The sequence below is a fragment of the Bartonella sp. AP7XZML genome (assembly GCF_042195745.1).
Taxonomy (GTDB): Bacteria; Pseudomonadota; Alphaproteobacteria; order Rhizobiales; family Rhizobiaceae; genus Bartonella.
The window spans coordinates 1-57,671 of sequence record NZ_JBHIOT010000022.1 but is presented as its reverse complement, the minus strand read 5'-3'; the positions used below and the strand labels follow the sequence as shown (position 1 = coordinate 57,671).

The following is a 57,671-nucleotide window of genomic DNA, read 5'->3' as shown; positions in this document are numbered from 1 at the left end:
TGGGGAATCATCGCCATCACGATCATTGTGATTATCTTTCTTCTATGGTTATGGAAAAATACTGAATATAATAAGTCTTTAATGCGCTTTGGCCTTATTCTTATTATTGGGGGAGCCATCGGCAATCTCATTGATCGTATTCGCTTTCATCATGTCACTGATTATATACTTTTTCATATTGATGATATTTTTTATTTTGCTATTTTCAACCTTGCAGATAGTTTTATCACTCTCGGTGTTATTGCCATCCTTATTGAAGAATTGCGTACTTGGATGAAAGGAAGGCGTCATTCCAATAGTACATCTTCTCACTGATATGTTCATTGCCTTAGAAAACAGAGATCTTTGATCATCACAAGTCTGATTACGCATTGATTTCTCTTAATGAATTCTTGTTGCTCGTCATTTCACGTGTTTCTCTTCATGGGACGATAAGATCTTACTTTCTTTTCAACTTCACATTTCTACACTTAGTTAGTGCAAAAGAAATGAACTCAAATAGAAATCAATATTTTTTATCCATGTGTCCTACATCACAATTTTTGAGGAGACATTTCACAGCATTTGAAGTTCTGTTTATTTGATTAGAACAATTGCTTTTCGTATGTTTTTTAGTTTTTACAGATATCGCTTTTACAGAGCCTTTCTTAAGTGCTTCGTTTAAAAACTTTCCTTTTTTATTTTATATATTGTTTAATAAAAAACATTTTTTCAACTATTTTCAATGGTGTATTGTTAAAGCAACATATTGATTATAAATATAAATTACCATTTTTCATATTGAATAAAAGCCCTTACTATCCTAAATCTCTTTTATTTGGAATCTTTTCATATTGAATCCATTAAAACCATGTCTCTTGCAAGACACAAGCAAGTCAATAATCTTGATTGATTTAATATGAACAGATTTTCAACCAGAGAATCTTGCGATATTCGGAGTATCATTTAGCATTCAAAAAGACAATTTATCATTATACATCAATATATTATATAAAAATCCAATTCAATAGCTCTTATAACCGTGCAAAACAGATGCAATATTGGAGGTTGAAAATAGTGTGATGATACTTGCCGCTCTTCTCATAAACGCAAAAATAGTGAATATTTTATAAGGGATTGTATTACATAGTTTCTGTGAAAATAGAAAAGTTTTTAAGTATAGTCTTTTTATCTTGCAAAAATATGGCAAAAAATGGAAATATTTTTTATTAAAATGAACTATTTCCTTACCAATTTGTAAGGTTCCTTCTTCATATAAATCTCTTGTAATTTTTAAATAAATCTCCATAATAAGAGCATATATGCTGGAATTCTGTCAGTGATTCTTAAGGGTTTTTGTATTTGCCCAATTAAGGCTTATACCAAGCTTATCTGTGTAATGACAGAGACACCTTTAAAGCCCTATACCTGACAGAACATATGCTAAAGGATTTTATATTATGGCTAATTTTAAAGATTTACGTTCGGCACCTGCTTCTCATGCCGATGCATCAATTGATCAGGGATTACGCGACTATATGTTGGGTGTCTACAATGCAATGGCCATTGGTTTGCTTATTACAGCTGCTGCCGCTTATGCAATTGTATCATTAGCAACGACAACAGATATGAGCCAAGCAGCAGCTCAAATCAATAGCAGTGTTTATCTAACACCATTTGGAGTAACATTTTATACATCGCCATTCTCTTATATTGTTATGTTTGCACCACTCATAGCAGTCTTATTTCTCAGTTTTAAAATTAATACATTGAGCACAAATGCTGCTCGTAGTCTCTTTTTTGGTTATGCTGCTCTGGTTGGTCTTTCACTGTCTTCAATCGTTTTGCGCTATACGACAGAAAGTGTTGTGCAAACCTTTGTCATTTCCGCCGCAACTTTTGGAGCTCTTTCACTTTATGGATACACAACAAAGCGTGATCTCACAGCAATCAGTTCATTCTTATTCATTGGATTGATCGGCTTGTTGCTTTCCATGATTGTGAACATTTTTCTTGGATCAAGCGCTTTGCAGTTTGCTATCTCTGTGATTGGTGTTTTTATCTTTGCCGGTTTAACAGCCTACGATACCCAGAGCATTAAGTTGATGTATTATGAAGGAGATGAAAGCGATACCAGAGGACGTAAAGTTATTATGGGCGCGTTGAATCTTTATCTTGATTTCATTAATATGTTTGTCTTCTTGCTACAGTTTCTTGGCTCAAACCGTGATTGATTGCAAAAATCATAACTTAATTAAAGAACCTTGTTTCTAAAAGAGACAAGGTTCTTTTGTTTTTAGTGTAAATCTTTACCCTCTGCTTCTTAGAAACTATTCTTTTCGCAAAATGACAAAAATCCCTTATAAGCAAAAATTCCCTTGGTTTACCGGTTTTATCCAACAAAAACTCCATAGCTCCTTTTTAAATACAATTCACAGCCGCTCTCATCATCAATCAAACATCATCAATCAAAATAGTAATTATGATCTGACCGTTGCTTCCTATAATGTGCATAAATGTGTAGGTGTTGATAAAATTTTTAATCCTACAAGAATTGTCCGTGTTATTACTGAATTACAAGTTGATATTCTTGCTCTTCAAGAAGCAGATAAACGTTTTGGGGAACGCATTGGTTTGATTAATCTTCAGCTATTAAAAGCTGAAACCGGTTTGATTCCTGTACCTCTTAATACTATGTCACCTCATGGCCATGGTTGGCATGGGAATGCTCTTTTTTTGCGAAAGGGATATGTACGTGATACTTTACAAGTCACTCTTCCTAGTATTGAACCACGTGGGGCTGTAGTTGTAGAGTTGGAAATGGAAGCAGGCCCTATTCGTATTATTGCGGCTCATTTTGGCTTATTACGTTACTCTCGTAAACAACAAACAAAAATGCTCCTTGAAATTTTCCAAAAACGCTCCCTTATGCCTACACTCCTTATAGGAGATTTTAATGAATGGCGGATGGGAAAAGGCTCATCTTTAAATCATTTTTCTCCCTATTTTGATAGCACTTTTGAAGTTGTACCAAGCTTTCCCTCTCGCTTTCCTTTTTTAGCCCTTGATAGAGTTTTTTCTTTTCCCCACCAATTGGTAACAAGTATTGAAAATCATCATTCACCGCTTGCACGCATTGCTTCAGATCATTTGCCTATCAAAGCCTATCTTAATCTTTCTAACGCAATCAACATTCTTAAAAATAAATAAAAAAATTAATGTGCCTCATCCCAATTTTGAGCCGTCATGACTTTTACTTCAAGCGGTACAGATAAAGATAGAACCGGTATTGTAGCATTTTCCATAACATTTTTAACAACAGTCATGGTTTTTTTACTTTCTTCTTCTGGTACTTCAAAAATCAGTTCATCATGCACTTGCAGCAACATTTTTGCTGATAGTTTTTCTTCTTTTAAAGCATCTTCCATATGTATCATAGCGCGGCGAATAATATCGGCCGCAGAACCTTGAATTGGAGCATTGATAGCTGCCCGCTCATTAAGAGAACGAATTTTTACATTCTTTGCTTTTATTTCTGGATAATGGATACGACGTCCAAAAATTGTTTCTACATAACCATTTTCACGTGCAAAGATTTTGGTCTTCTCCATATAATCTTTAATTCCTGGAAATCTTTCAAAATACAGTTGAATATAACGACCCGCTTCTTGGCGTGAAATTCCCAATTGATTGGCTAATCCAAAAGCTGAAATACCATAAATAATACCAAAATTAATCGCTTTTGCACGCCGTCGTATATCTGAATGCATTCCTTCTATCGCAACACCAAACATTTGTGATGCCGTTATAGCGTGAATATCATGCCCTTTAGCAAAAGCTTCTTTCAATGCTTTTATATCCGCAATATGTGCAAGAATGCGCAACTCAATCTGACTATAATCAGCAGAAAGTAACACACGTCCTTTGGGAGCAATAAAAGCTGTTCGGATTTTACGCCCTTCAGCAGTTCGCACTGGAATATTTTGCAAATTTGGCTCTGATGATGATAACCGACCTGTTGATGTTATTGCCAAAGAATAATTCGTGTGAACTCGCCCTGTTTTTGAAAAAATATAAGAAGGCAAGGCATCTGTATAGGTAGATTTTAGCTTTGCAAGTTGACGCCACTCAATAATTTTACGCGGTAAAATATGACCTTCAGCAGCCAACTCTTCTAAAGTCTGTGCAGAAGTTGACCATTGTCCACCCTTTGTTTTAGCGCCTCCAGGCAATCCCATTTTGCCAAAAAGGATATCCCCTAATTGCTTTGGCGAAGCAATATTAAACTTTTCATCAGCTTGTTTATAAATTTCCTCTTCTAGAATCAAAGCAGCTTGTGCCAACTCTCCGGAAAGACGCAATAAAATCTGCCTATCAATAAGAATCCCCCGTTCTTCCATTCTTGCAAGAACTTTTACAAGGGGTCGATCAAGACGCTCATAAATTTTTGTCATCCCACGAGCAACAAGTTGTGGTTTCAATACTTGCCAAAGGCGTAGCTTTATATCAGCATCTTCCGCCGCATAAAGGGTTGCTTGTTTTAAATCTACTTGTGCAAAAGAAGTAATTTTTTTTCCGTTATGCGTTAAATCTTTATAGGCAATTGGTTTATGCTCAAGCCAACGTTCAGACAAATCATCCATATTATGGGTTAAAGTTCCAGCATCAAAAGCATATGATAAAAGCATGGTGTCGTCAAAAGAGCTTATCATAATGTCGTATTGCTTCATCACCAACCAATCATATTTTATATTATGACCAATTTTTAACACCGCTGAATCTTCTAATATCGGTTTTAAAAGTGCTAAAGCTTTTCGGGCCTCAATCTGTGAGGCAATGCGCCCGCCCCTCAAAAGATCCTCTTCTCCTTCATCAAAATGTTCAAGAGGTATATAAGCTGCTTTTTCCGGCTGTAATGCGAGTGAAAAACCAACAAGCTTTGCTTGCATCGGATCAAGAGATGTTGTTTTAGTATCAAAAGCGAAAAAACCCTGCTCCTGTGCTTGTGATAACCACTCTTTTAAAATTTTCTCATCAAGAATTGTTGTATAAGCAGCTCTTGTAATTTTTTGAGTCAGCGCTTGATCTTTACGTTTTTGTGCAAAAACTTGTGGAGAATTTTCAGAAAAACTATGAAGAGATGCGTGCTCAGTATTCTTGATCTCAAAATCATGCCTGATTTCAGAATCATGCCTGGGGCTTAGTTTTTCCCATTCAACATCTATATCAAGTGCATCAATAACAGCTGCATCGCATGACGTTGCCTCTGCCACGCGACGCGTTAATGTTGAAAACTCCATCGCTTTCAAAAAAGCAATTAAACGTGGACCATCTTGTGGTTCCAAAACAAAATCATCTAAATCATTATCTATAGGAACATCTGTTTTAAGCCTGACAAGTTCACGAGACATTTTAACTTGTTCTCTATAAGCTTGAATGTTTTCACGCCGTTTTGTTTGTTTAATTTCTGTTACGCGTTGCAATAAAAGATCAAGAGAACCAAATTCATTTAACAACTGAGCTGCAGTTTTTGGACCAATGCCTGGAATACCCGGTACATTATCTGTTGAATCTCCAATTAATGCTTGTAAATCAATCATTTTTTCAGGCGCAACACCCCATTTTTCTATAACTTCTGAGATACCTATATGCTTATCTTTCATTCCATCATACAAAGATACATGCGTATTTACGAGTTGCATAAGATCCTTATCAGAAGAAATAATGGTTGTTTTTGCCCCAACCTTTGTTGCAAATTTTGCATAGGTAGCAATTAAATCATCCGCTTCAAAGCCTTCCTTTTCAATACAAGGCAAATTAAAAGCCTTCGTTGCTTGGCGTATTAGCGCGAATTGAGGAATTAGATCTTCAGGAGGTTCAGCGCGATTCGCTTTATATTCAGGATAAATTTGTTTCCGAAAAGTATCAGATGAATAATCAAAAATAACAGCAAAATGTGTTGGAACAACACCCGTAGCTGTATTACGAGCATCACAAAGTAATTTCCATAACATATTGCAAAAACCAGCTACTGCTCCTACAGGAAGTCCATCCTTTTTACGTTTTAAAGGCGGCAAAGCATAATAAGCACGAAAAATATAGCCTGATCCGTCAACCAAAAAAAGATGATCTGTTGCTTTCATGACAATTTTTTCTCCATTTCAGCTAAAAAAACAAATTACCCTTATATATTTTTTCACTTTGCCTCTAAAAAGCCATTTTTTCTCTTCATAAGACGTGAAGTCGTTGCACTTTATATTAAGTACCTAGAGCTTTTCTTTGCTGTTACAGGATTAATAGCTTTCATTTTGCTCCTCCTATGATAGCTGAGGTACGATGTAGCGACAGGGTCGTTGTGGTGTTCCCCTCCCCACAACGACCGTTTTTTTTTGACATAGATATTCTTTAATTTCAAACGTGACTCTTTTAGATAAAAGATGATGTTATTCATGAATTTTGAAGTTATTCCACAGAGCTTTTTCACCCATTTTGTTGATAAAATCGGCGTGCAACCTTTTTTCTTGCATACTCAATCTTGAAGGTAAAGCCTGTGAGCGAATTTTAACTGCATAAGATGTATCTTTATCATTCTGGATATGTTCATCAACACCCCTTCTATTACCAAAACCCAATACACCTTGCTTTCCACCGATTAGTTCAATATAAACATCGGCTAGAATCTCTGCATCAAGCAAAGCACCATGAAGAACACGATGGCTGTTATCAATTCCAAAACGTTTGCATAAAATATCAAGAGAATTAGGCCCCATAGGGAATTTACGCCGTGCCATAGCCAGTGTATCAAGAATATTATCAACACTGATGAGCGGTTTGTTGACGCGTTTTAATTCTGCATTAATAAAACCAATATCAAAACTCGCATTATGCGCAATCATTGTCGCGCCTTTAATAAATTCCAAAAATTCATCAACAATATCACTAAAACTTTTCTCGTTTTTTAGGCGTTCATTGGTTAATCCGTGAATTGCTACAACTTCATCAGGAATAATAACGCCTTCAGGGTTTAAATAAACATGAAATTGGCGCCCCGTAAGATAACGATCAACCATTTCTACACAACCAATTTCGATTATGCGATCTTTTTCTTTATCTAAACCTGTTGTTTCTGTATCAAAAATAATTTCACGCATAATTTTAATTCTTTAGCAATTTTTTTATCACATCAAAAACCTGTTGACGTGTATTCTCTAAATCTTTCCCTGTATCAATAATAAAATCAGCGCGTTCTCGTTTTTTTTCATCTGGCATTTGTTGAGCGTTGATAAAGGCAAATTTTCTCTCATTCATACCTTGGCGAATCATTACACGTTCTTTTTGTATTTCTGGTGGAGCAGAAACAACAATAACGCTATCCACACGACTTTCACCATTTTTTTCAAACAGAAGTGGAATATCAAGAATAACTAATTTTTTCCCTTGTTCACGCGCTATATCAATAAATTCCCTTTCTTTTTCTTGCACCAAAGGATGAATTATTTTTTCTAATGTTTGTAATTTTTCCTTATCATCAATCAAAATTTCAGAAAGTTTCAAACGGTTAACTTCTCCGTTTTCAACCACACCAGGAAAAATACGCTCTATGAATGACAAAGCTGGCTCACTTTTATAAAGCTGTTGTACTGCTTCATCAGCACTAAAAACAGAAATACCCGCTTGCTTGAAAAAATCAGCAACTGTTGATTTTCCCATAGCAATTGATCCCGTTAATCCTATGATCTTCATTCTCTTTTTTCACTCATATCCTCTAAAATAGCTGTCCGTAACGCTTTTGTTACCTGTGGTCTTATTCCGAACCACTGTTCAAACCCTATAACAGCCTGATGTAGAAGCATCCCAAGTCCATCAACCGTCTTGAGATCACAAGCCTTTGCCTGTTGTAAAAAAGGAGTTATCAATGGTGTATAAATAATATCTGTTACTAATGCCGTTTTTTTTGCTTTATGAAAATCGCAAAAAAAAGAATCACTTTTTTCTTCTGGACTTTTTATGCCAATAGAGGTTGTATTAACAATCAAATCAGCTTGATGAAGTATTTCATGGATTTTATGCCAATCGTAAACTTTAATGATTTTTCCAAAATGCTGAGCTAAATTATCAGCACGTTGTTTTGTACGGTTAATTAAATAAATCTGTTCAAAACCGCGTCTTTTTAAGGCATATATGATAGCGCGTGCGGCACCACCTGCTCCAAAAACAAGAGCTGTTTCCCCTCCCCAATCAGATACAAAATCATCAAGATTAGCGCTAAAACCATAGGCATCACTATTCGTGGCACAAAGCTTATCTTCTTCATACCAAAGTGTATTAACAGCACCAATCATTGTTGCTCTCTCATCTTTATAATCTGCTAAACGAAAAGCTTCCTGTTTATAAGGCAAAGTAACATTTCCTCCACAAAAGCCTATTTTTTGTAAAGACGCAATAAAATGACTGAACTCTTCAGATGTTACTTCTTGTGCAAGATATTCTCCTTGTAAACCATATTGTTTAAGCCAAAAATTGTGAATTTTTGGCGATTTTGAATGATGAATTGGAGAACCAACAACAAAAGCACGCGGATAATTTGTTTTTTTTATTGTTAAGTCAACCATCAATAATTCCTAAGTGGCGCAGTTTTATGAGTAGAGGCAGCAAAGGTAAACCAACAATGGTAAAAAAATCTCCTTCAATTTTTTCAAAGAGATGAATTCCTTCTCCTTCAATTTGATATACTCCCACGCTGTTTAAAACATCTTTTCCTACGCGTGCTAAATAACGTTCAATAAATTCTGATGAGAGTAAACGGACGGACATATGTGCACTAAAAGCTTCAACCCAAATTTTTTGACCATTTTTAAATAAAGCTACCGCACTATGAAGAGAATGGGTTTTTCCTGATAATTCACATAAACGTTGATGCGCTTCTTTAATATTTGTTGCTTTGTGAAAAACTTGACCTTCAAAATCAAGAACTTGATCACAACCAATAACGAAAGCATCAGGAAAACGATCTGAAACATTTTTTGCTTTTGCGCTCGCAAGAAAACAGCTGAGTTCTTTAGGTGTTTTTTCTTTTGCTTTTTTTTCTACTTCTCTTTCATCAAAAGAAGCTCCTTCAATGGAAAAATTTAAGCCTGCTTTTTTTAATAATTTTGCACGATAAAAACTAAGAGATGCTAATATTAAAGTATCTGCGTTCATGAGAATTTTCTCTCATTTCCTTCACGAAATCGTGATAACAGTTCAAATATTGCAGCAGCAGTTTCTTCAATAGAACGTCTTGTGACATCAATAATAGGCCAACCAAAACGTTCGCAAATGCGTTTTGCATGGATTAATTCTTCAGCTATGTTGATACGATTAGTATAATTATCAAGAGCAAAACCTTCTCCTAAATCTCTATTTTGACGAATATGTGAGATTCTTTCAGCTGAAGCAATTAAACCAATAATTAAAGAATTTTTTACCTCTAAAAGAGATTCTGGCAAATCAATTCCTGGAATAAGAGGAACATTAGCCGTTTTGATTCCGCGATTTGCTAAATAGATGCTTGTTGGTGTTTTAGAGGTTCTTGAAATTCCCACAAGGATCACATCTGCTTCGGATAAGCTACTGAAAGACTGTCCATCATCATGCTCTATTGTAAAATCCAGTGCCTCAATACGGCGAAAATAATCTGCATTAAGATCATGTTGTGCGCTCGCACGTAAATGTGTTGGCATTCCAAGGTAAGACTGAAAAGCATTTAAAACAGGATGCAATATATCAATACAGGGAACTTCTATTTTTTTGCATTTTTTTTGAAGGAGTAGTTTAAGTTCTTCATCAATCATTGTGTAAAGAACAATACCTGGCTCTTGTTGTATTTCATCAAGAGCTTTCTGTAACTGTATTCTATTACGAATCATAGGATAGATATGCTCTGTTGCCTGAATCATTGCATATTGCGATGCTACAGCTCTTCCAACAGAAATTAATGTTTCTCCTGTTGCATCAGAAAGCATGTGTAAATGAAAGATTTTTTTTTCTTTTGTCACAAAAATTTTAACTCCTTGTTAAGACATGTGTATATATCCTCACCGTTTTTTATAAAACTAAAATTTATGAAAAATTCTCCTTTTTTATGCACAAATTAAATGCTTGTGATAATTTAATCCCTCTTATAAAAAAAGAGGGGATAATATCTTTAAGATAGTGATATTTTTATTCTTTTTTCAGTTCCTTTTGTGGATAAAATTGAGGATAAATAATAATCCACACTAAACACAGTTATAAATAAGAATAATCCTTTCTTTAATATAAATTTATTAATATAAATTTCTGTAAAAAATACTTTTGAATAGCATTTCATTAATGCTATAATCCTAACTCACATTTTTGTTATTAAAATAATTAAATACTATTTGGATTTTATATTTTTTCAAGTTTTTCATATAATTACTTAATATTACAGGAACAAATTTCATATAAATGGTACTTGCAGATTAAAAAAATTGAGTGTAGGATATTTTTTCTTAATAATATTTCACTCATAAATTTCCATAAATTATTTAGAACAATCTTCTCCTTAATTACAAAGAGCATATTTCATGCAAAAAATGAAACTACAAGAACTTAAAAGCAAAAATCCCGTTGAGCTTGTTTCTTTTGCTGAAACATTAGAAGTTGAAAATGCCTCCCTTATGCGCAAACAAGAATTAATGTTTGCTATCTTGAAAAAACTTGCTCTACAAGACGTTGAAATTATAGGAGAAGGTGTTGTTGAAGTTTTACAAGACGGATTTGGATTTTTGAGATCTGCTGATGCTAATTATCTTCCTGGTCCTGATGATATTTATCTTTCACCTGCACAAATACAGTCGTTTTCTTTAAAAACAGGCGATACAATTGAAGGCCCCATACGCAGTCCAAAAGAGGGAGAACGTTATTTTGCTCTCCTTAAAATTAATACAATTAATTTCGAAAAACCTGAAAAGATTCGTTATAAAATCCACTTTGATAATCTTACTCCTCTTTATTCAAATGAACGTTTCCAAATGGAAATACAAGATCCTACAGAGAAAGATATGTCATCACGTGTGATTGATTTGATATCTCCATTGGGAAAAGGACAAAGAGGGTTAATTGTAGCTCCTCCTCGGACGGGAAAAACAGTTTTACTTCAAAATATTGCTCATTCTATTACCACTAATCATCCTGAATGTTATCTCATTGTTCTTTTAATTGATGAACGACCAGAAGAAGTTACTGATATGCAGCGTTCAGTAAAAGGAGAAGTGGTTTCTTCTACTTTTGATGAACCTGCAATACGTCACGTACAAGTGGCAGAAATGGTTATTGAAAAAGCCAAACGTCTTGTTGAATATGGGCGTGATGTTGTTATTCTTCTCGATTCTATTACACGTCTTGGGCGTGCATATAATACAGTTGTTCCTTCTTCGGGTAAAGTTTTAACAGGTGGTGTGGATGCAAATGCCCTCCAGCGTCCAAAGCGTTTTTTTGGTGCAGCACGTAATATTGAAGAAGGCGGATCTTTAACCATTATTGCAACGGCTTTGATTGATACAGGAAGTCGTATGGATGAGGTTATTTTTGAAGAATTTAAAGGAACAGGTAATTCGGAAATTGTTCTTGATCGAAAAGTTGCTGATAAACGTATTTTCCCTGCTATGGATATTTTAAAGTCAGGAACGCGTAAGGAAGAACTTCTGGTAGAACGACAAGATTTACACAAAATTTTTGTTCTTCGTCGTATTTTAGCATCTATGAATGTAACAGATGCAATTGAATTTTTGATTGATAAATTAAAGCAAACAAAAAACAATAGTGAATTTTTTGATTCAATGAATACGTAGAGTCATTAAAGTTTTTATTAGGATAAAACCTGTGGATACAATCTTTGCTGTTTCGAGTGGATTGTTACCTTCAGGGGTTGCAGTCATTCGGCTTTCTGGTCCTCATGTTGTGGATATAGTTAAAACGCTTTGTGGTCGTTTACCTAAAGCACGTTTTATGCATTATGGAAATCTTACTGCTCGTGATGGTAGTTTTTTAGATTCTGGTTTAACTGTTTTTTTTCCTGCTCCTCATAGTTTTACGGGGGAAAATTGTGCAGAATTCCATTTACATGGAGGAAAAGCAGTCGTTAATCGTTTTCTCGATGAATTGTCGACATTTTCTGGATGCCGTATTGCAGAAGCAGGTGAATTTTCACGTCGTGCTTTTATGGAAGGAAAATTAGATCTTGTTCAAGCAGAAGGTCTTGCTGATTTAATAGAAGCAGAAACGGAAAGCCAACGGCGTTTAGCTGTTATGGGTACAAGTGGACATTTAACGACGCTTTATCGTGATTGGCGTCATAAGCTTATGAAGGCGCGTGCTTTTATTGAGGCAGAACTTGATTTTGTTGATGAAGCAGATATTCCCAACGCAATATCTGATAAAGTTTGGAAAGATGTTCAGGATCTTTATACTTCTATTCGGGAATATATTACTGAAGGAGAACGTGCGAGTATTTTACGTGATGGATTAAAAATTGTTATTGCTGGTGCTCCAAATTCTGGAAAATCAAGCATTATGAATCGTCTTTCAGGAAGATCTGTTGCTATTGTAACGGAAGAAGCAGGAACAACCCGTGATGCTTTAGAAATGAGAATTATTCTTGGTGGTTTACCTGTTTTTTTAACCGATACTGCTGGTTTTAGAAAAACAGAAAATAAAATAGAACAGATGGGAATAGAAATTGCTAAACAGCATGTTAGGGAAGCTGATTTGGTTATTTTGGTTTATGATATAGGAAATCCTAAGCAAGTTGATTTACCAGAAACATCGGCTGAAATATGGTGTGTTGGCAATAAGCTTGATCTTTATGAAAAAAATGATCAGCATTGGTCTATACAATTTTCCGCATTAACTGGTTTAAATTTTGATTATTTTATAAAAGAACTTGAATCATTTTGTCATTATCGTGCTTCTAAAATTGGAAATATTGTTCCAGCACGTAAAAGGCAACTTCAATTATTAAAGCAGGCTGTTAAAGAGATTGAATTTTCTCTTAATTATCATTCTCTTGATCTCAGTTTACGTGCAGAACATCTCCGTTGTGCAAGTGATTTTCTTGGGAAAATTACAGGAGATATTGATGTTGAAGATTTGCTTGATATTATTTTTTCAGAATTTTGTGTTGGTAAATAATGATTCACGTGAAACATTGATTATTTCATAGACAGATTATAAAGATTATGTAATTTATATCCTGTTTCACGTGAAACCTTAGAATATTTTCTACGGAATTAATTAAATGCAATCATATGATGTTGTTATTGTTGGTGGTGGTCATGCTGGCTGTGAAGCGGCTTCAGCTTCAGCACGTGTAGGAGCCAAAACAGCGCTTGTTACACATAAAATATCAGCATTGGGAACAATGTCGTGTAATCCTGCTATTGGTGGACTTGGAAAAGGGCATCTAGTTCGTGAAATAGATGCGTTAGATGGTCTTATGGGAAGAGCAGCGGATGCTGCTGGAATTCAGTTTAGACTACTTAATAGACGTAAAGGACCGGCAGTAAGAGGACCACGGACACAGGCAGATAGACAACTTTATAAAAAAGCAATTCAAAAATTATTAAAAGAACAAGAAAATCTTACTCTTATTGAGGATGAAGTTATTGATCTGGTTGTTAAAGATAATTGTGTATCAGGTGTTATTTTAAAAAAACAAGGAACAATTTTTTCTGGTGCTGTTGTTTTAACAACAGGTACGTTTTTAAATGGCTTTATTCATATTGGTAATAAAACATGGGCTGCTGGTCGTATGGGAGATCAGTCAAGTGTAAAACTTGCTGAACATTTGAAAAAATATCATATAAAACTTGGACGATTAAAAACAGGAACCCCTGCTCGTTTGAGTAAAAAAACAATTGCTTGGGAAGCTCTCCAAAAACAACAAGCAGATGAAAATCCCATACCCTTTTCTCTTTTAACAGAGAAAATTGAACAACCACAAATTGAATGTGCAATAACACGTACAAATGAGAAAACACATCAAATTATTCGCGAGAATATTTATCTCTCTGCTTTATATTCTGGAAGTATTGAAGGGTTAGGACCACGTTATTGTCCTTCTGTTGAAGATAAAATTGTTAAATTTGGAGAACGTGATGGACATCAGATCTTTCTGGAACCAGAAGGATTAAATGATGATACTGTTTATCCAAATGGTCTTTCTACTTCTCTTCCTGAAGATGTACAAATTTCTCTATTGAAAACCATTGAAGGATTGGAAAATGCTATAGTTTTACAACCTGGTTATGCTATTGAATATGATTTTGTTAATCCACAACAATTAACAAAAAACTTAGAATTACGTTTTTTACCGGGTTTGTTCTTAGCAGGCCAAATTAATGGTACAACAGGATATGAGGAAGCAGCAGCACAAGGACTTTTAGCTGGATTAAATGCTGCACGTAAAGTAGGTAAATTAGATGAAATACTTATAAGTCGTTCTACTGCTTATATTGGTGTTATGATTGATGATTTGGTTTCACGTGGTGTTTGTGAACCTTATAGGATGTTTACATCACGTGCTGAATTTCGTTTATCTTTACGATCTGATAATGCTGATACACGTTTAACACCTTTGGCACAAAAATGGGGTATTGTGAGTAAAATACGTTGGGAATGTTATCAGAAAAAACAACAACGGCTTGATCAAGCACGATCAATATGTCAAAATCTTTTTTTAACACCCAATGAAGCTTCTGCTCATGGATTACATGTTAATCATGATGGAATTCGGCGTTCGGCTTATGATTTTCTTGCTTATCCTCATATGACCTTAGAGCGTCTTTCAGATTTTTGGCCACAATTACAAACAATTGATTCTAAAACAGCAGAATCTTTAGAAATTGAAGCACAATATGCGGTTTATTTAGATAAACAAGCACAAGATATTGCCTCTCTTCAGAGAGATGAACGTTTAGAAATTCCTTCTTCTCTTGATGTTCAGGCAATTTCAGGTCTTTCAAATGAACTTAAATCAAAAATTCAAGAAGTGTCGCCGCGTTCAATTGCTGATGCACAAAAAATTGATGGTATGACACCCGCCGCGTTATCGCTTATTATTACACATATTCAACGTCAACGACGTGAAAAGGCTAAAACAGCTTAATGAATTTTTCTACAGAAAAAAAATATCAACAATTATTAAATATTGTTCCTTCTGTTTCACGTGAAACGATGGAAAATTTAATTCAGTTTGAGTCTTTAGTACTTCAGTGGAATGCACATATTAATTTGATATCTGCTACAACTATACCAGATCTATGGACACGACATATTCTAGATTCAGCACAAATTTTTCCTTTGTATGCTCATTCTTTACATTGGTGTGATTTAGGATCAGGAGGAGGTTTTCCTGCAATTGTGATTGCTATCTTTTTGAAAGAAAAAAAAGCAGGACATATTAATCTTGTTGAAAGTAATGGGAAAAAAGTTGCTTTTTTGCGAACAGTTATTGCTCAACTTAATCTTCCAGCAACGGTTTATCACGCTAGAATTGAAGATATATATCAAAAAATTCCCATATCTGATATTATAACGGCACGGGGATTAGCGCCGCTTGATACTCTTTTACAACTCATTTTTCCTTTATTAACAGAAAAAACAATAGCTCTTTTGCAAAAAGGTCGGGATTACGCTACAGAAATAAAAAATGCCTCTGCCAATTGGCACTTTGATCTGTTAAAACATAAAAGTAAAGTTGATGAAAATTCTGTTATTTTGGAAATTTCTCATATTCGATCATATAGAGGGTAGAGCAAAATGAGCGAAACACGAATTATCGCTATTGCAAACCAAAAGGGTGGAGTCGGAAAAACAACCACAGCAATTAATCTTGCTACAGCTTTAGCGGCTATTGGTGAAAATGTCCTTATTATGGATGTTGATCCACAAGGTAATGCTAGTACAGGTTTAGGGATTGATCGTAATAGCCGTCCTTTATCTTCTTATGATGTTTTGGTTTCGGGCGTTTCAATTACACAGGCGGCTTTAAAAACAGCCGTACCCAATCTTTATATAGTTCCCTCTACACTTGATCTCTTAGGTGTGGAAATGGAAATTTCTTCATCAAAAGATCGCATACAACGCTTACGTAAAGCTCTCTATGATGATCCGGAAATGGAAAAAAAATTCAATTATATTTTAATTGATTGTCCTCCCTCCCTTAATCTTTTAACACTTAATGCTATGGGGGCTGCGGATTCTGTTTTAGTGCCTATGCAGTGTGAATTTTTAGCACTTGAAGGTTTAAGTCAATTACTTGAAACAGTAAAACAAGTGCGATCCGTACTTAATCCATCTTTAGAGATCCAAGGTATTGTTCTAACAATGTATGATGGACGTAATAACCTTTCAAATCAAGTTGTTGAAGATGTACGTTCTTTTATGGGAGATAAAGTTTATCGTACTGTTATTCCACGAAATGTAAGAGTATCAGAAGCGCCTTCTTTTGGCAAACCTGTATTGCTTTATGATCTTAAATGTGCTGGGAGCCAAGCTTATTTGCGTCTAGCATCAGAAATGATTCAACGTGAAAAACAAGCACGTGCTGCTGCTTAAAAATGTAAAATTTTTTGTAAGAAAACTCAAAGAGCAAAATTATGAACGATGATCTATCAAAAAAAAGACTAGGACGTGGATTAGCGGCATTGATTGGAGATATCAATTTAAACAACAATATTGCACGTTCATCAAGCTTTGATAAATTAAATGAATCCGGTAGTCTTTCTGAGCGATTTATTTCTATTGAATCTATTTCATGTAATCCTCACAATCCTCGGCGTCATTTTACTGAAACAGAGCTTGATAATTTGACACAATCAATTCGTCAACACGGTGTGGTTCAACCGGTTATTGTGAGGCCTTTAAGAGATCATCCTCATCGGTTTGAATTGATTGCGGGTGAACGGCGCTGGCGTGCAGCACAACGTGCAAATTTAAGTCAATTACCCGTTATTATTCGTGATGTGGACGATAAAACGGCTTTGGAATTGGCAATTATTGAAAATGTTCAACGTGCAGATCTTAATCCTATCGAAGAAGCAAAGGGATATGAGATGCTTCTAAATGAACATGATTATACGCAAGTAGATTTAGCGCAAGTTATAGGAAAAAGTCGTAGTCATGTTGCAAATACGCTTCGTTTGTTAAAACTTCCAGAAAAAGTACAACAATTCTTAACTGATGGACAACTTTCTGCAGGTCATGCACGTTGTCTTATAACCGTTGATGATCCACAAAATTTAGCTGAGAAAATTATTCGTGAAGGGCTTTCAGTACGTCAAACAGAAATACTTGCATATGAGCAAGCTAATCCTAAAACTAAAAAGCGTACCAATACGGAGAAAGATGCTGAAACAAAATCTTTAGAAAAATTACTTGCAGATGTGATAGGAATGAAAGTTATTATTCGACATGGTAAAAAAGGTGGAGATTTAAAAATACATTACTCTTCATTAGAACAATTAGATGAAATTTGTCGGCGTTTACAAAGTTAATCAATTGTTCTAAAAAGATTTTTTTAACAGTTATCTTTTAAAATTTTTATTATTCTATACATATGCTCTTTAGAAAATTCTATATTTCTTGCAGGTAAAGAGTTTTTTTCATAAGTAGAATTTTCTTCATCAGTAAGTACATACAATGTCGCTTGAAGTGCTAGGTGAGAAACAACAAAATCTTTCGGTGTTATATTATTTTCTTTTAAAATATTCACAAGTTTTGGTTTACTAGAAATATAGGTAGTGTAGTTTTCAATACTAGAGTGGATACTAGAATCATAAGTTATAAGATTATTTTTTTCTGGAAGTAAGTTTTTACATTCTTTTTCAATTTTTTCCAGCTTTAAAAGAAAATCTTCCGTTAAGGGATAATTTGCAATGAGAGGTGCTATAAGAGAAGAATTATCTGTTTCCTTTTCTTCTGCCATTGTTTGTTGAATATGTATCACGAAAAGAAAAGATGAAACAAACGTAATACGAACTTAAGCATGGTTAAAAATTATCCTTTCTTCTTCGAACTTCAGCAAAAACTTCTTCATCTGTTTTTTCTTCCATTACAAGGTTCTTTCGCAATACACTATCATCCCAGCGGAGAAAGGGATTGGTGGCTTTTTCTTGCCCTAAGGTTACTGGTAAAGTCATAGCATTTTTTGCACGTAGCAAAAAAACTTCCTCTATTCTTTGGTGGAGTTTTTTATTATGTGGGTCAATTGTTAGTGCGAAAAGAGCGTTATTTTTTGTATATTCGTGTCCACAATAGAGAAGTGTTTCATCAGGAAGTTTACGAAGTTTTTTTAAAGAATTCAGCATTTGTGCTGGTGTTCCTTCGAAAAGACGTCCACAGCCCAATGAAAAAAGTGTATCTCCAGCAAAGAGTAAATTCTTTTCAGGAAAATAGTAAGATAATGCGCCTAGAGTATGACCAGGTGTTGAAAGAGCTAAAAGAAGGTGTGAGCCAAAAGAAAAACTTTCATCAGGTTGAAGTGTTTTATCAAGATGATTGATCTTTTCTTTTTCTGCTTCTGGTCCGATAACCGTAGCGTTGTAAACTTGTTTTAATTCTGATAGGGCTTCTACATGGTCGTGATGATGATGAGTTACAAAAATAGTGTCAAGTGTCCAATTGCGGCGCTTTAAGGCATTGTGAATCGCTTTGCCTTCAGAAGCATCTATTGCAGCTGTCATACCACTTTTTTCATCATGAAGGAGTACACCGAAATTGTCTTCTCGACAAATAAACTGTTCAATCAACATATTTTTTCTCCCGAACAGTGTTTGGCGATGAATCTATAAAATAATCGGTAGTGATGATTTTTTTAAGAATCAGATTTGTCCTCTTCTGTAAAAAGTCCTTTTGAATGTTTTATAATTATAGGCATTTGGGTAAGCATGAAAAGGACTGTTATAGGCATGACGCCAAATACTTTGAAACTTGTCCAGAAATTATCGCTAAAATTACGCCAAATTATTTCATTCAAAATGGCAAGAAAAATGAAAAAAAACGCCCAACGATAGGTAAGTTTTTGCCAACCTAAATCATCAAGTTTTAAGGTAGAATCAAGAGCATAACGTAAAAGTGGTTTTTTAAAAAACATCCCACCAAAAAGTATAAAAGCAAATAAGCTATTAATGATTGTTGGTTTCATTTTTATGAAAGTTTCATTATGAAGCCAGAGAGTTAGAAAGCCAAAAACTAAAACAAATATTCCTGAAATAAGAGGCATAATAGGAATTTGTCTTGCAAGGATCCATGATAAGCTTAGGGAAATAATAATAGCCACCATAAAAATAGCTGTTGCAGGGAAAATAGGCTTACTAAAATTTTGAAAAAATCCAATGTTTTTTATCAGCCATTCTCCCTTATAATTGGCAAAAAAGAAGGCAACCAATGGACCCATTTCCAAAAGAAACTTAAGTGTTGGTGAGAGAGAAATTTTTTTATTGTTATTCATCTTTTTTTCAGAATTATTGTGTAAATTAAGATTAGATAAAGGCTGTTTCATGCGTGTTTTCCTGCAATAGTTTCGGCAAAGTCAGAAGCAGAAAAGGGTTGAAGGTCTTCAATATCTTCTCCTATACCGATAAAATAAACGGGTAATTTATATTTTGCTGCGATAGCGACAAGAATTCCTCCTCGTGCAGTCCCATCTAGCTTTGTCATAACTAAACCATTAACACCAGCAATATCACTGAAAATGTCCACTTGGTTGAGTGCATTTTGTCCGGTTGTTGCATCAAGAGTTTGAAGGATTGTGTGGGGTGCTTGGGGGGTGTGTTTTTTTAAAACACGAATAATTTTTGCCAACTCATCCATTAATTCAGATTTATTTTGTAAACGCCCTGCTGTATCAATAATTAATACATCACTGTTTGTTTTTTTTGCTTTTTCATAAGCATCAAATGCTAAGCTGGCGGCATCTGCACCCAATTTTGTCGAAATAACAGGAGAATTGGTACGTTCACCCCAAATGTGTAGTTGCTCAATAGCAGCGGCTCGGAAAGTATCACCTGCTGCTAGCATAACTTTTAATCCCCCTTCTGTTAATTTGGCTGAAAGTTTTCCAATAGTTGTCGTTTTTCCAGTGCCATTTACACCTACCAGCAAAATAACATGAGGTTTATGGCTGAGATCAAGTTCTAATGGTATTGCAACAGGTTCCAGAACTTTTTTGACCTCATCAGCTACAATAGTATGAATATCATCTGGGGAGAGGTTTTTTCCGTAACGACTGGAAGCTAAAGTATTTGTGATGCGTGTTGCCGTCTCTACACCTATGTCAGCTTGGATAAGAATATCTTCGAGCTCTTGCAATGTATCTTCATCAAGTTTTCTTTTAACAAAGAGATCGCCAATTGATCCGCTTAGGCGTTGTGAAGAAAGGGATAGGCCTTTTTTAAGGCGCCCAAACCACGCTGTCTTTTTTTGTTCAACAGAAGGTTCAGATAAAATTTCTTCATTCTTTTTTTCACGGATGTTGTCTGTGACAATAATTTTACCAGAAAAGGGAATTTTATCAGAATGGGATTCTAGAAATGGAGATTTTTCATCATATTTTGTAAGTATTGACTCTGGATTTTTTGTTTGTTCTTCTTTTTCTGTGTTTATAGAGATTTGATTATTTTTTGTCTTTTCATTTTTGCCTTTATTTTCTTCTATTATATCGCTTTTATCAGGAATAGAAATCTGTTGTTCAATTTCTTGCTCTTGAGATTTGTTAAAAGAGAATATTTTTTTTATAAAAGATTTAGTCATAAGAATTCTCCTGCTCAAGCAGCGTTTAATTTTGGAGGGACAGCAATCAATTTATCGCCATCATGATCAACGATAAGGGCTTGAACAATTGTTCCTGCTTTTGCACCTTTAACTTGTACAAGAGTATAATCTTCTGTTCGTCCGATTTCATCTTTTTCAACGAGAATTGTTTGTAGACTGTTTTGTAAATGAGCAAGATGCTTTTGGTAAGCCATATCACCTGCTTTACGCAATTTTTCAGCACGCAGCTTAACTATTTTACGATTGATTTGTGGCATACGTGCGGCAGGTGTTCCTTCTCTTGGACTAAAGGGGAAGACATGGAGATGGGTTAAATTACAGTCTTTGATTAAGGCAAGACTATTTTGAAACATCTCTTCTGTTTCTGTAGGAAAACCAGCAATTAAGTCGGCACCATAAACCATTGTAGAACGTTTGGCACGCAATTCTTGGCAAAATTGAATGGCATGTTCGCGCAGATGACGCCGTTTCATCCGTTTTAAAATCATATTATCACCTGCTTGCAAAGATAAATGCAAATGGGGCATGATTCTTGTTTCATAAGCTAAAAGATTTATGAGTTCTTCGTCTGCTTCAATAGAGTCAATAGATGAGAGGCGTAATCGGGCTAAGTCAGGGACATGATGCAAAATAGTTGAAGTTAATTTTCCTAGAGTAGCTTTTCCAGGAAGATCGTGGCCATAACTTGTAAGGTCAACACCTGTAAGGACCACTTCTTGGATACCCCCACCTATCAGCTTTTTAATTTGTTCTATGACAGCACCCATGGGAACTGAACGAGATGGTCCTCGTCCATAAGGAATAATGCAAAATGTACAGCGGTGATCGCATCCGTTTTGTACCTGTACAAAAGCGCGGGTGCGCTCTTGCATTGCACTGACCATATGTGGAGCAATTTTTTGTACTTCCATAATGTCATTGATATGCACCTTTTCAGAATGATTAATACCAAAATCAGGAAGTTGACGATAAGAATGAGCGTGAAGTTTATCTTCGTTTCCTAAAACAAGATCTACTTCTGTCATTGAGGCAAAATTTTGTGCTTCTGTTTGGGCTGCACACCCTGTTACAATGATACGCGCATGAGGATTTTCACGTCTTGCTTTGCGGATAGCTTGTTTTGCTTGTCGTACGGCTTCGGCAGTGACAGCACAGGTATTAAAGATAATAGCACCATCTTTAAGTTGATCTAGCCCTGAAGAAGTACTTTCTTTGCGAATGATTTCCGATTCGTAGCTATTAAGTCGACAACCAAAAGTTACAATTTCTATTGCCATCAGGAGTGATCCTTTTTGTAACACCCTGTTAAAGGGCTTAAAAAACCACTAAAGTGATATTTAATTGGTCCTGTCATGATAATATGATCGTCTTCTCGGTAAAAAATATTAAGTGTTCCCTTTGGTAAATTTACATCAACATGGCGCTCTGTAAGTCCACGACGATAAGCAGCCACTGCACTTGCACAAGCAGCACTCCCACATGCTTGTGTTAATCCTGCCCCTCGCTCCCATGTACGTAAATTTAGACTTTTCTTTGACGTTATGCAAGCAATGGAAATATTGCACCGTTCGGGAAACAGGGGATCATGTTCAAGTTTTGGCCCATATTTTTCTAATGGAATATGTTGAATATCATTTTCAACAAAAAAGATAGCATGGAGATTGCCAATGGATATGAGACAAGCGTCTTTTAGGGGACCAGCCATAATTTCTACGTGATTGGTATCAACTATTTCACGTGAAACAGGCATCTCTTTTGCATTGAAATTTGGGCATCCCATATCAACAGAAATGAGATTATCGGTTTGGTATTTTCCTTCAATAATTCCAGCGGGAGTTTCTAAATGAAATTTTTCACCAAAATTGTGATCTTTAAGCCATGCGATGACACAGCGGGTACCATTGCCACAAGCTTTAGCCATTGATCCGTCGGCATTCCATATTTCTATGCGGAAGTCGGTTTTTTTCTGGGTTGGTGTGTGGATAGCCATGATTTGATCAAAATGCATTTCAGGATCTGCCGACAAAGCAAGGATTGCTTGTGGTGTAAGAGCGCATGTGCTTTCACGCATATCAACAACAATAATTTGATTTCCAAGACCGTCCATTTTGCTAAATGGCGTTTTCATGAAACTTCTCTATTTCTAATGATTACTTATAAAAAGATATATGACTGAAAATATTATAAATTTCTAGTGTTTAATAAATATAAAATTGGGTACATAAATTATTTCTTTTAAAATAAGTGATTTTAACCTGTTTTTTTTAATTTGTTAATTTATCTTTGTAACTATAACAAATATTCGCTTAATTTTTTTGTGAACTTATTTATTGTCGTGGGAGAGAGTACAGACATGGCGTTTTCAAAAGTTTCGTTTTTCGTTGCACTATCAACTGTAATGTTTTTAGGGGGGTGTTCAACAACACGGTTTGATGGTAATGACGATGGTAACGCATTAGAAGTTTTTTATCCATCTCAACAAATGACAATATTAGAAGCGTCTGATCTGTCGTCTACTTCTTCGTCGATATCTGAAGATGCAAATGCTCCGATGTATGAAAAAGGAGATTCTCAGAGCGATGGACGAATGGCTAGTCTCGAATTGCCAAGTAATGCCACTGATTTATTTCCTGCAAGTGTTGCTGGGGTGTGGAATCTTTCTATGGGAGGAAAAGTTTGCCGGATTGCAACTCCACAAACAAAGTTTGGACAAGGGTACCGTGCTGGTCCTTTACACTGTCCAGGAATTGCTTCCCAAGTGAGATCGTGGGCTGTTAAAGGAAAAAGATTATATTTTTATAATAACTCTGGACGTGTTATCCTCGTTTTTTATTCTTCAAATGTTGATCGTTTTGAGGGACGTACACTTGATGATCATCCCGTTATTTTAAGTCGTTAAATCATTTTTGATCGTTTATGACAAACTAAACTAGACGGACAGATTCTTGAAAAGTATTTGTATTTTTCATTGAGATCGGTTTGAAAAAGGTTTTTTGGATGATTCTCGTTTCAACACGTTATAAGGAGCTTGTCGCTAAAGGAGAGGTTTGTTTTGATCCCGCTCAATTAGCTATAACAGGATATTTTGATCATTTATTAAAAAAAATTGCGGAACAAAATATCTCTCATCCTTTGCCTTGGATATTTTGCTCTTTCTTTAACAGAATATTTAAAAGGAAAAAACAAAATATTTCTTGCGTTGTAAAACAAGGAGATGAAACAGGTTTTTTTCAGGGACTGTATATTTATGGTGAAGTAGGACGGGGCAAAACCATGCTGATGGATTTGTTCTTTTCTTGTTTGCCTAAAGGTCATAAAAAGCGTGCCCATTTTAATGATTTTATGGCTGATGTGCATGAGCGTATTAATTTTTATCGTCAAGCATCTGGGTGTGCAAAATTTAAACAAGATAATCCTATTTTAGCTGTTGCTGAGGATCTTGCACGAGAAGCAAAAGTACTTTGTTTTGATGAGTTTAGTGTAACGGATATTGCTGATGCTATGGTATTGGGGCGGCTTATTTCTGCTCTGTTTGATAAAGGAATTTTCTTTATTGCAACTTCAAATGTGGCGCCGGATAACCTTTATTGTAACGGTTTGAATCGTGAGCTCTTTTTGCCTTTTATTCAAGTTTTGAAAGCATATGTTCGTGTTGTTAATCTTGATGCAAAAACAGATTATCGCCTTGAAAAATCAAATCTACAACAGGTGTATGTGTCGCCGTTGGGGGTCCCAGCAAATGAATATATGGATCAAGCATGGACACTTGTATTGCAAGGACATAAGGAGACATCTGATGAGCTTTCTATAAAAGGGCGCATTATTCCTATTCCGCGCTTTGGTGCAGGATGTGCTCGTTTTGATTATGGGGATTTATGTGAAAAGCCTTTGGCCGCGGCTGAATATTTGTTATTAGGGGAGCGTTATCATACGATTTTTATTGATAATGTACCGGTCATGGATGATACATGTCGCAATGAAACAAAACGGTTTATTTTGCTTATTGATATTCTTTATGAGCGGCATATACGGTTGTTTATGTCGGCAGCCGCAGGGATAGGGGATTTGTATAAAGGGCATGCGCAGATTACGGAAACATTTGAATTTCAAAGAACACAATCACGTCTTTTCGAAATGCAAAGCTACGATTATTTAAAACTTTGGGAAGAACATTTTCTTTTGAAGAAGAAGCATTGATTATACTTTTACCTTTACGTAAACTGTCAAAACAATAACTTTTTGAAATTAAAGAAATATAATAATTCTGTTGTATTTTTTTTAAATTCACTTTATCGATACATCGTGATAATTTTCTAATAGTTGTTTCAGCGGAGGGTTGTTGTTTCTGTAAGGAGATAAATTTGTAAATTTCATTTCTTTACTCCTTTTTATGATATTGTTTGAATATGGTTGAAGTCAAAAATATTCAGTATACGGACGTTGATGGGTGTGCGCTGAATTATCTAAAAGTTAGGGAAAAATAAAATGGTACGGAAAAAAATAGCTCTCATTGGTTCAGGTATGATTGGTGGTACTTTAGCACATATTATTGGGCTTAAAGAGCTTGCTGATGTGGTCTTATTTGATATTACAGAAGGTGTACCACAAGGTAAGGCTCTAGATATAGCCGAATCTTCTCCCGTTGATGGTTTTGATATCAGTCTAAAAGGTGCTAATGCTTATGAAGCAATTGAAGGTGCTGATGTTGTTATTGTAACAGCAGGCGTTGCACGAAAACCTGGTATGAGCCGTGATGATCTTTTGGGTATTAATTTAAAGGTTATGGAACAAGTTGGAGCTGGAATTAAAAAATACGCTTCTTCAGCGTTTGTTATTTGTGTTACAAATCCCCTTGATGTAATGGTATGGGCATTGCAGAAATTTTCAGGTCTTCCAGTGCATAAAGTGGTTGGTATGGCTGGTATTCTGGATTCAGCGCGTTTTCGTTATTTTTTATCTGAAGAATTTAAAGTCTCTGTCAAAGATGTGACAGCTTTTGTTTTAGGTGGGCATGGTGATTCAATGGTGCCCTTGGTGCGTTATTCAACAGTTGGTGGTATTTCTTTGCCTGATCTTGTTAAAATGGGTTGGACAACACAGGAAAGAATTGATCAAATTATTCAACGTACCCGTGATGGTGGTGCAGAGGTTGTTAGTTTGTTAAAAACAGGTTCTGCTTATTATGCACCAGCAGCTTCTGCTGTTTCTATGGCTGAGGCCTACCTAAAGGATACTAAGCGTGTTGTGCCTGTTGCAGCTTATCTTTCAGGAGAATATGGGGTTAATGATACCTATGTTGGGGTACCTGTTGTACTTGGTGCAGGTGGTGTTGAACGAGTCATTGAAATTGATCTTGATAAAGAAGAAAGAGGTGCTTTTGATCATTCAGTAAATGCGGTTAAAAAGCTTTGTGAAGCTTGTATTGCTCTTGTACCTAGTCTCAAGTAAATTGAACAAGATTTAATTCATTAAAATAAGTATTTAGAATGTTAAAACTTTAGGATTAATAAGATCCATAAAAGAAAAGGACAAATGCATGAATATCCATGAGTATCAGGCCAAACGTCTGCTTCATGAATATGGAGCACCAATTGCAAATGGTGTCGCTGTTTATTCTGTAGAGCAAGCTGAAAAATGGGCGGAAAAATTGCCCGGACCTCTCTATGTGGTTAAAAGTCAGATACACGCTGGTGGTCGTGGTAAGGGTAAGTTTAAAGAACTTGGTCCTGATGCAAAGGGTGGTGTTCGGCTTGCACAATCTGTTGAAGAAGTTGTTGCAAATGTTCAAGAAATGCTTGGAAAAACTTTGGTAACCAAACAAACTGGTCCAGAGGGTAAGCAGGTCAACCGCCTTTATATTGAAGATGGTGCCGATATTGAACGGGAGCTTTATCTTTCACTTTTGGTTGATCGTAGCGTTGGTCGAATTGCTTTTGTTGTTTCAACAGAAGGTGGAATGGATATTGAAACGGTTGCTGAAGAGACACCAGAAAAAATATTCACGCTTCCCATTGATGCTGTAGAGGGTGTTACTTCTGCTGATTGTGCAAGACTTTGTGATGCGTTGAAACTACAAAGTAGTGCGCGAGAAGATGGTGAAAAGCTTTTTCCGATTCTCTATAAGGCATTTTGTGAAAAAGATATGAGCCTTTTAGAAATCAATCCGCTTATTGTGATGAAAGATGGTCACTTGCGTGTTCTTGATGCGAAAGTTTCTTTTGATAATAATGCTCTGTTTCGTCATCCAGATATTTTAGAATTGCGCGATCTTTCAGAGGAAGATCCAAAGGAAATAGAAGCATCAAAGCATGATCTTGCTTATGTTGCTCTTGAGGGTACGATTGGTTGCATGGTTAATGGTGCTGGGCTTGCTATGGCAACAATGGATATCATTAAGCTTTATGGAGCAGAGCCAGCGAATTTTTTGGATGTTGGTGGTGGAGCATCAAAAGAAAAGGTGACAGCTGCTTTTAAAATTATTACGGCCGATCCAAATGTTAAGGGCATTTTAGTTAACATTTTTGGTGGTATTATGCGTTGTGATGTCATTGCTGAAGGTGTGGTTGCTGCTGTTCGTGAGGTTGGTTTAAAGGTTCCCTTGGTTGTTCGTCTTGAAGGTACTAATGTTGAGCAAGGTAAAGCAATTATCAATGAGAGTGGTTTGAATGTTATTCCTGCTGATGATTTAGATGATGCTGCCCAAAAAATTGTTGCAGCCGTGAAGGGAGCTTAAGCTATGTCAATTCTTGTGAATAAAGAGACAAAAGTTCTCGTTCAAGGGCTTACAGGAAAAACAGGAACATTTCATACAGAACAGGCGCTTGCTTATCATGGTACGCAAATGGTTGGTGGCGTTAATCCTAAAAAGGGTGGAGAAACATGGGAAGGTTCAAAAGGCGAAGCTCTTCCTATTTTCGCTAATGTTGCAGAAGCAAAAGAAAAAACAGGTGCAGATGCTTCCGTTATTTATGTTCCTCCTGCAGGGGCTGCGGCAGCTATTATAGAGGCTATAGAAGCTGAAGTTCGTTTAATTATCTGTATTACGGAAGGTATTCCCGTTATGGATATGGTTAAAGTGAAGGCGCGATTAGAAAACTCAAAGTCTCGTCTTATTGGTCCTAATTGTCCCGGTATTCTTACACCAAATGAATGTAAAATTGGTATTATGCCTGGTTCTATTTTTAGAAAAGGTTCTGTTGGGGTTGTCTCGAGGTCGGGAACTTTAACTTATGAAGCCGTTTTTCAAACGAGTCAGGAAGGTCTCGGACAAACAACTGCTATAGGGATTGGTGGCGATCCTGTTAAGGGCACTGAATTTATTGATGTGTTGGAAATGTTTTTAGCGGATGATGAAACCCAGTCTATTGTTATGATTGGTGAGATTGGTGGTTCTGCTGAAGAAGAAGCAGCACAGTTTTTGCAAGATGAAGCAAGAAAAGGTCGTAAAAAGCCAGTTGTTGGCTTTATTGCTGGCCGTACGGCTCCTCCAGGACGGACAATGGGACATGCTGGTGCTGTTATTTCTGGTGGTAAAGGTGGAGCAGAAGATAAAATTGCGGCAATGGAATCAGCTGGGATTCGTGTGTCTTCTTCGCCATCACAGATAGGTAAGACTTTGATGTCAGTTTTGAAAGGCTAAAAGAAAGTTTCACCTGAATAAGAAAAGGTTCTTAGATTCAGGTGAAAAAGCTTGAGTATAAAAAGGTAAAACTTTTTTGAATGTTCGAATCACTGCTTGTTTGTAAGCATTTAAAGGTCAAAAAGAGATATAAGGAGACGGAATAAATGTTCCGGAGAAGTATATGGCAAGGCAGGACGAAATAAATAGCCTTTTTGCACAGACATCATTTCTTTATGGTGGGAATGCGGATTATATAGATCAACTTTATGCTCAATATGAAAAAGATCCTACCAGTGTTGATTCACAGTGGCGTGCTTTTTTTGAAGGACTTCATGATAATAAAGAAGATGTTCTTAAAAATGCTGAAGGAGCAACATGGCAGCGTGATCATTGGCCATTAAAAGCAGAGGGTGAATTGATTTCTGCTCTTGATGGTGATTGGTCTTCTCTTGAAAAATATTTTGGCGATAAATTAAAGGAAAAAGCAATAACAGGTGCTGCACAAAAGGGAAAAACTTCCAGTGAACAAGATATTATTCGTGCAACACGTGATTCCGTTCATGCAATTATGATGATTCGTGCGTTTCGAGAACGGGGACATCTTCATGCGCAACTTGACCCTCTTCAATTGGCCGAAAAACAAGAAGATTATAAGGAACTTTCTCCAGAAGCTTATGGTTTTACTCCAGCTGATTACGAGCGTCCCATTTTTATTGATAATGTTTTAGGGTTGGAATATGCAACTATTCCGCAAATGCTTGAGATTCTCAATCGTACCTATTGTTCAACAATCGGTGTGGAATATATGCATGTTTCTGATCCGGTTCAGAAAGTATGGCTTCAAGAACGCATTGAAGGGCGAGATAAAAAAAATTCTTTCACACAACAAGACAAGAAAGCTATTCTGAATAAGCTTATTCAGGCAGAGGGATTCGAACAGTTTTTAGACACTAAATATAAAGGTACAAAGCGTTTTGGACTCGATGGTGGTGAGGCGCTGATTCCCGCTCTTGAACAGATTATCAAATGTGGTAGTGCTTTGGGGGTTAGGGAAGTTATTTTAGGAATGGCACATCGTGGTCGTTTAAATGTTCTTTCACAAGTTCTTGCCAAACCGCATAGGGCTATTTTTCATGAATTCAAAGGGGGATCTTACAAGCCTGATGATGTGGAGGGATCCGGTGATGTCAAATATCATTTGGGAACTACCGCTGATCTGGACTTTGATGGTAAAAAAGTTCATTTATCGCTGTTGGCCAATCCATCTCATCTTGAGATTGTTGATCCGGTTGTCATGGGAAAAGCACGTGCTAAACAAGATCAACTTATGGGACCTGCGCATACTGATTTACTCCCATTAAGTGAGCGTTCAAAAGTGATGCCATTGCTTATTCATGGTGATGCCGCTTTTGCAGGACAAGGCGTTATCCAAGAAACTTTTGGTCTTTCAGGTCTTAAAGGTTATCGTGTTGCAGGCTCACTTCATGTTATTATCAATAACCAGATTGGTTTTACAACATCTCCACGTTTTTCACGTTCTTCGCCTTATCCATCAGATGTCGCAAAAATGATTGACGCACCAATTTTCCATGTGAATGGTGATGATCCTGAGGCAGTTGTTTTTGTTGCCAAAATAGCAACAGAGTTTCGCCAAATTTTCCATAAACCAGTGGTTATTGATATGTTTTGTTATCGCCGTTATGGGCATAATGAAGGTGATGAACCTTCCTTTACGCAGCCGCTTATGTATAAAGCAATACGTAATCATAAAACAACACTTCAACTTTATAGTGACCAATTGGTAGCAGAAGGAATGGTTACTTCAGAAGAAATTGAGCAACAAAAAAAATTATGGCGCGATAAGCTTGAAGGTGAACTTGAAGCAAGTGCTTCTTATAAACCTAATAAGGCTGATTGGCTTGATGGAAGCTGGACGGGACTCAAAGCTTTTAGTAGTTCTGATGAGCAGCATTCTAGAACAACTGGTGTTGAATTAAAAACTTTAAAGGAAATTGGTCAGAAAATTGTTGAAATTCCGGCAGATTTTCACGTTCACAAAACCATTCAACGTTTTTTAAATAATCGTGCTAAAATTTTTGAAACCGGTGAGGGTGTTGACTGGGCAACTGCTGAAGCTTTAGCTTTTGGTTCACTTTGTTTGGAAGGAGCACCGGTTCGTCTTTCCGGTGAAGATGTTGAACGGGGAACTTTTTCACAACGTCATTCAGTTCTTTATGACCAAGAAAATGAGGCGCGTTATATTCCTTTGAATCATTTACAAAAGGGGCAAGCGCTTTATGACGTTGTTAATTCTATGCTTTCTGAAGAAGCTGTTCTTGGTTTTGAATATGGATATTCTCTTGCTGAACCACGAGGATTAACACTTTGGGAAGCACAATTTGGTGATTTCTCTAATGGTGCACAGGTCATTTTTGATCAATTTATTTCATCCGCAGAGCGTAAGTGGCTTCGTATGTCTGGTCTTGTGTGTTTATTGCCTCATGGTTTTGAAGGGCAAGGGCCGGAGCATTCTTCTGCACGTTTAGAACGGTTTCTTCAACTTTGTGCGGAAGATAATATGCAGGTTGCTAATTGTACAACCCCTGCAAATTATTTTCATATTTTGCGTCGACAAATTAAGCGTGATTTCCGGAAGCCATTGATTTTGATGACACCGAAATCACTTTTACGTCATAAGAGAGCTGTTTCTTTTCTCAATGAAATGGGGCCAGAAACAAGTTTTTGTCGTGTGTTGCTTGATGATGCAGAATGTCTCAAAGATTCTGTCATTAAGTTGCAAAAAGATAATAAGATTCGCCGTGTCGTTCTTTGTACTGGTAAGGTTTATTACGACCTTTATGAAGAACGTGAAAAAAGGGGTATTGATGATGTTTACCTCCTTCGTGTTGAACAGCTTTATCCTTTCCCTGCAAAAGTTTTGGTGAATGTATTATCGCGCTTTTTGCAGGCGGAAGTTTTTTGGTGCCAAGAGGAACCAAAAAACATGGGGGCTTGGTCATTTATTGAGCCTTATTTGGAATGGGTTTTGACGCATATTAATGCGCAATATTCACGTGCTCGTTATGCAGGACGTCCTGCGAGTGCGTCACCGGCCTCTGGGTTAATGGTGAAACACCTTGAACAACTGGCTGCGTTTCTTAAAGACGCGTTAGGTTCTTAATTTATTACTACTCTGATGTATGGAAAAATATTATGACTACTGAAATTCGTGTTCCTACTTTGGGCGAATCGGTTACCGAAGCAACGGTTGGCAAATGGTTTAAAAAACTTGGCGAAGCTGTCGCTATGGATGAGCCTTTGGTTGAATTAGAAACTGATAAGGTAACCGTTGAAGTTCCTTCTCCTGTTGCTGGGAAATTATCTGAAATCATTGCAAAAGAAGGCGATACGGTTGAAGTAAATGCTCTTTTAGGAGTGGTGAAAGCTGGAGAAGCTGGTATCTCCCAATCACTTTCACCTTCTGCTACACTTGTTCCAGCGGCTTCATCTGAATCGGAGAAGCCTGCTTTGAGCAGTGCAATGCCTCCTTCTCCTTCAGCAGCAAAATTGATGGCTGAAAATAATGTTGCAAAAAGCGATATTTCAGGTTCTGGAAAACGTGGACAAATTCTTAAAGAAGATGTTCTTGGTGGATTAAAACAAAGTACAAATACTCCTACACCCTCTTCTTCTGCGACGAGTTCTTCGGCAACTCCTGTCCAAGAAACACGTGAAGAGCGGGTTCGTATGACGAAATTGCGTCAAACAATTGCTCGCCGTCTTAAAGATGCACAAAATGTAGCAGCAATGTTAACCACATTTAATGAGGTTGATATGTCAGCGGTGATGGATTTGCGCAAGCGTTATAAGGATCTTTTTGAAAAGAAACATGGTGTTAAGCTTGGTTTTATGGGTTTTTTTACCAAGGCTGTTTGTCATGCATTAAAAGAACTTCCTGCTGTTAATGCAGAGATTGATGGGACAGATATTGTTTACAAAAACTATGTCAATGTTGGAATTGCTGTTGGAACGGATAAAGGGCTTGTTGTTCCAGTGGTGCGAGATGCAGAACAAATGTCATTGGCAGAGATTGAAAAAGAGATTGGTCGTTTGGGGCGTCTTGCGCGTGATGGAAAATTAGCCGTTTCTGATATGCAGGGCGGAACTTTTACCATTACCAATGGTGGTGTGTATGGATCGTTGATGTCAACACCGATTTTGAATGCACCACAATCTGGTATTTTGGGAATGCATGCGATTAAAGAGCGAGCAATGGTTGTTGAGGGTCAAGTTGTGATCCGCCCCATGATGTATTTAGCGCTTTCTTATGATCACCGTATTGTGGATGGGCAAGAAGCTGTGACTTTCCTTGTGCGTGTTAAGGAAAGCTTAGAAGATCCGGAACGCCTTGTTCTTGATTTGTAAAATACAGTTTTCAGGATGAAAGGAGAAACGGATGTCTTATGATGTGGCTGTTATCGGAGCGGGTCCAGGTGGTTATGTAGCAGCAATAAAAGCGGCGCAACTGGGACTTAAAGTAGCAATTATTGAAAAGCGTACAACATTAGGAGGAACATGTCTCAACGTTGGTTGTATTCCTTCTAAAGCGTTGTTGCATGCTTCAGAAGTGTTTTCTGAAACCCAGCATGGTTTTGAAACGCTTGGTATTTCTATTGGTAAATCTAAGCTTAATCTTGAACAAATGATGGTTCATAAGAAAGCTGTGGTGACAGCCAATACGAGTGGTGTTTCTTTTTTGATGAAAAAAAATAAAGTTGATACTTTTTTTGGGACAGCCAAAATTTTGAGTGCGGGTCATGTGGAAGTTGTTGCCAGAGATGGTAATAAACAAACAATTGAGACAAAAAATATTATTATTGCTACCGGTTCAGAGAGTTCAGGCATTCCAGGGGTGAATGTTGAAATTGATGAAAAGACTATTGTTTCTTCTACGGGAGCTCTTTCACTTGAAAAAGTACCAACGCATATGATTGTAGTAGGTGCTGGTGTCATTGGTTCAGAACTTGGATCAGTTTGGAGCCGTTTAGGTGCTAAGGTGACCATTATTGAGTATCTTAATAAAGTTTTGGGCTCAATGGATGGTGAAGTTTCACGGCAATTTCAGAAATTAATGGAAAAACAGGGGATTGAATATAAAACGGGTGCAAAGGTAACAGCTGTTACACAATCTGGCTCAACGGTTCAGGTGAGCTTTGAATCTGTCAAAGGTGGTGAATCTGAAACTTTAGAGGCTGATGTTGTGCTTATTGCTACTGGACGTTCTCCTTATACAGAGGGGCTTGGATTACAAGAGGCTGGTGTTCAGTTAGATGAACGCGGATTTATTGCAATTGATGCTCATTGGCAGACGAATGTTCCAGGAGTTTATGCGATTGGTGATGTCGTAAAAGGGCCAATGCTAGCACATAAAGCAGAGGAAGAAGGCGTTGCTGTGGCAGAAATTTTGGCAGGTCAAAAAGGGCATGTTAATTTTGATGTTATTCCTAGTGTTGTTTATACACAGCCGGAAATTGCGAGTGTAGGAAGGACAGAAGAAGAGCTAAAAACTGCTGGTATTGAATATAATGTTGGCAAATTTCCTTTTATGGCCAATGGTCGTGCACGTGCAATGCAAAAGAGTGATGGGTTCGTTAAAATCCTTTCTGATAAAAAAACAGATCGGGTATTAGGGGGGCATATTCTTGGATTTGGTGCTGGTGAAATGATCCATGAAATTGCAGTTTTAATGGAATTTGGAGGTTCATCAGAAGATCTGGGACGTTGTTGCCATGCACATCCTACCTTATCAGAAGCCGTGCGTGAGGCAGCTTTGGCAACATTTGCTAAACCACTTCATATTTAAAAAGCTTTTAAAAAGTACATTTTAAAAGGCACATGAGGCAGAAAATATTAGTGAAGCATGCAACAACATTTTAAAACTTTAAAAAAATATAACCAATTGTATTGAAATATTCCATTTGTTGTATGCTTTTCGATAATTACTGTTTTAGATATCTGTTGTGCAGTTTTGATTGATTATTCTGTTGTGCACTATCGTTTAGAGCGGTGGTGTTTAGTCTATGTAAAGTTTTATATATGGGGTAGTTTTTATACTGTTATAAAATATTTAAGATAGGATTCTGAGCCTATCTGCGTGCTTTGTGTTAAGAAAACATCTCTCAAAGTGCCCAAATCTACTTCGCGAGGGTGTTCGTGAATGGTATAGCTGTAAAAGTTCCTCTTGAAATATATGAAATTCATTCAAACTGTTATAAGACCTATTGTGCACCATCATCTTTATGTTTAGTAAAAGTACACGCTGGCATTATAATACACTTTTTCAGTTCTCAATATTGCTAAAGCTCTTTATTATTGAGAGTTTTCATAAGAGAATTTTTATTCTGTTCTTTTATCATTTTACCTCACACGCTCGTTTTGTTTGTGATGTGCAGACAAAAGATTTTAATTACTTCAATGTGAGAGAGTTTGTGATTAAGAGAATTTTACAGTATTCAGCGTTATGAATCAAGTTGAAAATAATGATTTATTGTTATAAATCAAAGCGTTATATATGAAGAGGGAAGTCAAAAGGAATTCACTCAAAGAAATTGAATTGTTTAATGATTGGTGTAGGTTAAGGATCTTTGTCATTTAAGATGAAGAGGCGAGGAATTGAATATTCTACAAAATACCGCTCTTCTTTAAAAGAGCGGTATTTTTATATCTTTTGTTTATGACACTATCTTTTGATGATAATGACAAGTTATACAGTGTGATTAAATTAGTTTTTTCTTCTCTGTTTTTCTTGATCATTGCTCGCTATGTCTTAAAAAGATGCTATGTCTCTTCTTTAGGGTTGTTAAGAAATCGCAATGTTGCCAAAATATAACGAATAGCTAAAATTTTTTTGAAAACCATAATTACACGAGAATATTAAGTTTGTTTTCATTGGGCAGTTTTGTGATAACTTAAAAAATCAAGCATATGCTTTCTATAGGTATTAAAATTGTAATTTTTTATCCTCTTGTTGTTCTCTTATAAAAGTGGGAAGCCCCATATGATCAAGATATTTAAGGAAAGGGTGGGGTGGTAATTCTTCCACATTGACCATAGTTTTAACATCCCATTCACCTGTGGCAATAAGAAGAGCTGTTGCCGCTGCTGGTACGCCAGCCGTATAGGAAATGCCTTGTGCCCCAGTTTCATGAAAAGCTTGTTTGTGATCGGCTATATTATAGATAAAAATTTCTCTCGGTTTTCCATCTTTTTCGCCTTTAATAAGATCTCCAATACAGGTTTTTCCTGTGTAGTCTGGGGCGAGAGAGGAAGGGTTGGGTAAGACGGCCTTTACGACTTTCAAGGGCACGACTTCTTGTCCTTCTGCTGTCTTAATGGGCTGTTCAGATAAGAGACCAAGATTTTTTAGAACCGTAAAAACAGTGATATAACGATCACCAAATCCCATCCAGAAACGGACATTCTCTACATCAAGATTTTTGGAAAGTGAATGAATTTCATCATGTCCTGTCATATAGGCTTTTTGTTTTCCCACAACGGGAAGATCCCATTCATGGCTGATTTCAAACATTTTATTGGAAGTCCATTTTTTATTTTGCCATGACCATACTTGTCCTGTAAATTCACGGAAGTTAATTTCTGGATCAAAATTTGTAGCAAACCAACGTCCATGATTTCCGGCATTAATATCAATAATATCAATATCTGTGATTTTATCAAAATAATCATCGCGCGCTAATGCTGCATAAGCATTCACTACACCTGGGTCAAAACCTGCTCCTAAAATAGCGGTTATACCAGCTTTTTCACATTCTGGACGCCGAGGCCATTCATAATTGCCATACCAAGGAGGTGTTTCACAAATTTTCAATGGGTCTTCATGAATTGCGGTATCGATATAAGCGCATTTGGTTTCAATACAAGCTGAAAGAACAGACATATTAAGAAAGGCAGAACCAACATTAATGACAATTTCGCATTTGGTTTTTTGGATGAGCTTTATAGTTTCTTCTACATTCATGGCATTGAGCGAATGGCTTTTGAGAACACCTTGCTCTTTCATTGTGTTTTTTTCTTTAATAGAAGCAATGATGGCTTCACATTTTTTGAGTGTTCGTGACGCAATATGAATTTCACCAAGAATATCATTGTTTTGAGCACATTTGTGTGCAACAACTTGTGCAACACCTCCGGCACCAATAATGAGAACATTTTTTTTCATTGTAGGTCCATCTCCCTTTTTAATACTGTTGTATGACGTTTTTTATGGTTTATCTTTATGAAAGGCTTTCCTGATAGTCGTTATAGCTGAATTGGCGTTGAAGTGTTAATGTACCATCGCACTCTTTGAGAACAATAGCAGGCATTGTAACGCCATTAAACCAGTTTTTCTTAACCATTGTATAACCTGCTGCATCCTGAAAAGACAGTCTATCGCCTATTTTAAGAGGTTTTTGAAATTGAAATGTTCCAAAAATATCGCCGGCAAGACAAGATTTTCCACAAATCATAATTTCGTGTGGTCCTTGATTAGGTTCTAATTTAGCATTTTCACGATAAATGAGAAGATCGAGCATATGTGCTTCAATTGAGCTATCAACGATGGCTAGATTCTTTTCATTATACAATGTGTCAAGAACACTGACTTCTAATGTGGTGCTTTTGGTAATAGCAGCTTCTCCTGGTTCTAGAAAAAGAGTGACACCATGAGTTTTAGAAAATTGTTTTAAGCGTTTTGCGAAAGCTTCTAGAGGATAATTTTCAGCCGTAAAATGGATTCCGCCGCCAAGGCTTATCCAGTCAACAGCAGAAAAAAGTTCTGCAAATTTTTCTTCCATATACCCAAGCATTTGGTTAAAAAGATTAAAGTCAGCATTTTCACAATTGTTATGGATCATCAATCCGTTGATAAGAGGCAGAACTTCTTTGATAGCGCTTTGGTTTGTTTCTCCTAAGCGGCTAAAAGGGCGTGAGGGGTTGGCAAGATCAAAATTTGATGCGCTCATTCCTGGGTTTAACCTTAAACCTCTTTGAATGGTTTTTGTTGCATCAGAAAAGCGTTGAAGCTGTTGGATGGAATTAAAGATGATTTTATCTGCATAACCACAGGCTTCATCAATTTCATCATCTGCCCAAGCCACTGAATACGCATGGGTTTCTTTGCCAAATTTTTCTCTTCCTAAACGTAGTTCATAAAGGGATGATGATGTGGTTCCATCCATGAACTCAGACATTAAATCAAAAACACTCCATGTGGCAAAACATTTTAAAGCAAGTAAAATTTTAGCTCCGGACATTTCCCGTAAAAGAGAAATTGTTTGCATGTTTTTGATGAGTTTCGATTTGTCTATAAGATAATAGGGGGTTTTTATCATCATTTATTCATTCTTTTTTGAAGGATCTTATTGCCAAGATCGACGTTTAGTACAAAGAGTAACAGAATGTCTCAAGAAAAAAGAATCTTAAGAAAAGAATCTGTTTCTGTCTAGCAAGAGAAAGGCTTTCTGTAATTACTGTTGTTTATTATGTTGAGTTTTTTGTTATGAGTATGAAAAAAAAATTATATTATGCTTTAGCTTTTGTATTTGTTAGCAGTTTTTTCATTATAACAACCACTCTTGTTAATTGGGGGCAAAATAGAAGTGACGCTAAAGCCAAACTGGTTACTCAGACTTCTGTCCAAGATAGTTCGGTGCCTCTGATTTTTACGGGGCGTAGAGAACTTAATGGTTTCAAAGGTTATCGTCATTATCGGCGTGGTTATCGTAAATACAGTGATAATTGGTGGTATCCTGAAGTGGCATTTGTTACATCACCGCACTTAAGCACAAAAGGCGCATCATTAAAAGTTGTACCAGATGCTAAAAAAGTGTTTTTAACGTCTTCTTCGGAAAAATTAGAAAAAAAAGAGCCATGGATGCTTAAACAACATATTGAATCTTGCCTTGCGCGTTATCGCTCTTATAATAAAAATGATAATAGTTTTCAGCCTTTTCATGGGGGGCGTAGGCAGTGTTTATCACGCTTTTTTAAAGGATAGAAATTAAATAAAATTTTAATTGCTTCTTGTCGTGAGCGGTATTGTTCTTACAATAAAGAGAAGACTTGTGTGGTGCGCAGTATTTTCATGCAAGCATTGTTTTTTTAAAAATTTTAAATGCTTTTAAGTTTTATTAAATCTTATTATCATTAAGTGTGGAATGGGGGGTGAGAATATAAGTTTTTGTTTTGTCGATGACAAAATATTAAGGTAAAATGGAGTTTAAAGAATGACAACACGGGAAGCAATGTTGGTATTGCTCGTTTTGCTTCCCTTTGGTGGAAGTGCTGTCATTGGCTTTTTTCGTTCGACAGCAAAAAATAATGAAGCGTGGTTTGCTGGGGTTGTCGCACTTTTCTGTCTTATTTTTACAATAATGCTTTATCCGGAAGTTCGCGGAAACCACATAGTGCGTTTAGATATTTCTTGGCTTCCAGAATGGGGAAGCGATTTGATTCTCCGCATAGATGGTTTGTCGTGGCTTTTTTGCTTGCTTATTACAGGGATTGGGCTGCTTGTTGTCATTTATTCACGTTATTACATAGATCCAGCGGATTCTGTACCGCGTTTTTTTTCCTTTTTTTTGGCCTTTATGGGATCAATGATAGGAATAGTTTTATCAGGTAATCTCATCTTTTTGGTTGTTTTCTGGGAACTTACCAGTATTTTTTCTTTTTTGCTGATCGGCTATTGGTACCATAATGCAAGTGCGCGTGAGGGTGCGCGTATGGCTCTAACGATCACAGGTTTTGGCGGCTTTGCTCTTTTTATTGGAGTTTTATTGATTGGGTATACTGTTGGCAGTTTTGATTTGGATAAGGTGCTACAGTCTGGAGATATGATCCGGTCAAGTTCTCTTTATAGTCCTATCCTTATTTGTATTTTATTGGGAGGGTTAACAAAAAGCGCGCAATTTCCCTTTCATTTTTGGCTACCTAACGCGATGGCTGCTCCAACTCCCGTATCGGCTTATTTGCATTCGGCAACAATGGTAAAAGCGGGATTGTTTTTGCTTGTTCGTTTATGGCCTGTGCTCTCTGGAACAGAATCTTGGTTTTGGCTGGTTGGCTTTTCAGGACTCTCAACTCTTCTTCTAGGTGCCTATTTTTCCATGTTTCAGCAAGACTTGAAAGGACTGCTTGCTTACTCGACTATTAGTCATCTTGGATTAATTACAACACTTTTAAGTCTTGGTAGTCCACTTGCATGTGTTGCGGCGATCTTTCATATGGCCAATCATGCTACTTTTAAAGCTTCTTTATTTATGGCTGCTGGCATTATTGATCACGAGACGGGAACACGTGATATGCGTAAACTGTCAGGGCTTTATCGTTCTATGCCTATCACAGCAACTCTTGCTTTAGTTGCGAGTGCAGCGATGGCTGGGGTTCCTTTGTTGAATGGTTTTTTATCGAAAGAGATGTTTTTTGCTGAAGCTGTTGAAACGCATATGGAATCATGGCTCGATTGGATTGCGCCTTATGTGGCAACGCTAGCTAGTCTGTTTAGTGTGACCTATTCTATACGCTTTATTCATGGCGTTTTTTTAGGACCAAAGCCTGACAATTTACCCAAGACTCCCCATGAACCACCGCATTTCATGCGTTTGCCAATGGAGCTTTTGGTGTTTATTTGTTTAGCGGTTGGTATTTTTCCTAATTTAACAATAGGACCTATTTTAGATAATGCGGTCGTGTCTGTTTTAGGACCAATGACAATTCCTTATAGTTTGGCTGTTTGGCATGGGTTTAACACTCCATTAGTGATGAGCTTTGTTGCATTATTAGGGGGCGGATTGCTCTATGCTGTTGGGCATCGTTATTTTTTATCCTGTGATGATGGGGCTCCTTTTTTCCGTCACTTAAAAGGACCGCGTATTTTTGAACGCATTCTCGTAATTATTTCTTGGAAATGGGCCCGTGCGGTGGAGTCTGCTTTGTCAACACGCCGTTTGCAGATCCAATTGCATTGGATTTTTTGGGTCTGTTTTGCCTTTGTTGGTCTTTTACTTTGGTGCGATGGTTTCATTCCAGTGGGGACATTACCGCTTTTTCCACTTGATATTCCTTTTCTCGCTCTTTGGCTGGTTGGCGGATTATGTGCGCTTTTAGTTGCTTGGCGAGCAAAGTTTCATCGTCTTGCTTCACTTATGCTTTTAGGGGGAGCTGGTTTGATGACTTGTGCAACCTTTTTATGGCTTTCTGCTCCTGATTTAGCAATAACACAATTGGTTGTTGAGGTTGTTACAGTCGTTTTATTATTGCTTGGTTTACGGTGGTTGCCTAAACGTTTGCATGACCCTGGGCCAGCTGCTGTTCATTTTTGGGTTCGCTTGCGTCGTTTCCGTGATTTCATCATATCCCTTGTAGGAGGTGCTGGTGTGGCATGGCTTTCTTTTGCAGTGATGACACGTCCCCAAGGTACAACGATTTCTGATTTTTTTCTAACGCATACTTACTCAGATGCTGGTGGTCGCAATGTTGTGAATGTGTTATTGGTTGATTTCCGTGGTTTTGATACTATGGGAGAAATTGTGGTTTTGGGTGTTGTTTCCCTTACTGTTTTTGCACTCTTACGACGTTTTCGTCCTGCGCCTGAGAGTATTGATGCGCCTTTTCAACAACGTATCCAGAAAGCCTTTGATATAGCACAGCCTAATCGAAATGTGGGAGATACAGTATTGAATTATTTAGCTGTTCCTGCTGTTATTATGGGTTGGCTCTTTCCAATTATTATCGCTTTTGCTATTTATTTATTCATGCGAGGGCATGATCTGCCAGGAGGTGGATTTGTCGGTGGTATTACTTTGGCTATAGGATTTATTTTACAATATCTTGCACGCGATATTCGGTGGGTGGAAACGCATTTGAGAGTTTTACCTTTGCGTTGGATAGGCTTTGGTTTATTATTGTCAGTCGTAACGGGGATGGGCTCTTGGTTTTTTGGATATCCTTTTTTAACATCCTTTTTTCGATATATTCATCTTCCGTTAATTGGGAAAGTTCCCATGGCATCTGCTTTTTTGTTTGATTTTGGTGTGCTTTCTCTTGTGTTAGGAGCAACTGTTCTCATTTTAATTGCACTTGCACATCAGTCAATTCGGAGTTACCGAATCGGTAAGAAACCTATTTTAAAAGAGAAGGAAAATTAATGGAAATTGTTCTTTCTTTGGGTATCGGTGTTTTTGTCGGATCAGGTATTTGGCTTGTTTTGCGTCCACGTACTTTTCAAGTCATTCTTGGTTTGTCCTTGATCTCCTATGGTGTTAATCTTTTTATATTTTCAATGAGTAGACCGCGTAGTAATGCTGCTCCAATTGTTGATCCTACCACTGTTATTAATCCAGCTAATTATGTCGATCCTCTTCCACAAGCCTTGGTTTTAACTGCGATTGTGATTGGTTTTGCAACAACAGCTTTATTTTTAGTTATCTTGTTGGTTTCACGTGGTTTAACGGGTTCTGATCACGTTGATGGACGTGAGGTGCAATAATGGAAATAGGAGTACATCATCTCCTTATTTTGCCTATTCTTTTGCCGTTAATCACTGGAGCACTTCTTCTTTTTTATGATGAACGTCGTGCAAGACTTAAATCATTCATCAGTCTTTCTTCTGCGGGACTGTTGGTCGTTACTGCCATTTTATTGATTATACGTACTCTTGAAATAGCACCGGCTTGCGATGTTTATCGACTTGGTAATTGGCCGTCTTCTTTTGGAATTGTTTTAGTCCTTGATCGCTTAAGCGCTATGATGCTTTTACTTTCCAGCTTGTTGGTGACTAGCGTGTTGGTTTTTGCGCGGGCTCATTGGTACAAAGCTGGTTCTCATTTTCAGTCACTAATGCAATTTTTTATGGTGGGGATAAATGGTGCTTTTTTGACTGGCGATTTATTTAATTTATTTGTGTTTTTTGAAGTTATGTTAACGGCTTCCTATGGGCTTGCTTTGCATGGTTCTGGTCAGACACGCGTGCGTGCAGGGTTGCATTATGTTGTGGTTAATCTTGTTGCTTCATTATTTTTTTTAGTTGGTATAGCGCTCATTTATGGAGTCGTTGGTACTCTTAATATGGCCGATTTGGCTGTTAAAATAAAATATATATCTTCTACAGATATTGTTTTGTTCGAAATAGGTGTTGCACTTTTAGGTATTGCTTTTTTGCTTAAAGCGGGTATGTGGCCGCTTAATTTTTGGTTGGTGCCAACTTACAGTGCAGCAGCAGCGCCTGTTGGAGCTTCTTTTGCACTTTTGAGCAAGGTTGGTATTTATATTATTTTACGTTTAACGTTGCTATGGTTTGGTCCTGAAAGTGAATATTTTAACCATTTTGGTCATACGGTTTTGTTTTATGGTGGGCTTGCCACTATGATTGTTGGTTTTATTGGGGTATTGGCGAGCCAAGTTTTGGTGCGTTTGGCAGCTTATAGCGTTCTTGTCTCTTCTGGTACATTGTTGGCTGCGATTGGGATAGGCAATACAGCACTGACAGCAGGCGCACTTTTTTATATTGTTTCTTCAACTTTAGCACTGGGAGCTTTTTTTCTTTTGGTAGAGTTAGTTGAACGCTGTCAAGATGTGGCTGCTAATGTTCTTGCTGTCACAATGGAGGTGTATGGTGACGATGAAGAGGAGGAAGAAGATGAAGTTGGCATCTATTTTCCAGTAACCTTGGCAATTCTTGGAGCTTGTTTTGGTATCTGTGCCATTTTGATTATTGGATTGCCGCCTTTTTCTGGTTTTGTTGCTAAATTTATGATGTTCATGGCAATTTTAAACCACAGTAGAGAGGATTTTTCTGCTTCTCTTCCGGTTTACCAAGATTGGCTTTTTGTAGTTTTTGTCACTCTCTCTGGTTTTGCGGCTTTGATTGCATTGACACGAACGGGTATCCGAACTTTTTGGGTTTCTCTTGAAGGGCGTATTCCTCGTGTGCAAGTGATAGAATTTGCGCCTATTGCCGTTCTCCTTGCTTTGTGTTTTCTTATAACAATTGTAGCCAGTCCTGTTAGTCATTATATGTCTGAAACTGCTAAGACTTTGTATGAACCTCAAAACTATATTGGGAGCGTTTTAACGGATTTTTCTCTCGAAAATAGGGAGATAAGTAAATGAATCGTTTTTGTCCTTCCCCTTTTTTCAGTGGTGTCATTGTCCTTATGTGGCTTATTTTAAATGGTTTTAGTTTAGGGCAATTGCTTTTAGGGATTTTAACCGCTTTGTTTTGTGGTTGGATGATACGGCTTCTGGAGCCGGAGAAGGTTGTTATTAAAAGCTGGAGTGCGGTTTTTCGTCTCGTTTTTCGAGTATTTATAGATTCTATATTCTCAAATGTTTCGGTGGCTTGGTTTGTTTTAACAAAAAGGTCTCGAGAGCAGAAATCTGGTTTTATTGTAGTACCTCTTCTGCTTCATAATCGCACTGCTTTGGCTATTTTAGCATGTATCCTTTCGGCAACCCCTGGAACTGCTTGGGTTGCCTATAATAGTAAAAAGGGTGAACTTTTGCTTCATGTCTTAAATTTAAAAAATGGATATGATTACAAACAGTTGATCAAACAACGGTATGAGCAATTGCTTTTGGAGATTTTTTTATGAATATGGTGATTCTTTATTGGGGGCTTTTCTTTTCACAGTTTTTTTTAAGTTTAGCGGTGATTTTCGCGCTGTTTCGGTTGATTCGTGGTCCACGGGCGCAGGATAGAATTGTTGGTTTGGATGCCCTTTATATAACCACTATTCTTTTGTTTCTTACATTCGATATTCGTTCAGGAACAACCACTTATTTTGTCGCAGCTCTCATTATTGGATTGTTGGGATCTGTCTCAAGCATCGCTTTGGCGAAATTTCTTATGCGGGGGGAGATTATTGAATGAAAGATGATATATCGCTTGTTGTTGCTATTGCTATCACAGTTTTCTTAATATTAGGGTCTGGATTGACATTGATCGCAACGATAGGTTTGGTGCTTTTTTCTAATTTTTATAAGCGTTTGCATATGCTTTCAGTATGTACGAGTTGGGGCGTTGGTAGTATTCTTATTTCTTCATTTCTTTATTCAATATTTGTGGACCATTATTTTGTTTTTCATGAAGTGTTGCTAATGTTTTTTTTATTTTTAACAGCACCGGTAGCTTCTATGTTGCTCTCACATACAGCAGCTTATCGACATCATTCAGAAGAACAGTCAGAAAAACCGCTGGCTCTTTTATTACACCAGACGGAGGAAAAGTTACCCACGTCAGAAGGAAAATCAAGAGATGAGAGCCAGCGCGGTTCTTGAAATGTAAGAACCTTCTTTATTCTGTGCTTTTTTCTTCTACACAGTGGATGGGCTTTTCTTCTTTTGGATCATTAATAAGATCGTAAAATATGGCTTCATTTTTAGTTATCCACCAAATGTATTGACCACCCACATATTTTCCTCCAGAAGCGGCAATTACATTAGAACCAACGATGCGCTTACCGTTCCATTTTAAATCAACAAGCGCAATATTGCCAGCATTATGATAAGTTGCCTCAACATGCTCTTTGCTTGTTCCCATGTCGCATTGATAGGAGACGGTCTCTGTTGTTGGTTCTGGATCATTTGGGACTTCAATGACTAAAGAACTTGCTAATGCATTAATTGAACCGAGGAGGAACACACTTAAAGTAATGAAAAATTGTTTAGTAAAAGAAATTTTTTTCATAATATTTCCCGTGTTATTTAAAATAATAATGTTGACTCATCTTTACATAGGATAGGTTTTTTTTCTTCTGGATCCTGAGCAAGGTCATAAAGCGTGACTTCTTTGTTCTTTTCCCACCAGATGTACTGAGCTCCTGAAAATTTTGCTCCTGTTGCCGCGATGACATTAGCAGCAATGACACGATCACCGTTCCATTTGAAATCAACCAACGAAATATTGTCAGCATTAAGATAAACTGCCTCTACGCGCTCTTTACCTGTTTCAGTATCACACTGATAGGTAATGGTCTCTGTTTTGGGCTCTGGATTGTCTGGTACTTCAATGATTAAAGAACCAGCTAAGCTATTGTTTGAGCTGAAGAGTGATAAACTTAAAGCGGTGAAAAATCCTAAAATGTGCAAAGTTTTTTTCATGATGCTTCCCTATATTCCTAATATTGTGCACAAAGAATAATTTGACTGATACGATGGTGTCTACGGCAGGATTCGAACCTGCGACCCCAGGATTCATACCACTTCGATTTTCACCGCCAGCCTTATCGGCTGTTTGTGGTCTGGACTGTCTCTTCACCTTGAAGCTTTTGCTCTTTAGGTGCTGCCCGTTCAGTCTCTACACCTTTCTCTCATTTGAAAAGAGACTTGGCTCGGGATTGGCATATAGTCGCCCATGAAGCTTTCCCCGAATTTGAGCAGATTCACTTTGAGGATTTCTTCTCAAAGTGCCCAATTTCTTTAGGAATCCTGTGCTCTATCCTACTGAGCTACGCAGACATCATCATGTTAATCTTTAATAGAAGTATAAAAACGAATCAATTATATTCAATATGAATTAACGAATTTCTGTTAATTTTTGTTCCAAAAAGGATAAAACGGCATCTGGTGAAACATTTTTTGCAATAAATGATTGGCCAAGTCCGCGTGTTAAGATGAAAGTCAAATTGTTTTGCGAAACTTTTTTATCTTGGGCAATGAGAGTCATTAAAGTTTCAGCATCTGGTAGACACCCTGGGATATCCTTTAATTGTGTAGGCAATCCTATAGATTTGAAGTGCGCTTCAATGCGTTGTGTAAGCGTGGGGCTTATTAAATTTAATTGAGCAGAAAATTGATGAGCTAGAATCATCCCAATTGCTACACTTTCGCCATGGATTAAACGGTTGGAGTCATAAGCGGTTGCTGTTTCAAGCATGTGTCCAAATGTATGGCCGAGATTTAAGAGTGCGCGCTCTCCTTTCTCATGTTCGTCACGTGCTACAATGGCAGCTTTAAATTGGCATGAGCGAACAATGGCCTCTGTTCGCATAGGGCCATTAGAGAAAATTTTCTGCCCATTTTTTTCAAGCCACTCAAAAAAGTCAGGTTGGTTAATGAGACCGTATTTTACTATTTCTGCGTAGCCAGCGCGAAATTCGCGCGGTGGCAGGGTATCAAGAAGACACGTGTCAGCAATAACGCATTGTGGTTGATAAAAGGCACCAATAAGATTTTTGCCATATTGGCTATTGATTCCCGTTTTTCCACCAACAGAGGAATCAATTTGTGCAAGAAGCGTTGTGGGCATTTGAATGAAGTTCATGCCACGGCGGATTATACTTGCCGCAAATCCTGCTAGATCACCAATGACACCACCGCCAAAAGCAATAACACAGTCGCCTCTTTCTAAGCGTGCAGCAAGAATTTGATCGATGACAACTTGCAGGGTTGAAAATGATTTTGATTGTTCTCCTGCTTCTACAATAATAGGGACAGTATGAATTTTATTTTTTGTTAATTCTGCTTGCAATATCTCCAAATGAAGGGAAGCAACATTTGTATCTGTAACAAGTGCCAAGCGCGTTTGATGAGGATCTTTTTTATTAAGAGCATGTTTAATTTGTGAAGCAGCTTGTGTAATCAGACCCGGACCAATGATGATATCGTAACAGTGTTTGTCCAGTTTAACAGTGACGGTTTTGGTTTGCATGCTGGTTATCCCTATTGTTAATTTCTGTGTATAGGTAGTGCTGTACGGATCGTATAACATTTTGTGCTACGGTATGACGGCTTTCTTTATGACTGTTAATTGTTAAGTTTGCCTTTGCATAGATAGGATAACGCTGTTCCATGAGTTTTTGCATGGTTTCTTTAGGATTGGCTGTTTGAAGCAGGGGACGTGTTGGGTGCTTTGAGACACGTTGCATGAGGATATCAAGATCGACTTTTAGCCATATGGATATACCATTTTGGTGAATGGCTTTTCGGATATTTTCATTTATGTAGGCACCACCACCTGTTGCTAAAACAAGGGGACTTTTTTTCATGAGGTTTAGAATAACACGCTGTTCAAGAGCACGAAATTCGGATTCACCATAAATTTCAAAGAGTTCCGTGATTGTCATTTGTGCAGCTTTTTCAATTTCTTGGTCAGAATCATAAAAAGGTAAACGAAGCATGGTGGCGACGCGTTTTCCGATCACTGATTTGCCTGCCCCCATAAGACCAACAAGGACAAGTGCTCTTTTATCAAGGGACGATAAGAGCTGATTCTTTATTTGTGTTATGGGGACGCGTTTTTGTCGATTGCTTTTCATAACTTTATTTCGGCATTTATCCATCTTAAAGTCAATTCCTGTTAATCTTTGTGAGGCATAATACGAGATAGAATATTTTTGGGTAGGTTATTGTCTTATGCCAACATTGACTAGATTTTTGATGATTCTTTTCATTTTGCTTTCTGTTCTTTTCATTATAATGGGTGCTCTTGTGGTTTGGGTTGAACCAGTAACTGTGGATATGTACATTGATGTTCCCTTGGATTCATGGAATCTTTCTACGGAAGCGAATCAATGAAATGAAAAGTGGTGCTGTGATAGATCATTTTCTTGAGATGATGAGTGCGGAGAGAGGGGCTTCGTCTCATACGCTTGCGGCTTATCAGCATGATTTGCAGTGGGCACAAGACGAATTGTCTTCACACTCTGTTTCGCTTTTTTCAGCACAAAAAGAAGATTTAATTACTCTTTTGTCACTTATGCATACTTTTGGTTTTGCGGCATCGTCGCAAGCGCGCCGTTTATCGACTTTGCGTCAGTTTTATCAATTCCTTTATGCTGAAGGGTTGAGAGCAGATGATCCCTCTCATGATATTGATGCACCTCGTCAGGGGCGTCCTTTGCCCAAAATCATGAGTGAAGATGCAGTGATAAAATTGCTTGATTTTGCGGAGTTAGAAGTCAATCAAGCAGACTATGGGTCTAAAGGTTATTTCCGTGCACTGCGTCTTCAGCTATTGATTGAAATGCTTTATGCAACAGGGTTACGTATTAGTGAGTTGGTGAGTCTGCCGGTTCAGTCTGTTCGAAGGAAGGAATACAGCGTTTTGGTTCGTGGTAAGGGCAAAAAAGAACGAATGGTGCTGTTATCAAAAAAAGCATGCCAAGTTCTTTCACAGTGGTTAAATTTGCGTGATCAGGGAAAGGACGCTACGAGTTCTTATCTTTTTCCTGCGCATTCCGAGACAGGATATATTGCTCGTCAAGTCGTTGCACGAGAGTTGAAAAATCTCGCTAGAAGAGCAGGGATAGGAAGTGATAGCTTTTCTCCCCATGTGTTGCGTCATGCTTTTGCTAGTCATCTTTTGCAAAATGGTGCTGATTTGCGTGCCGTTCAACATTTGTTAGGTCATTCTGATATTGCTACCACTCAGATTTATACCCATGTGTTGGAAGAGGGACTTTATCGTTTAGTCAATGAGCATCATCCACTTGCCGATGAGCAAAAGGCTCGTTAAAGAAAAGGTGATGTTTTTGAAAAAGACTTTATAAAGCAAATTATAAGTGTATAAGTGACACTGAATGAGTTGACACAAATGTATAATTATCTTGATTTTGAAAAACCAGTTGCTGATCTTGATGGGAAAATTCTTGAATTAAAAAAAATTTCTCAGGAAAAAGGCAGTCTTGATATGAGTGACGAGATTGCTCGTCTTGAAACGCGTTCCCAAACAGCGTTGCGCGATATTTATAAAAAATTATCGCCGTGGCAAAAAACACAAGTCGCTCGTCATCCGGATCGTCCCCATTTTATGGACTATTCTAAACGCCTATTGAGTGACGTTACGCCTTTGGCCGGAGATCGCAAGTTTGCTGAAGATGAGGCTATTCAAGCGGGGTTTGCACGCTTTAAAGGTGAGGCCGTTGCTTATATCGGTCAAGAGAAAGGTCACGATACGCAAACACGTTTGCGCTATAATTTTGGTTCTGCGCGTCCAGAAGGCTATCGTAAAGCTGTACGTATTATGGAAATGGCTGACCGCTTTGGTTTGCCACTCCTCACTTTTATTGATACAGCAGGTGCTTATCCTGGGGTAAGCGCTGAAGAACGTGGGCAAGCGGAAGCAATTGCTCAATCAACAGCTACAACTTTGCGTTTGAAAGTTCCTGTGGTTTCCGTTGTTATTGGAGAAGGCGGTTCTGGAGGGGCGATAGCAATCGCGGCTGCCAACAAAGTTTATATGTTGGAGCACGCAATTTACTCTGTTATTTCACCAGAAGGAGCAGCTTCTATCTTATGGCGTGATCCAGCTCGTGCAAAAGATGCTGCAATGAATATGCGTATTACCGCTCAAGATTTGTATCGCTTAAAGATTATTGATGGCATTATTTCGGAACCTTTAGGGGGAGCGCATCGTGGCAAAGAGATTGTCATTGATGCAACGGGTGATGTTATTTCAGAGGCTTTAAAAGCTATGGCTGGAAAAGATGGTCAAGTGCTTAAACAAGAGCGAAGGGAAAAATACCTTCAAATTGGTCGATCTCTAACATAGGTTATTTTTTGTGAGGGGTGTTGGATTGGAGTTTTATTCGATGACATTTAGCAGATTCCTTGCTGTGTGTGTGTTGTTTGTAATGGGACTATTGACAGCATGTGAAGGAAGATTACCAGCCTCTATTCGCGCTAAAGTTGAGCAGCCGTTGCCGCAAGAAATCAAAAATAGAATGGTTCTGTATGATATAGATCCCTATGCACCGATTATGATGCGGTTTTTTAAGGAAGAAAATCTTGCTGAAGTTTGGAAGCAATCTCGTTCAGGACCTTTTATCTTGGTTGCTCGCTATGGCATTTGCAAATGGTCTGGTAAGCTTGGACCTAAATATAAAGAAGGGGATCTTCAGACACCAGAGGGTTTTTATACTATTAGCGCAAACCAAATGAATCCTTATTCAAAATATTATCTCTCTTTTAATATAGGATTTCCTAACCTTTATGATCAGGAAAATGGTCGCACAGGAAGCAATCTTATGGTGCATGGTTCTTGCTTTTCCGCAGGTTGTTATTCTATGAGTGATAAGAACATGGCTCAGATTTATGCGTTTGCACGGGATGCTTTTAAAGGAGGACAAAGAGAGTTTCAGTTGCAGGCTTTTCCTTTCCGCATGACCGAGGATAATATGTCACGTCATAGCAAGAATCCTCATTATCAATTCTGGGTTATGCTTAAGAAAGGTTATGATTTTTTTGAAAAAAATCGTCAACCTCCAACTGTTGAGGTTTATGGAAAACGTTACGTTTTTAATCGCGATATTGATAAAAATTCAGTTTCTCTAATGCAGTGAGTGTTATTGTATTCTACAGCACCGTAAACACTATCACTTAATAATGGTGATACAGGATATGCAAAAACTTTGCACATAAGGTGTTTAAGTGAGTAGTCAATATTTTAAAGCGCAGAGTTTTTTCATAGAGCTTTATGTAAGTAAATCATATGAAGTGGGAAGCCAAGAGGAATTTTCTCAAAGAAGTTGGATTGTTTGCACATCGTTACTGGTATCAATCTTCGTTTTTAGTGAAGAGTAAGTTAACATGAAATGTACCTCTCTTTTTATTTCTTTCAAAGAGTTTTATTCTTTTATGCTGTAAAATATTGTCTTGTCGTGCTGTTATATAAGATACATTCACATATTTTAAAATGCGATATTGCCTCTGTCTGATTTTGGTTTTTTTCTTAACAGGGATTTTGATTTCAATTAGCTTGAGTAAACATAGAGTTGAGCAGAATATTTTAGAACCAAGAATTTGGCCAATCGGTCTGTGAAATGAATCATATGAAGTGGTTTGCAGATGAAGCGCATTTAGAGAGAAAACAATCTGTTTGCAGATTGATGGGTATTAAATTTTTTATCATAACAATTTGATTTATAATGATAATTTAGTGTTGTTCAAGTTAAATTAAAACCCTGAATACCATAAGATTCTCTCATTTCAAAGCCGTTCCATGTTGAATAAATTAAAACCATTTTCTTGCACGTTACAAGCGGGGATAACCGCGTGGGTGAAACTGTGCAAGAAAGACTAAAATGCTTTTTACAAACCGTCTCAAGTACCAAGGGCTTGTTTCAACATTGGGAATTAGCAAAGTGTGTAATGGTGCCGGTTTACTTCTTTAAAAGCATAAAGATGGTGGTGCCAATGAATTTAATATTATATCATTGAAGGGGAGAAAAAATTAAAATTTTATTCCTGGAATGACCAGAGGATTTTCTAAGAGAGCTGTTTTGTCTGCAGTATCTATTGCTGGTTTATTAAAAAAAGCATTGAGGAGCTTTTGTATTGCGTCTTTTTCAACACCATCGGCAATGATGACAAAACGTGTTTGTTTTATTCCTTTTGGCCATGCCGGCAATCTTATGGGAGGATGAAAAAATGTTTGTACGCCATGTAATACAAGTGGGCGATAAGGGTCATCACGCAATGCGATAATTGCTTTAATACGTAATAATTTTGTACCATAACGCTCTTGTAGGAGATCTAAAAAAGCTTCAATTGTGGGGTAATCAACAGGACCCTCACAGTTTAATGAAAAGGTACGAATGGTTTTATGGGGGGTATGATCATGTGGGGTAGTCGTAAGATTTTGTTTAAGTTTTGTATTTTCTACTTTTTCATCCCATAATGTGTTATTTATTAATAGATTTGAACAGAAATCTTTAGAATGGGCGTCAATGATTTGTGCTGTAGGATTCATTGTTTTAAGTGTGCTAAGGAGTGCATCTGAAAGCGTTTGTGGGTCTCTAAGATCTGTTTTGGTGAGAATGATTTTATCAGCAAATATTAATTGTTTATATATTTCAGGATAGCGCTTACATATGGAAAGTGGACTTAATGTATCAAATGTTGCAAGAACAGCATTTATGGACAATGTTTGAATAAACAATGGGTGGCTTAAAAGTATTTGTAAAATAGGGGCGGGATCAGCCATCCCTGTGGTTTCAATGATAATATGATGGAGTTGTTTGATCTGTCCTGCCTGAACGCGATTTATTAAATCAATTAATGTGTCGATGAGATCACTGCGTAAATTACAGCATAAGCAACCATTGGCAAGCTCAATAATTCCTTCTGTCGTTTTTTCAACCAGAAGGTGGTCAATACTGATTTCGCCGAATTCATTGATGATAACAGCACATTCTGTTAGAAGAGGGGCTTGTAGCATACGGTTGAGCAAAGTTGTTTTGCCAGAGCCTAAAAAACCCGTAATAAGCGTGAGAGGGATGCGCTTTATTTTCATGTTAATCATCAATCATAGTTTTGTTTTTAAAAAATATATCTCAGTATGTCTAACCAATTTATAATGATGTCCGTGAGGGATGTAATGGTTAATCCCTCATGAGATCCATTGTACCACTATCTTTACGCTTATAAAGGTAGGTGCACGTGGGTATATTATACACTTTTAGCGTCAATGTTATGATAATTTTTGGTTCTTGAAAGGACTTATAGGAAGGATTTTTATTCCTTGTTTTAATTATTTTATCTACATGTTCATCCACCTTGTGGCGCGCAAGAGACTGGTTTTATTGATTCAACAAATACAGATTTGAAATGAGAGAATCTTACAATACTTGTGGTTTTGACATAAGGTACAAAATAATTAATTATCATTATAAATCAAAGTATTATAATTAATTGTAGATTATGATTTATGGCTTTTTATAGAATGGTTTGCGTGCCTTTTATACGGAATATAGGGTTTTCTTAGTGGTTTTACTGTCATTTTAGGTGTTTGTGGCGTACGAATGAGGTGTACTGATAAAGGATGAGAAAAAGAAGGTGGAGCAGTGATAAAAGGTGAGGTGAGAATAATATTTCCTTGATCATCATATGAATTTGCATGCATTTTTATGGCTTCAGGTGTGCATGTTTGTTGTCTCATATTGTTGGCTTGTGTTATGTTGCTCCCATAAGGTTTTAATGTTGCTAGTGTTAATTGGGGGCTTCCTTGGTGCAAAAATCCTATTTCAAGAAGTTGTGCAGCTTTTTCTTCTCTTTCACTTATGTTGTTAGCACCTAGAATGACAGCAATAATTGTGCGTTTATTGCGGGTGGCTGAGGCAACAAGATTAAAACCAGAGGCACAAATAAAGCCTGTTTTCATACCGTCTATCCCATAAAAACGGCCAATGAGGTTGTTTGAGTTATGTTGGATTTTTCGATTATTACCAAAATCAATGGCTGGAATAGAAAAATAATGAGCATATTGTGGAAATTCTCGACGTATTTGAACGGCTAAAAGAGCAATATCGCGTGCCGTGGAGTAGTTTTGAGGATCTGGTAAACCACTTGCGTTCGCAAAATGGGTGCCAAACATGCCTAAACGTTTAGCTTCGCTATTCATTTTACGTACAAAATCTTTCTGTGAACCCGCAACAGCTTCACTCATGGCAATGGCTAAATCATTGGTAGATTTAACCATGGTGATACTTAAGGCTGTATCAAGTGTGAGTACAGAACCAGCTTTATAGCCTGAACGATATGAGGGAGCTTTTGCGGCGTATTCGCTGATGGTGATATGTTTGTTTGGTGAAACTTCCCCTCGGCTCATGGCACGAAAAATAACATAAGCGGTCATTAATTTTGTCAAGGAAGCAGGATACCAACGCTCAAAAGCTTGATTATGTTTTAAGATTCGCCTCGTTGTAACATCAACAGAAATAAAAGGCTGCGCTAGAGCAACAGCGCTGGATAAACTCAAAATCACAGAAAAAAATAAATTATAGAAGAGACGTCGCATTAATTTAAATCTAGTTCCCTCTTATTCGTTATTTAGAATTGTTTTAATGTAGCACACAAAGCATTTAAGTCTAGGATAGGAAGGAAAGATGGTTAATTGCTGTATCCGTTGTGTCTGTGGGATAAAAACCAATTCTCATTTTTATTTTCCCCTTGAATTTGGTTTGATGACTTAAGTATCTCAAGAAATACTTTTTAAATAATGAAGATTGTACAAGATTTCAGGTTCTTGGAGGGATTGAATTTCTCAGAAAGGAATGAATCTGCATAATCATGCATTTTTCTTGCTCTCCTGTTAGGATAGCCCTTGGCACTTGAGACGGTTCGTAAAAAGCATTTTAATCTTTTCTTGTATCGTTTTATTCACACAGATATCCCCGCTTGTAATGTGTAAGAAAATGATTCTAATTGATTCAACCTAGAATAGATTTGAAATGAGAAAATCTTACGGTATTCAGGGTTCTCATTCAAGTTGAATAACGCTAAAACATCCTTATAAATCAATGAGATGTATGTTATTTAAATGATTTTAAAGAGAGGAAGAATTCTTTTTCAAAAAAATTTACACATTGATCATTTCTTATCATGTACAAGTGTTTTACAATTTTAAATTAGAAAGTTTGAAGTATCTTTCTTATATTTTTGTTCCCTATACTCCGCTCAATATACAAAGTTATGCATTATTCTTATCAATCAGTGCATTGTTTCATGTTGATTTAGTTTTTGAAGTTTCTGAACAGCGTATGGTGGCATAGGAGGAGGGGTAGGGTCTTGAGCTGCTAAGAGAAGCAGTTCATCACACGCTTTTTCAGTTTTTTGGACAAGTTGATCTAGAAAATCACGTTTGCTTAAACCAGCCTCTATCGGGGGAAGAATACGGACACGAATTGTTCCGGGATAGCGGCGAAAATTATTGCGTGGCCAATATAAACCCGCATTGTGTGCAATAGGGACAACTTGAAGTCCTAATTCATTATAGAGCGCGACAATTCCTGACTTATAATCTGGTTCTTGACCGGGTTGTCGGCGTGTTCCTTCGGGAAAAATCAAGATTTGGCGCCCTTGTTTTACTTTCTCTTTTGCTTTTTGTATAATCATTTTTAAGGCTTTGATGGGTGTTGTGCGGTTAATGGGGATAATTTGCGTTTTTGCCATATACCAGCCAAACAATGGAATCCACATCAATTCACGTTTTAAAATGAGAGTGGGATCATCAAAATAGGGAACAAGACTGAAAGTTTCCCAAGCCGATTGATGCTTTGGAGCAATGATGTAGGGTCCTTTGGGAAGATTTTCTAAACCTTCAATCTCATAACTTGTGCCTGCGATGTATTTTTGCAAAAAGAGAGTAACGCGCGCCCATGTTTTAGGGACAATCCATGCCTTTTTGCGGGGCATTAAAAAATAAACGGGAGCGTAAAGAATCATTTGTATGAAAGTTGTTGTATAAAAAGCGAACGTAAAAAGAATAGAACGAAGGATAAGCACTACATTTTCCATTTTATATCTATAAGAAGACTTCGTATATAATATAATTCACGTGAGAAAACATCTTCTTTATATTTTTTCAAGCATCTATTTTTCGGTAACTCATTTTCCGATATTTAAAAACAGAAGGAAAGAGGTTGATGGAATTACAAAAAGATAAACTTTTTATTCCACGGATTTTATCTATTGCGGGAACAGATCCTTCTGGTGGCGCTGGAATGCAGGCGGATTTGAAGGTTTTTTCAGCTATGAAAACTTATGGTATGAGTGTGGTTACAGCTGTTGTTGCACAAAATACTCAGGGTGTGCGTTCTTTTCAGGCATTAGATGCTTCTTTTGTTGCAGATCAAATTGATTCTGTTTTTGAGGATATCCATGTTGATGCCGTTAAAATTGGTATGGTTGCAAATGCTCAGATTGCACAGGTTATTGCAGAACGTCTTGCTTATCATAAAGCGCGTTTCATTGTTTTTGATCCGGTTATGGTTGCAAAAAGTGGTGATGTTCTTTTAAAGTCTGATGCAATTGAAATTATGCGTGATGTTCTTGTGCCGATGTCAACTTTGATCACGCCAAATTTGCCTGAAGCTGCATTGTTATTGGGATGTGAAGTGCAATGGTCTTTAGAGACTATGTATCAATATGCTCCACGACTCTTGGCGCTAGGGTGTCATGCAGTTTTGTTAAAAGGGGGACATTTGAATACGCTTACCAGAAATAGTACAGAAAATTACGATTGTTCTAGTCCAGATCTTTATTGTGATTGTGAAAACCTTGTTATACTTGAAGCCTCTCGTCTTTCAACCACTCATGATCATGGGACAGGGTGTACCATTTCTGCTGCCATTGCAGCTCTGTTACCTACTCAACCTTTGGATTGCGCTGTTAAACAAGCAAAAGATTATTTGCATGGCGCTTTAACTGCCGCAGATGCTTTAAAAGTAGGGAAAGGGCGAGGGTCACTTCATCATTTTTATGCATTATGGAAAGATTAATACAACGGTTGATAGTGAAAAATCTTCACTCTATGAATTTGTTTCGTCATTATATGATGTTTTGGACTTATGACTGATAAATGTTAGCGTATTGTAGCTTAACAGTTATTTTGTATTAAGAAGGATAAGAAAAAATGTTATAATTTGCTTCTTTTATATATTTTTTACGATTAATCTATCCTGTTTCAGAGGCAATTTTGAGTATAAAAAAGAGAGCAAGGAATTGTAAAATCAGGATTTGATAGCAAAAAGAGTAGAGGGAAAGACCTTTTACAAGGCGATATTAAAGCTGGCGGATCCACTATATTCGCTGTTTCTTATATTGGTGGCAAAACAACCATTCAACCGATTGCACAATTTGCAGGGGCGGGGCGTGCAAATTCCCCTTTCACAGAAGCAAAAGGCAAAGAGCGTTCCACTATCACACACAATCAAAATGTCACAGTGCATGTTAATGGGGCGCGTGAACCCATGGCCACTGGTCGTGCGGTTGCCCATGCCATTCAACGGGTACGCGCCAATGCATTGCATGGCGGGACAGAATGAGGGGAGGGAGCCTATGAGAGATCCTTTGATGATGTTAGGTCCGCATCAATTTTATGTGGACTGGCTGAATTTCCAATCCTTTGAAGAAGAGTTTTCCGCCTCATGGGTTTGTATGGAGCGTTTTGGCAAGGCACCCAGTTTGCAATTTACCGGCTATGGCAATGATGCAAAAACCATTCATGGCGTTTGGTTTCCAGAAGAATTTGGTGACCGTGTAGCCATTGATGCTATCACTACAACTATTCGAAGAGCAAAGCCGGTCCAGATGCTTCGTTGGATTAATGATACCACCTATAGTGTCCTTCTCCATGGACCCGTGGTGATCATTACACTCAATAAAGACCATGACTATATCAGTCGCTCTGGTCAATCCCAGCGCATCCGCTATTCCATTACGCTCTTGCCCTTTTTTA

General features: G+C 37.2%; 50 protein-coding genes (1 of these 50 running past the window's edge). 29 read left to right on the top strand and 21 right to left on the bottom strand.

The window, feature by feature from the left end; all coding sequences use genetic code 11:
- From lspA to ACFILT_RS02305, 3 genes are all read left to right on the top strand, one after another.
- On the top strand, window positions 1–315 hold the 3' portion of the coding sequence (gene lspA / locus ACFILT_RS02315) for a signal peptidase II (RefSeq protein WP_375678855.1). It extends 189 nt beyond the left edge of the window; 315 of the gene's 504 nt are visible here — the last part of the coding sequence; its start codon lies off the left edge, out of view; it ends in the stop codon at window positions 313–315.
- A gap of 1,124 nt (window positions 316–1,439) precedes the next feature.
- Complete coding sequence (locus ACFILT_RS02310; RefSeq protein WP_375678856.1) at window positions 1,440–2,213, top strand: Bax inhibitor-1/YccA family protein; 774 nt, start codon at window positions 1,440–1,442, stop codon at window positions 2,211–2,213.
- A gap of 112 nt (window positions 2,214–2,325) precedes the next feature.
- Window positions 2,326–3,189 (top strand): endonuclease/exonuclease/phosphatase family protein, encoded by an 864-nt coding sequence (locus tag ACFILT_RS02305; RefSeq protein WP_375678857.1) that lies wholly within the window; start codon window positions 2,326–2,328, stop codon window positions 3,187–3,189.
- A gap of 5 nt (window positions 3,190–3,194) precedes the next feature.
- Here the strand turns inward: ACFILT_RS02305 and polA are convergent, their stop codons facing one another.
- The 6 genes from polA to ACFILT_RS02275 all read right to left on the bottom strand — a co-directional run bounded on the left by polA (window position 3,195) and on the right by ACFILT_RS02275 (window position 10,016).
- Window positions 3,195–6,122 carry a DNA polymerase I gene (polA, locus tag ACFILT_RS02300; RefSeq protein ID WP_375679508.1) on the bottom strand — a complete coding sequence of 976 codons (2,928 nt, stop codon included), beginning with the start codon at window positions 6,120–6,122 and terminating at the stop codon, window positions 3,195–3,197.
- A gap of 300 nt (window positions 6,123–6,422) precedes the next feature.
- Window positions 6,423–7,130: a DNA polymerase III subunit epsilon gene (gene dnaQ / locus ACFILT_RS02295; protein ID WP_375679507.1), complete on the bottom strand. Its 708-nt coding sequence runs from the start codon at window positions 7,128–7,130 to the stop codon at window positions 6,423–6,425.
- 4 nt (window positions 7,131–7,134) lie between these two features.
- Complete coding sequence (coaE, locus tag ACFILT_RS02290; RefSeq protein WP_375678859.1) at window positions 7,135–7,722, bottom strand: dephospho-CoA kinase; 588 nt, start codon at window positions 7,720–7,722, stop codon at window positions 7,135–7,137.
- Window positions 7,719–8,591 carry a shikimate dehydrogenase gene (locus tag ACFILT_RS02285; protein WP_375679506.1) on the bottom strand — a complete coding sequence of 291 codons (873 nt, stop codon included), beginning with the start codon at window positions 8,589–8,591 and terminating at the stop codon, window positions 7,719–7,721. Before ACFILT_RS02285 ends, coaE begins: the two co-directional genes overlap by 4 nt.
- Window positions 8,584–9,180 carry a Maf family nucleotide pyrophosphatase gene (locus tag ACFILT_RS02280; RefSeq protein ID WP_375611343.1) on the bottom strand — a complete coding sequence of 199 codons (597 nt, stop codon included), beginning with the start codon at window positions 9,178–9,180 and terminating at the stop codon, window positions 8,584–8,586. Before ACFILT_RS02280 ends, ACFILT_RS02285 begins: the two co-directional genes overlap by 8 nt.
- On the bottom strand, window positions 9,177–10,016 hold the full coding sequence (locus tag ACFILT_RS02275; protein ID WP_375678861.1) for a pyruvate, water dikinase regulatory protein: 840 nt from the start codon (window positions 10,014–10,016) through the stop codon (window positions 9,177–9,179). The genes ACFILT_RS02280 and ACFILT_RS02275 overlap by 4 nt, the downstream gene beginning before the upstream one ends.
- 552 nt (window positions 10,017–10,568) lie before the next feature.
- Here ACFILT_RS02275 and rho point away from each other — a divergent pair.
- The 6 genes from rho to ACFILT_RS02245 all read left to right on the top strand — a co-directional run bounded on the left by rho (window position 10,569) and on the right by ACFILT_RS02245 (window position 17,537).
- Window positions 10,569–11,834, top strand: coding sequence for a transcription termination factor Rho (gene rho / locus ACFILT_RS02270; RefSeq protein WP_015857121.1), 1,266 nt, complete (start codon window positions 10,569–10,571; stop codon window positions 11,832–11,834).
- Window positions 11,835–11,865: 31 nt separating this feature from the next.
- Window positions 11,866–13,173, top strand: coding sequence for a tRNA uridine-5-carboxymethylaminomethyl(34) synthesis GTPase MnmE (gene mnmE / locus ACFILT_RS02265; RefSeq protein WP_375679505.1), 1,308 nt, complete (start codon window positions 11,866–11,868; stop codon window positions 13,171–13,173).
- 106 nt (window positions 13,174–13,279) lie between these two features.
- Window positions 13,280–15,148 carry a tRNA uridine-5-carboxymethylaminomethyl(34) synthesis enzyme MnmG gene (gene mnmG, locus ACFILT_RS02260; protein ID WP_375679504.1) on the top strand — a complete coding sequence of 623 codons (1,869 nt, stop codon included), beginning with the start codon at window positions 13,280–13,282 and terminating at the stop codon, window positions 15,146–15,148.
- Window positions 15,148–15,795: a 16S rRNA (guanine(527)-N(7))-methyltransferase RsmG gene (gene rsmG / locus ACFILT_RS02255; RefSeq protein WP_375678864.1), complete on the top strand. Its 648-nt coding sequence runs from the start codon at window positions 15,148–15,150 to the stop codon at window positions 15,793–15,795. Before mnmG ends, rsmG begins: the two co-directional genes overlap by 1 nt.
- 6 nt (window positions 15,796–15,801) lie before the next feature.
- Entirely contained in the window at window positions 15,802–16,599 is a 798-nt protein-coding gene (locus ACFILT_RS02250; RefSeq protein WP_273790170.1) for a ParA family protein, read from the top strand.
- A 41-nt stretch (window positions 16,600–16,640) separates the two neighbouring features.
- On the top strand, window positions 16,641–17,537 hold the full coding sequence (locus ACFILT_RS02245) for a ParB/RepB/Spo0J family partition protein (protein ID WP_375612765.1): 897 nt from the start codon (window positions 16,641–16,643) through the stop codon (window positions 17,535–17,537).
- A 23-nt stretch (window positions 17,538–17,560) separates the two neighbouring features.
- Here the strand turns inward: ACFILT_RS02245 and ACFILT_RS02240 are convergent, their stop codons facing one another.
- From ACFILT_RS02240 to dapF, 6 genes are all read right to left on the bottom strand, one after another.
- Entirely contained in the window at window positions 17,561–17,968 is a 408-nt protein-coding gene (locus tag ACFILT_RS02240; RefSeq protein WP_375679503.1) for a hypothetical protein, read from the bottom strand.
- Between the two features lie 64 nt (window positions 17,969–18,032).
- On the bottom strand, window positions 18,033–18,794 hold the full coding sequence (gene gloB / locus ACFILT_RS02235; RefSeq protein WP_375678866.1) for a hydroxyacylglutathione hydrolase: 762 nt from the start codon (window positions 18,792–18,794) through the stop codon (window positions 18,033–18,035).
- A gap of 62 nt (window positions 18,795–18,856) precedes the next feature.
- Window positions 18,857–19,543 (bottom strand): septation protein A, encoded by a 687-nt coding sequence (locus ACFILT_RS02230; RefSeq protein WP_375620900.1) that lies wholly within the window; start codon window positions 19,541–19,543, stop codon window positions 18,857–18,859.
- Complete coding sequence (gene ftsY, locus ACFILT_RS02225; RefSeq protein ID WP_375678867.1) at window positions 19,540–20,793, bottom strand: signal recognition particle-docking protein FtsY; 1,254 nt, start codon at window positions 20,791–20,793, stop codon at window positions 19,540–19,542. The genes ACFILT_RS02230 and ftsY overlap by 4 nt, the downstream gene beginning before the upstream one ends.
- Window positions 20,794–20,807: 14 nt before the next feature.
- Complete coding sequence (gene mtaB, locus ACFILT_RS02220; RefSeq protein ID WP_375679502.1) at window positions 20,808–22,091, bottom strand: tRNA (N(6)-L-threonylcarbamoyladenosine(37)-C(2))-methylthiotransferase MtaB; 1,284 nt, start codon at window positions 22,089–22,091, stop codon at window positions 20,808–20,810.
- Window positions 22,091–22,942, bottom strand: coding sequence for a diaminopimelate epimerase (dapF, locus tag ACFILT_RS02215; protein ID WP_375678869.1), 852 nt, complete (start codon window positions 22,940–22,942; stop codon window positions 22,091–22,093). Before dapF ends, mtaB begins: the two co-directional genes overlap by 1 nt.
- 225 nt (window positions 22,943–23,167) lie before the next feature.
- On the opposite strand from dapF, the gene ACFILT_RS02210 reads away from it, so the two are divergent.
- From ACFILT_RS02210 to lpdA, 8 genes are all read left to right on the top strand, one after another.
- The gene (locus tag ACFILT_RS02210; RefSeq protein WP_375678870.1) at window positions 23,168–23,713 is read left to right on the top strand and encodes an AprI/Inh family metalloprotease inhibitor; all 546 of its coding nucleotides are present in this window, start codon (window positions 23,168–23,170) and stop codon (window positions 23,711–23,713) included.
- A 98-nt stretch (window positions 23,714–23,811) separates the two neighbouring features.
- On the top strand, window positions 23,812–25,011 hold the full coding sequence (zapE, locus tag ACFILT_RS02205) for a cell division protein ZapE (protein ID WP_375679501.1): 1,200 nt from the start codon (window positions 23,812–23,814) through the stop codon (window positions 25,009–25,011).
- A gap of 288 nt (window positions 25,012–25,299) precedes the next feature.
- Window positions 25,300–26,262, top strand: a complete 963-nt coding sequence (gene mdh, locus ACFILT_RS02200; protein WP_375678872.1) for a malate dehydrogenase — start codon at window positions 25,300–25,302, stop codon at window positions 26,260–26,262.
- An 88-nt stretch (window positions 26,263–26,350) separates the two neighbouring features.
- Window positions 26,351–27,547: an ADP-forming succinate--CoA ligase subunit beta gene (gene sucC, locus ACFILT_RS02195; protein WP_375612755.1), complete on the top strand. Its 1,197-nt coding sequence runs from the start codon at window positions 26,351–26,353 to the stop codon at window positions 27,545–27,547.
- A 3-nt stretch (window positions 27,548–27,550) separates the two neighbouring features.
- The gene (sucD, locus tag ACFILT_RS02190; RefSeq protein WP_375679500.1) at window positions 27,551–28,453 is read left to right on the top strand and encodes a succinate--CoA ligase subunit alpha; all 903 of its coding nucleotides are present in this window, start codon (window positions 27,551–27,553) and stop codon (window positions 28,451–28,453) included.
- A gap of 163 nt (window positions 28,454–28,616) precedes the next feature.
- Window positions 28,617–31,616 (top strand): 2-oxoglutarate dehydrogenase E1 component, encoded by a 3,000-nt coding sequence (locus ACFILT_RS02185; RefSeq protein ID WP_375678874.1) that lies wholly within the window; start codon window positions 28,617–28,619, stop codon window positions 31,614–31,616.
- Between the two features lie 32 nt (window positions 31,617–31,648).
- Complete coding sequence (odhB, locus tag ACFILT_RS02180) at window positions 31,649–32,860, top strand: 2-oxoglutarate dehydrogenase complex dihydrolipoyllysine-residue succinyltransferase (RefSeq protein WP_375678875.1); 1,212 nt, start codon at window positions 31,649–31,651, stop codon at window positions 32,858–32,860.
- A gap of 31 nt (window positions 32,861–32,891) precedes the next feature.
- The gene (lpdA, locus tag ACFILT_RS02175) at window positions 32,892–34,298 is read left to right on the top strand and encodes a dihydrolipoyl dehydrogenase (protein ID WP_375678876.1); all 1,407 of its coding nucleotides are present in this window, start codon (window positions 32,892–32,894) and stop codon (window positions 34,296–34,298) included.
- 1,137 nt (window positions 34,299–35,435) lie between these two features.
- Here the strand turns inward: lpdA and ACFILT_RS02170 are convergent.
- Together ACFILT_RS02170 and ACFILT_RS02165 are read right to left on the bottom strand one after the other, a co-directional pair.
- Window positions 35,436–36,674 (bottom strand): saccharopine dehydrogenase NADP-binding domain-containing protein, encoded by a 1,239-nt coding sequence (locus tag ACFILT_RS02170; protein WP_375678878.1) that lies wholly within the window; start codon window positions 36,672–36,674, stop codon window positions 35,436–35,438.
- Between the two features lie 55 nt (window positions 36,675–36,729).
- Window positions 36,730–37,827, bottom strand: coding sequence for a carboxynorspermidine decarboxylase (locus ACFILT_RS02165; RefSeq protein WP_375678887.1), 1,098 nt, complete (start codon window positions 37,825–37,827; stop codon window positions 36,730–36,732).
- Between the two features lie 167 nt (window positions 37,828–37,994).
- Here ACFILT_RS02165 and ACFILT_RS02160 point away from each other — a divergent pair, with 167 nt between their 5' ends.
- From ACFILT_RS02160 to mnhG, 7 genes are all read left to right on the top strand, one after another.
- A complete protein-coding gene (locus ACFILT_RS02160) occupies window positions 37,995–38,492 on the top strand; it encodes a BA14K family protein (protein WP_375628553.1) in 498 nt (165 codons plus the stop codon).
- A gap of 229 nt (window positions 38,493–38,721) precedes the next feature.
- Window positions 38,722–41,643, top strand: a complete 2,922-nt coding sequence (locus ACFILT_RS02155; RefSeq protein ID WP_375678879.1) for a monovalent cation/H+ antiporter subunit A — start codon at window positions 38,722–38,724, stop codon at window positions 41,641–41,643.
- Window positions 41,643–41,984 (top strand): Na+/H+ antiporter subunit C, encoded by a 342-nt coding sequence (locus tag ACFILT_RS02150; protein WP_273790150.1) that lies wholly within the window; start codon window positions 41,643–41,645, stop codon window positions 41,982–41,984. Before ACFILT_RS02155 ends, ACFILT_RS02150 begins: the two co-directional genes overlap by 1 nt.
- Complete coding sequence (locus ACFILT_RS02145; protein WP_375678880.1) at window positions 41,984–43,606, top strand: monovalent cation/H+ antiporter subunit D; 1,623 nt, start codon at window positions 41,984–41,986, stop codon at window positions 43,604–43,606. Before ACFILT_RS02150 ends, ACFILT_RS02145 begins: the two co-directional genes overlap by 1 nt.
- Window positions 43,603–44,088 carry a Na+/H+ antiporter subunit E gene (locus ACFILT_RS02140; protein WP_375612748.1) on the top strand — a complete coding sequence of 162 codons (486 nt, stop codon included), beginning with the start codon at window positions 43,603–43,605 and terminating at the stop codon, window positions 44,086–44,088. The genes ACFILT_RS02145 and ACFILT_RS02140 overlap by 4 nt, the downstream gene beginning before the upstream one ends.
- Window positions 44,085–44,366 carry a K+/H+ antiporter subunit F gene (locus tag ACFILT_RS02135; RefSeq protein WP_375678881.1) on the top strand — a complete coding sequence of 94 codons (282 nt, stop codon included), beginning with the start codon at window positions 44,085–44,087 and terminating at the stop codon, window positions 44,364–44,366. The genes ACFILT_RS02140 and ACFILT_RS02135 overlap by 4 nt, the downstream gene beginning before the upstream one ends.
- Window positions 44,363–44,773 carry a monovalent cation/H(+) antiporter subunit G gene (gene mnhG / locus ACFILT_RS02130; RefSeq protein ID WP_375678882.1) on the top strand — a complete coding sequence of 137 codons (411 nt, stop codon included), beginning with the start codon at window positions 44,363–44,365 and terminating at the stop codon, window positions 44,771–44,773. The genes ACFILT_RS02135 and mnhG overlap by 4 nt, the downstream gene beginning before the upstream one ends.
- A gap of 16 nt (window positions 44,774–44,789) precedes the next feature.
- On the opposite strand, the gene ACFILT_RS02125 is transcribed toward mnhG, so the two are convergent.
- The 4 genes from ACFILT_RS02125 to ACFILT_RS02110 all read right to left on the bottom strand — a co-directional run bounded on the left by ACFILT_RS02125 (window position 44,790) and on the right by ACFILT_RS02110 (window position 47,751).
- Window positions 44,790–45,182: an MliC family protein gene (locus ACFILT_RS02125; protein WP_375633929.1), complete on the bottom strand. Its 393-nt coding sequence runs from the start codon at window positions 45,180–45,182 to the stop codon at window positions 44,790–44,792.
- 17 nt (window positions 45,183–45,199) lie between these two features.
- Window positions 45,200–45,595: an MliC family protein gene (locus tag ACFILT_RS02120; RefSeq protein WP_375679499.1), complete on the bottom strand. Its 396-nt coding sequence runs from the start codon at window positions 45,593–45,595 to the stop codon at window positions 45,200–45,202.
- A 415-nt stretch (window positions 45,596–46,010) separates the two neighbouring features.
- The gene (gene aroB / locus ACFILT_RS02115; RefSeq protein ID WP_375620917.1) at window positions 46,011–47,144 is read right to left on the bottom strand and encodes a 3-dehydroquinate synthase; all 1,134 of its coding nucleotides are present in this window, start codon (window positions 47,142–47,144) and stop codon (window positions 46,011–46,013) included.
- On the bottom strand, window positions 47,119–47,751 hold the full coding sequence (locus ACFILT_RS02110; protein WP_375606223.1) for a shikimate kinase: 633 nt from the start codon (window positions 47,749–47,751) through the stop codon (window positions 47,119–47,121). The genes aroB and ACFILT_RS02110 overlap by 26 nt, the downstream gene beginning before the upstream one ends.
- 260 nt (window positions 47,752–48,011) lie before the next feature.
- On the opposite strand from ACFILT_RS02110, the gene ACFILT_RS02105 reads away from it, so the two are divergent.
- From ACFILT_RS02105 to ACFILT_RS02095, 3 genes are all read left to right on the top strand, one after another.
- A complete protein-coding gene (locus ACFILT_RS02105) occupies window positions 48,012–48,950 on the top strand; it encodes a site-specific tyrosine recombinase XerD (protein ID WP_375628561.1) in 939 nt (312 codons plus the stop codon).
- 78 nt (window positions 48,951–49,028) lie between these two features.
- Window positions 49,029–49,985, top strand: a complete 957-nt coding sequence (locus ACFILT_RS02100; RefSeq protein WP_375611312.1) for an acetyl-CoA carboxylase carboxyltransferase subunit alpha — start codon at window positions 49,029–49,031, stop codon at window positions 49,983–49,985.
- A gap of 40 nt (window positions 49,986–50,025) precedes the next feature.
- The gene (locus ACFILT_RS02095) at window positions 50,026–50,775 is read left to right on the top strand and encodes a L,D-transpeptidase family protein (RefSeq protein WP_375612743.1); all 750 of its coding nucleotides are present in this window, start codon (window positions 50,026–50,028) and stop codon (window positions 50,773–50,775) included.
- 890 nt (window positions 50,776–51,665) lie between these two features.
- Here the strand turns inward: ACFILT_RS02095 and ACFILT_RS02090 are convergent.
- From ACFILT_RS02090 to ACFILT_RS02080, 3 genes are all read right to left on the bottom strand, one after another.
- Entirely contained in the window at window positions 51,666–52,727 is a 1,062-nt protein-coding gene (locus ACFILT_RS02090; protein WP_375678883.1) for a CobW family GTP-binding protein, read from the bottom strand.
- Between the two features lie 405 nt (window positions 52,728–53,132).
- On the bottom strand, window positions 53,133–54,230 hold the full coding sequence (locus ACFILT_RS02085; protein WP_375611309.1) for a D-alanyl-D-alanine carboxypeptidase family protein: 1,098 nt from the start codon (window positions 54,228–54,230) through the stop codon (window positions 53,133–53,135).
- A 692-nt stretch (window positions 54,231–54,922) separates the two neighbouring features.
- The gene (locus ACFILT_RS02080) at window positions 54,923–55,729 is read right to left on the bottom strand and encodes a lysophospholipid acyltransferase family protein (protein ID WP_375628565.1); all 807 of its coding nucleotides are present in this window, start codon (window positions 55,727–55,729) and stop codon (window positions 54,923–54,925) included.
- Window positions 55,730–55,857: 128 nt separating this feature from the next.
- On the opposite strand from ACFILT_RS02080, the gene thiD reads away from it, so the two are divergent.
- Together thiD and ACFILT_RS02070 are read left to right on the top strand one after the other, a co-directional pair.
- On the top strand, window positions 55,858–56,712 hold the full coding sequence (gene thiD / locus ACFILT_RS02075; RefSeq protein ID WP_375678884.1) for a bifunctional hydroxymethylpyrimidine kinase/phosphomethylpyrimidine kinase: 855 nt from the start codon (window positions 55,858–55,860) through the stop codon (window positions 56,710–56,712).
- Between the two features lie 559 nt (window positions 56,713–57,271).
- Window positions 57,272–57,671: phage tail protein (locus ACFILT_RS02070; protein WP_375679498.1), on the top strand; the 400-nt coding region annotated here is incomplete at its 3' end.

Coding starts and splice junctions, on each gene's coding strand:
- ACFILT_RS02310 (WP_375678856.1), top strand. CDS start 1,440: ATGGCTAATTTTAAAGATTTACGTTCGGCACCTGCTTCTCATGCCGAT.
- ACFILT_RS02305 (WP_375678857.1), top strand. CDS start 2,326: ATGACAAAAATCCCTTATAAGCAAAAATTCCCTTGGTTTACCGGTTTT.
- polA (WP_375679508.1), bottom strand. CDS start 6,122: ATGAAAGCAACAGATCATCTTTTTTTGGTTGACGGATCAGGCTATATT.
- dnaQ (WP_375679507.1), bottom strand. CDS start 7,130: ATGCGTGAAATTATTTTTGATACAGAAACAACAGGTTTAGATAAAGAA.
- coaE (WP_375678859.1), bottom strand. CDS start 7,722: ATGAAGATCATAGGATTAACGGGATCAATTGCTATGGGAAAATCAACA.
- ACFILT_RS02285 (WP_375679506.1), bottom strand. CDS start 8,591: ATGGTTGACTTAACAATAAAAAAAACAAATTATCCGCGTGCTTTTGTT.
- ACFILT_RS02280 (WP_375611343.1), bottom strand. CDS start 9,180: ATGAACGCAGATACTTTAATATTAGCATCTCTTAGTTTTTATCGTGCA.
- rho (WP_015857121.1), top strand. CDS start 10,569: ATGCAAAAAATGAAACTACAAGAACTTAAAAGCAAAAATCCCGTTGAG.
- mnmG (WP_375679504.1), top strand. CDS start 13,280: ATGCAATCATATGATGTTGTTATTGTTGGTGGTGGTCATGCTGGCTGT.
- rsmG (WP_375678864.1), top strand. CDS start 15,148: ATGAATTTTTCTACAGAAAAAAAATATCAACAATTATTAAATATTGTT.
- ACFILT_RS02250 (WP_273790170.1), top strand. CDS start 15,802: ATGAGCGAAACACGAATTATCGCTATTGCAAACCAAAAGGGTGGAGTC.
- ACFILT_RS02245 (WP_375612765.1), top strand. CDS start 16,641: ATGAACGATGATCTATCAAAAAAAAGACTAGGACGTGGATTAGCGGCA.
- ACFILT_RS02240 (WP_375679503.1), bottom strand. CDS start 17,968: ATGGCAGAAGAAAAGGAAACAGATAATTCTTCTCTTATAGCACCTCTC.
- gloB (WP_375678866.1), bottom strand. CDS start 18,794: ATGTTGATTGAACAGTTTATTTGTCGAGAAGACAATTTCGGTGTACTC.
- ACFILT_RS02230 (WP_375620900.1), bottom strand. CDS start 19,543: ATGAAACAGCCTTTATCTAATCTTAATTTACACAATAATTCTGAAAAA.
- ftsY (WP_375678867.1), bottom strand. CDS start 20,793: ATGACTAAATCTTTTATAAAAAAAATATTCTCTTTTAACAAATCTCAA.
- mtaB (WP_375679502.1), bottom strand. CDS start 22,091: ATGGCAATAGAAATTGTAACTTTTGGTTGTCGACTTAATAGCTACGAA.
- dapF (WP_375678869.1), bottom strand. CDS start 22,942: ATGAAAACGCCATTTAGCAAAATGGACGGTCTTGGAAATCAAATTATT.
- ACFILT_RS02210 (WP_375678870.1), top strand. CDS start 23,168: ATGGCGTTTTCAAAAGTTTCGTTTTTCGTTGCACTATCAACTGTAATG.
- zapE (WP_375679501.1), top strand. CDS start 23,812: ATGATTCTCGTTTCAACACGTTATAAGGAGCTTGTCGCTAAAGGAGAG.
- mdh (WP_375678872.1), top strand. CDS start 25,300: ATGGTACGGAAAAAAATAGCTCTCATTGGTTCAGGTATGATTGGTGGT.
- sucC (WP_375612755.1), top strand. CDS start 26,351: ATGAATATCCATGAGTATCAGGCCAAACGTCTGCTTCATGAATATGGA.
- sucD (WP_375679500.1), top strand. CDS start 27,551: ATGTCAATTCTTGTGAATAAAGAGACAAAAGTTCTCGTTCAAGGGCTT.
- ACFILT_RS02185 (WP_375678874.1), top strand. CDS start 28,617: ATGGCAAGGCAGGACGAAATAAATAGCCTTTTTGCACAGACATCATTT.
- odhB (WP_375678875.1), top strand. CDS start 31,649: ATGACTACTGAAATTCGTGTTCCTACTTTGGGCGAATCGGTTACCGAA.
- lpdA (WP_375678876.1), top strand. CDS start 32,892: ATGTCTTATGATGTGGCTGTTATCGGAGCGGGTCCAGGTGGTTATGTA.
- ACFILT_RS02170 (WP_375678878.1), bottom strand. CDS start 36,674: ATGAAAAAAAATGTTCTCATTATTGGTGCCGGAGGTGTTGCACAAGTT.
- ACFILT_RS02165 (WP_375678887.1), bottom strand. CDS start 37,827: ATGATAAAAACCCCCTATTATCTTATAGACAAATCGAAACTCATCAAA.
- ACFILT_RS02160 (WP_375628553.1), top strand. CDS start 37,995: ATGAGTATGAAAAAAAAATTATATTATGCTTTAGCTTTTGTATTTGTT.
- ACFILT_RS02155 (WP_375678879.1), top strand. CDS start 38,722: ATGACAACACGGGAAGCAATGTTGGTATTGCTCGTTTTGCTTCCCTTT.
- ACFILT_RS02150 (WP_273790150.1), top strand. CDS start 41,643: ATGGAAATTGTTCTTTCTTTGGGTATCGGTGTTTTTGTCGGATCAGGT.
- ACFILT_RS02145 (WP_375678880.1), top strand. CDS start 41,984: ATGGAAATAGGAGTACATCATCTCCTTATTTTGCCTATTCTTTTGCCG.
- ACFILT_RS02140 (WP_375612748.1), top strand. CDS start 43,603: ATGAATCGTTTTTGTCCTTCCCCTTTTTTCAGTGGTGTCATTGTCCTT.
- ACFILT_RS02135 (WP_375678881.1), top strand. CDS start 44,085: ATGAATATGGTGATTCTTTATTGGGGGCTTTTCTTTTCACAGTTTTTT.
- mnhG (WP_375678882.1), top strand. CDS start 44,363: ATGAAAGATGATATATCGCTTGTTGTTGCTATTGCTATCACAGTTTTC.
- ACFILT_RS02125 (WP_375633929.1), bottom strand. CDS start 45,182: ATGAAAAAAATTTCTTTTACTAAACAATTTTTCATTACTTTAAGTGTG.
- ACFILT_RS02120 (WP_375679499.1), bottom strand. CDS start 45,595: ATGAAAAAAACTTTGCACATTTTAGGATTTTTCACCGCTTTAAGTTTA.
- aroB (WP_375620917.1), bottom strand. CDS start 47,144: ATGCAAACCAAAACCGTCACTGTTAAACTGGACAAACACTGTTACGAT.
- ACFILT_RS02110 (WP_375606223.1), bottom strand. CDS start 47,751: ATGAAAAGCAATCGACAAAAACGCGTCCCCATAACACAAATAAAGAAT.
- ACFILT_RS02105 (WP_375628561.1), top strand. CDS start 48,012: ATGAAAAGTGGTGCTGTGATAGATCATTTTCTTGAGATGATGAGTGCG.
- ACFILT_RS02100 (WP_375611312.1), top strand. CDS start 49,029: ATGTATAATTATCTTGATTTTGAAAAACCAGTTGCTGATCTTGATGGG.
- ACFILT_RS02095 (WP_375612743.1), top strand. CDS start 50,026: ATGACATTTAGCAGATTCCTTGCTGTGTGTGTGTTGTTTGTAATGGGA.
- ACFILT_RS02090 (WP_375678883.1), bottom strand. CDS start 52,727: ATGAAAATAAAGCGCATCCCTCTCACGCTTATTACGGGTTTTTTAGGC.
- ACFILT_RS02085 (WP_375611309.1), bottom strand. CDS start 54,230: ATGCGACGTCTCTTCTATAATTTATTTTTTTCTGTGATTTTGAGTTTA.
- ACFILT_RS02080 (WP_375628565.1), bottom strand. CDS start 55,729: ATGGAAAATGTAGTGCTTATCCTTCGTTCTATTCTTTTTACGTTCGCT.
- thiD (WP_375678884.1), top strand. CDS start 55,858: ATGGAATTACAAAAAGATAAACTTTTTATTCCACGGATTTTATCTATT.